We start from the raw sequence: 57,436 nt of genomic DNA, 5'->3' as shown, positions 1-57,436 counted from the left end.
AAGGTAGTAAGCTTTTGCTCTCGATGAATCTGATAAATACCTTCCAAAATAGCTTTCCTTCCTGCAGGATCTAGTCCTGCGGTCGGTTCATCTAGAACAAGCACTTTCGGTTGCATTGCCAATACCCCTGCAATCGCAACTCGGCGCATCTGTCCCCCACTTAAATGGAAAGGAGAGCGATCCTTAACTTCATCGAAGGAAAGTCCCACTATTTCAAGCGATTCTTGTGCCCTTTGATAAGCCATTTGTTCGGGTAATTCATAATTTAATGGACCATACATAACATCTTTAAGTACGGTTTCTTCAAAAAGTTGATGTTCCGGATATTGGAACACGAGACCCACCTGACGGCGCAAATCGCGCGTTTTTTTCGTTGTAGGGGTAATAACTATCTCCCCGACCTGTACAGTTCCCTCTGACGGCTTAATTAAACCGTTTAGATGCTGGATCAAAGTCGACTTTCCAGAACCAGTTTGACCTATAATACCTACAAACGAACCTGATGGGATAGTAAAGGAGATGTGCGAAAGTGCCTCTTTTTCAAACGGAGTCCCTTTTCCATACAAATAGGTCACATTTTCAAAAGATATTTGCATAATTCGTCAACCAACTCCTCTTGATCCAGTACAGCCGGAAGTTTTATACCTTGATGTCCTAAGGTGTGACGTAGCCTTCCTGCAAAGGGAACATCCAATCCAATAGATTTTAGCCCCTCTACATCAGCATACACTTCAACAGGGGCACCATCTGCATAAATCTTCCCCTGATCCATCACAATAATACGATCAGACTCTAATGTCTCCTCAGGAAAATGCGTAATATTTACGATTGTGAGGCCTTCTTCTCGATTCAATCGATGAACCAATTGAATAACCTCTTTTCTTCCTTGTGGGTCCAGCATGGCAGTGGCTTCATCCAAAATAATAATGGATGGGCGCATGGCCAAAATTCCAGCAATCGCTATACGCTGCTTCTGCCCACCGGACAGACGTTGCGGTTGGCTTTTCAGGTAAGCTGTCATTTTAACTGACTCCAAGGATTCATCAATACGTTTACGCATCTCTTTTGGATCAATCCCAAGATTCTCTAGCCCAAAGGCTACGTCATCCTCGACAATCGTACCAACGATTTGATTATCAGGATTTTGAAACACCATACCTACCTGTTGTCTGATGTCCCATAACCGTTCCTCATCGTTAGTAGAAAATCCAGTGACCGTCAGTACCCCTGCAGTCGGTACCAACAAAGCATTCATAAGCTTTGCTAACGTCGATTTGCCAGAGCCATTATGTCCAATGATCGAAACAAAAGAGCCTTCCTGAATAGAAAAGTCTATACCTCTTACCACGGGGGATGTTTCTTCTTGATCCGAGTGATATTGAAAGGTAAGCGCACTAGCCCGAATCATGTTAGATTGTTCCTTCAAAGTCCTCACATCCCTCGTTCAGGCAATATTACAAGATGTTTTTGGAACTATATCTGGATAAAAGAAAAAAGGGTTGAATCAGAACCCGGCAAAACCAGACCCTGTCCTCACCCTTTCTCTAGCAACCAGTTACTATTCAACTAATTCGATATAAGCCATTGGTGCAGCATCGCCACGGCGAGGACCAACCTTTAGGATACGAGTGTATCCACCATTACGCTCAGCGAAACGTGGTGCGATATCATCGAAAAGTTTTTGAACAGCTGTTTTGCCTTCCTCAGTAGCGATTTCGTTACGAACGAAAGCAGCTACTTGACGACGTGCATGAAGATCACCGCGTTTTGCAAGAGTGACCATTTTATCAGCGATAGAACGTAGTTCTTTCGCTTTCATTTCAGTCGTTTCAATGCGCTCGTTGATGATAAGATCTGTTACCAAATCGCGGAACAGAGCTTTACGAGCCGCACTACGACGTCCCAGTTTACGGTATGCCATGTTCTAACCTCCTTCTTTCTGGCATGTTGTGACTTAAATTCCAATCAGCATTTCATACCAGATTTGACCCTCTCCCAAGACATGGAGTGGATAGTAGCGTCTGTATAGATATCTATGCTAAAAGCTCTTAGTCGTCGTTACGCAGTCCTAGACCAAGTTCTTGAAGTTTTTCTTGAACTTCTTCTAAAGATTTACGTCCCAAGTTACGAACTTTCATCATATCTTCTTCAGACTTCTGAGTTAACTCTTGAACCGTGTTGATACCAGCGCGTTTCAAGCAGTTGTAAGAGCGAACAGAAAGATCAAGCTCTTCGATAGTCATCTCCAAGACTTTTTCTTTCTTATCTTCTTCTTTCTCGACCATGATTTCAGCATCTTTTGCTTCGTCAGTTAAACCAACAAATAAGTTAAGATGTTCCGTCATGATTTTGGCTCCAAGGCTAACAGCTTCCTCAGGGCGGATGCTTCCATTTGTCCAAACTTCCAATGTTAATTTATCATAGTTGGTCATTTGCCCAACACGGGTATTCTCAACTTGATAGTTAACACGTTTGATTGGTGTATAAATGGAATCAATTGGAATAACTCCAATTGGTTGATCCTCAGATTTATTGCCATCTGCTTGAACATACCCACGACCGCGCCCTGCTGTCATGCGAATATGCAGACGACCGCCATTTGCTAACGTTGCGATATGCAGATCAGGGTTTAAAATCTCCACATCACTATCAGCACGAATATCTCCTGCTTTCACAACGCCTTCGCCTTCTGCATCAATCTCAAGGATTTTTTCTTCATCAGAATGGATCTTAAGCGCAAGACCCTTGATGTTGAGGATGATTTCGGTTACGTCCTCCACGACTCCTTCGATTGTCGAGAATTCGTGCAGTACACCGTCAATTTGAACTGAAGTGACCGCCGCGCCTGGCAAAGAAGACAGCAGAATCCGTCTGAGTGAATTGCCAAGGGTTGTACCGTAACCACGCTCAAGGGGTTCAACGACGAATTTGCCGTACAAGTTGTCGTCGTCTAACTCCACAACCTCAATTCTAGGTTTTTCTATTTCTATCATTCTTAACAAACCCTCCTTCAAAACGTCGAAATTCAAGGGTGGGCCTAGGGACCCACTCAGGAATTTCTTTCGGCGGTTTACCGTTTGCATGCATGTCAAGCCAAAAAAGCAGAATCTACCATTCTATTATGGACAAGTTCTGAGCTTTATAAACCCGACTACACGCGGCGACGTTTTGGTGGACGGCAGCCGTTGTGTGGGATTGGGGTAACATCTTTAATCATGTTAACTTCCAAACCAGCAGCTTGCAATGAACGGATAGCAGCCTCGCGACCAGCACCAGGACCTTTAACTAGTACTTCCAAAGAACGCATTCCATGATCCATTGCAGTTTTTGCTGCAGTTTCAGCAGCCATTTGCGCTGCAAATGGAGTGCTCTTACGGGAACCTCTGAAGCCGAGGGCACCAGCACTGGACCAAGAGATTGCGTTGCCATGAGGGTCAGTGATCGTAACGATAGTGTTGTTGAATGTAGAACGGATATGTGCTACGCCAACTTCAACGTTTTTACGATCGCGACGACGTGTACGAGTCGCAACTTGTTTTCTTTTAGCCATGTTAATTTACCCTCCTTTACTTCTTCTTGTTCGCTACTGTACGACGAGGACCTTTACGTGTACGAGCATTTGTTTTAGAACGTTGACCACGAACTGGCAATCCACGACGGTGGCGGATACCACGGAAGCAGCCAATTTCCATCAAGCGTTTGATGTTAAGAGAGATCTCACGACGAAGGTCACCCTCAACTTTGATGTTCTTATCGATGAATTCACGAAGTTTGTTAACTTCTTCTTCAGTCAAATCACGAACACGAGCATTAGCATCTACGCCAGCTTCCGCTAGAATGCGTTGGGAAGTAGAGCGACCGATACCGAAGATATAGGTAAGTGCGATTTCCACTCGTTTTTCACGAGGCAAGTCGACGCCTGCAATACGTGCCATTCTTCTAAAGCACCTCCTTGAGTTTATCCTTGTTTTTGCTTATGTTTTGGATTTTCACAAATAACCATAACGTTACCTTTGCGACGGATAACTTTGCATTTCTCGCAAATCGGTTTTACCGACGGTCTTACTTTCATGGTTCTTGCCTCCCTTTTCTAGGGGTTAAAATTATTTGTAACGGTACGTAATACGCCCGCGAGTTAAATCGTAAGGCGATAGTTCGACAGTTACTTTGTCTCCAGGAAGAATACGAATGAAGTGCATTCGAATTTTTCCAGATACATGTGCCAATACTTTATGTCCATTTTCCAATTCAACACGGAACATTGCGTTTGGCAATGGTTCGATGACGGTACCTTCTACTTCAATTACGTCGTCTTTGGCCATTGGTTAGTCTCCTTTCAACTGTTTATACAGTCAGACCATGAGTTCGGCATTATAATGCCTCGAGAAACTTCTCGGCTACTTGAACAAACTTATCGTCAACACGTTGAACGACAATCTTCCAGTTCACCTTCATTTAGGGTCTAGTCAAGATCTCATAGCCATCTTCCGTAATCGCGATGGTGTGTTCATAGTGCGTGCACTTTTTCCCATCCACTGTTACGACCGTCCAATTGTCCTCCAATGTGCGGACATAACGTTCGCCAGCATTCACCATCGGCTCGATTGCTAAAACCATTCCTGGCTTTAATCTTGGCCCTCTGTTGGGAGAACCATAATTAGGAATTTGTGGATCTTCATGCAAACTTTGACCGATTCCATGTCCCACGTACTCGCGGACAATTGAATAACCAGCAGCTTCCGCATGTAGTTGAATCTCATGAGAGATATCAGAAAGGCGTCCGTCAGGAATTGCTTTCGCAAGACCTTTATATAAGGACTCTTCTGTGACTTGCATCAGGCGCTGATCCTCCAAAGAGATATTACCAACAGCATAGGTCCAGGCTGAGTCACCATGATAACCTTGGAACTTAGCACCTATATCTATGCTGATGATATCCCCTTCTTGCAATGTCCGTTTTCCTGGAATTCCATGTACGAGTTCCTCATTGACTGAGGCACAGATACTGCCTGTAAACCCACCGTAACCCTTAAACGACGGAATCGCATTATGACTGCGAATAAAAGTTTCGGCCAGCTCATCAAGTTCTTTTGTAGTAACACCCGGCTTTATGATGTTTGCCAGTTGTTGATGAGTTAAAGCGACAATTCGGCCAGCTTCCCTCATAATTTCAAGTTCAGCTCTTGACTTTATATTAATCATTATCGCTTACCCTCGCAATAACGTGGCAATATTTTCAAACACCTTTTCGATATCCTGTTCTCCATTGATTGTACGCAAGATACCCTCTCTAGAGTAATAATCAGCCAAAAGGTTAGCTTGAGAAATATTAACATCTAGACGTTGTGTTACCACTTCTGCTTTGTCATCATCTCGTTGGAATAGCTTGCTGCCATCTTTATCACAGATTCCATCCACTTGAGGTGGGTTAAACACTGTGTGGTAGCTCGCAGCGCAAGTTGGGCAGATCCAGCGACCAGTTAAACGTTCAATTAACAACTCGCGGCGAACCTCGATGTTAATCACGTGGTCAAGTTCACGTCCCAGTTCTTTTAGCATGGAGCTTAATGCTTCAGCTTGTGGAACTGTGCGCGGAAAACCATCGAGTAGAAATCCTTTTGCACAATCATCTTTACTTAAACGTTCCCGCACAATGCCGATCGTAATCTCGTCTGGTACCAAGTTACCTTTATCCATAAAGGACTTCGCTTCTATTCCTAGAGGCGTTTGGTTCTTAATAGCAGCCCGGAACATATCCCCGGTAGAGATGTGCGGGATGTTAAAGTTTTCTACGATACGTTCTGCCTGTGTGCCTTTACCGGCTCCAGGAAGACCCATCAATATTATATTCATGTCCATCCCCCGTCCACTTACGAAAGATTCTCTAAGAGATTCCTTAAAGAACTCTATCTGCACCAGATCCTCTCCCATGAGGAGGTTCAGAGGTGATTATTATACTCGTTATTTAATGAAGCCTTTGTAGTGACGCTGTATAAGCTGGCTCTCGATTTGCTTCATGGTGTCGAGAACAACCCCAATCATAATCAAGATGGAAGTACCACCGATATAAATCGAGTTAGGCAATCCAAACATCTTACTGAATGCGAAAGGCAATAGTGAGATGATAGTCAGGAATATAGCACCGGCGAACGTTAGGCGAGTTAATGTACGAGTAATATATACCTCGGTGTTTGTACCAGGACGAATTCCAGGAATGTAACCGCCATTCTTTCTCATATTTTCTGCCATTTGAGCAGGATTCATCTGAACAAATGTATAGAAGAACGTAAAGCCAATGATCAACACCGCGTAGAGTGTCATGCCAAGTGGAGAACTAACTTGGAAGTTGTTATAAATCCAGTTAGCAATTCCTTCACCAGTTGGTTTTACCCAGAAACTAGCGATTGTTGACGGAAACACTACTAGCGACACAGCGAAGATTACCGGAATAACCCCTGCTGAGTTGACTTTTAGTGGAATATGAGAAGACTGTCCACCAAACATCTTACGTCCAACAACACGTTTCGCATACTGTACAGGAATCTTACGCAAACCTTGTTGCATGAAGATAATTCCTATCACTAGCAATAGAATCGCGAGTAGAATCAGTAAGATTTTAATAACTCCGAAGAAAACTTGCGAGTTGGGATTGTTAAACTGCATATCATAGATTGCATGAATCCCACCAGGAATATTGGCGACGATACCCGCCATGATGATAATGGAAATACCATTACCAATGCCCTTTTCGGTAATTTGTTCACCTAACCACAGCAAAAAAGCAGTTCCTGCTGTTAGAGTCAACGCAATTAACAAAAAGCTGCTCCAAGATGTGTCAGTAACTAATCCGTTCATCATTCGGTTAAAACCATAGGTCATACCAAGTGACTGGATAAATCCAAGAACAATCGTACCGTAGCGTGTTACCTGTGCAATTTTGCGACGTCCCACTTCTCCTTCCTTCGACCATTGCGTAAACTTCGGAACCACATCCATGGAAAGAAGCTGCATAATGATCGAAGCAGTGATGTATGGCATAATCCCCATCGCGAAGATAGAGAATTTTTTCAATGCACCACCAGAGAATGTATCCAGAAGTCCAACAAAATTGTTGGTATTACCTTGAAGTAAATCAACATTGATGTTAGGCACAGGAACGTGGGTTCCAATTCGGAAGACGACAAGCATCAAAAGTGTGAAAAACACCTTTCGACGCAGGTCGCCTATCTTAAAGATGTTAGAAAAAGATCCTAACATTAGATCACCTCAGTGGTTCCACCGACTTGAGCAATCTTTTCAGCAGCAGTACCAGAGAATTTGTGAGCTTTTACTGTTAGCTTCACTGTTAATTCACCGTTAGCCAAAACTTTCACTCCATCACGAAGGGCACTGATAACTCCTGTTTCTTTAAGCAACTCAGGTGTAACCACTGTACCTTCAGCAAAGCGATTCAACGCATCTAGAGATACGATTGCAAATTCTTTGCGGTTGATGTTGTGGAAGCCACGTTTAGGTAAACGACGGAATAGTGGGTTTTGACCACCCTCGAATCCTGGGCGTACGCCACCACCAGAACGAGCATTTTGACCTTTGTGACCTTTACCAGCGGTTTTTCCAGTTCCGCTACCGATACCACGTCCCAGACGCTTACGCTCGTGACGGGATCCTTCTGCTGGTTTCAGTTCATGCAATTTCATAGGTTGCACCTCCTCACTATCAATCTGTAGCTTATTCTACGATTTCCTTAACATCTACAAGATGTTTAACTTTGAAAATCATACCACGCATTGCTACGTTATCTTGTTTTTCTACTGTTTGATGGATTTTGCGAAGGCCAAGGGCTTTCACCGTTTCCTTCTGGTCAGCCGGACGACCGATTAGGCTACGTTTTAGCGTGATTTGTAATGATTTCGCCATGTCCCTTTCCCTCCTTCTATCCTAAAAGTTCTGCGACAGTTTTTCCGCGAAGTTTAGCTACATCTTCAGCAGTTTTCAGACGACCAAGACCTTCTAGAGTAGCGTTAACCATGTTGATTGGATTGTTAGAACCCAAAGACTTACTCAACACGTCACCTACACCTGCAAGTTCAAGTACCGCACGAACTGGTCCACCCGCAATAACTCCTGTACCTTCAGAAGCTGGCTTGATCAATACACGGCCAGAACCGAAATGGCACAAAACTTGGTGAGGGATGGTAGTTCCTTTTAAAGGTACGCGAATCATGTTTTTCTTCGCGTCATCAATTGCTTTACGAATAGCGTCTGGTACTTCTTGAGCTTTACCCATACCAGAGCCAACATGGCCGTTCTTATCGCCTACTACTACTAGTGCGCTAAAGCTGAAGCGACGACCACCCTTAACCACTTTTGCTACGCGGTTAACAGCGACGACTCTTTCTTCTAGCTCTAATTTGCTAGCGTCGATACGCATTCTTTTCCCTCCTTGTATCTTATTGTCTCCTTAGAATTGCAGACCAGCTTCACGTGCTGCGTCAGCTAGTGCTTTAACACGTCCATGGTACAAGTAACCACCACGGTCAAAGACGATTTCAGTGAGACCTTTTTCTTGAGCGCGAGCTGCGATCAAGTTACCTACAGCAGTTGCTGCTTCAATATTAGAACCGTTACTTAAGTTAAGCTCTTTATCAAGTGAAGATGCAGATGCAAGAGTTGTACCTGCTACATCATCAATCAACTGAGCATAAATATGCTTAGAAGAACGGAAAACGTTCAAACGTGGACGAGCAGCAGAACCCATTACACGCTTACGAATACGCAGTTGACGTTTTTTCCGTGCCTTGTTTTTATCGCTTTTCGTAAACATTAAGCGGCCTCCTTTCTGATGAAACTATGCGGCTTATTTACCTTTTTTACCTTCTTTACGACGAACAACTTCATCGCTGTAACGAATACCTTTACCTTTGTATGGCTCAGGTTTACGTAGAGAACGAATTTCAGCAGCCACTTGGCCAACACGCTCTTTATCGATACCTTTAACAACTAAAGTTGTTTGGTTAGTTAATTCTAATTCGATTCCTTCTTCAGGAGTTACCTCAACTGGGTGAGAGAAACCTAGAGAAAGGGTTACACCGTTAGCAGACTTAGCTCCACGATAACCTACACCTACTAGTTCAAGTGTACGAGTGAAACCTTCAGATACACCTGCAACCATGTTCGCAACCAAGGCACGAGTAGTACCATGGAGAGAACGATGAAGTTTATTATCAGACGGACGTTCAACGATTACTTCAGATTCAGAAACGTTGATTTTGATGTCCGGATGAAAGTTACGAACGAGAGTACCCTTAGGGCCCTTTACTGTCAACTCTGTACCGTTCAGAGTTAAAGTAACGCCTGCAGGAACCGTAATCGGTTTTTTACCGACACGCGACATGACTTGCACCTCCTGTGCGTAAATCTAAAATTACCAAATATAAGCTAGAACTTCTCCACCAACATGTGCTTGACGAGCTTGCTTGTCAGTCATAACACCTTTGGAAGTAGAGATCAGAGCGACACCTAGTCCGCCCAATACACGAGGAATTTCATTGTTGTTTGCATAAACACGGTGGCCTGGCTTACTGATACGTTTCAGACCTGTGATAACACGTTCGTTGTTAACGCCGTATTTAAGGAACAAACGAATGATTCCTTGCTTGTTGTCTTCAATAAATTCTGCATCACGGATAAAGCCCTCTTCTTTCAAAAGACGAGCAATTTCCTTCTTTAAGTTAGATGCAGGAATTTCAACTTTCTCGTGGCGAACCATGTTCGCATTGCGGACGCGAGTTAGCATATCAGCAACTGGATCAGTCATTACCATGAGAGAAAAACCTCCTTCCCGTCTATATTACCAGCTGGCTTTCTTTACACCTGGAATTTGGCCTTTATAAGCCAATTCACGGAAGCAAATACGGCACAGTTTAAATTTGCGAAGCACAGAGTGCGGACGACCGCAACGCTCGCAACGAGTATACGCACGAACCTTGAACTTTGGATCACGCTGTTGCTTCACGATCATAGATTTCTTTGCCACAATTGTCCCTCCTTACGATAGGGTTTATTTACGGAATGGCATACCCATCTGAGTCAGAAGTTCACGAGCTTCTTCATCAGTTTTCGCAGATGTTACCACTACGATGTCCATACCGCGAACCTTATCAATTTTATCGTACTCGATCTCTGGAAAAATCAATTGCTCTTTAAGACCAAGAGTATAGTTTCCACGACCGTCAAAAGCTTTGGATGAGATACCACGGAAATCACGAACACGTGGTAGAGATACGTTCATCAATTTATCAAGGAACTGGTACATGCGCTCACCACGAAGTGTTACCTTCGTACCGATTGGCATATCTTCACGCAATTTGAAACCAGCGATAGATTTCTTCGCACGAGTAACAATTGGTTTTTGACCAGTGATTAATTGTAGATCTTCAATGGCTGTATCGATAGCTTTTGCGTTAGCAACTGCTTCCCCAACACCAATGTTGATTACGATTTTCTCTACTTTAGGAACTTGCATGACAGATTTATAGCTAAACTTAGTCATCAAGCTAGGAACGATTTCCTGCAAGTACTTATCTTTCAATCTTGCTGCCATTTAAGACAACCTCCTTTCCGACCTGACTACTTATCGATTACTTCGCCAGATTTTTTCGCAACCCGAACTTTTGTACCATTCTCTAATACTTTGTAACCTACGCGGGTAGGTTTACCTGATTTAGGGTCAATTAGAGAGACATTAGAAACGTGAATGGCAGCTTCTTGTGTTACGATTCCACCTTGTGGATTCGCTTGAGAAGGACGAGCATGCTTCTTCACAAGATTAATACCTTCTACCAATACACGGTCCTTTTTAGGTAAAGCGGCCAAAATTTGACCTTTTTTACCTTTGTCTTTGCCCGCAGTAACGATAACCATATCGCCTTTTTTAACGTGCATCGCTGGGTGCACCTCCTATCGAACAAAAATACAAATTTGTTACGTTAATTTAGATAACCTCAGGAGCCAGAGAGATGATCTTCATGAATTCTTTTTCACGAAGCTCACGAGCAACCGGTCCAAAGATACGTGTACCACGTGGAGAGTTATCATCCTTGATAACTACAGCTGCATTCTGGTCAAAGCGGATGTAAGAACCGTCGTTACGACGTACGCCACTAACTGTGCGAACGATAACAGCCTTAACTACTTGACCTTTCTTGACAACTCCTCCGGGTGTAGCAGCTTTGACAGAGCAAACGATAATATCGCCTACATTAGCAGTCTTGCGGCCAGATCCACCAAGAACTTTAATGCACATTAATTCCTTAGCACCAGAGTTGTCAGCAACCGCTAGTCTGGATTGAGTTTGGATCATTCTGAGTCACTCCCTTCGGATGTGATGTTTTATCCGAGTCTATCATATATTAAGCTATCTTATACAATGACAGCTTCTTGTACTACTTTTACAAGACGGAATCTCTTGTCCTTAGAAAGCGGACGAGTTTCCATAATTTCTACGATATCACCGATTTTCGCTGTATTGTTTTCATCGTGTGCTTTGAACTTTTTAGAGTACTTCACACGCTTACCATACAACGTATGTTTTTTGTAGGTTTCAACCAGAACAACAATGGTTTTGTCCATTTTGTCTGATACTACACGACCTACCAGCGTTCTACGCAAATTGCGTTGTGCGGTCATCGTTGGAACCTCCTTCCTTATATTAGCCGATTCCTAATTCACGTTGGCGTAGGATAGTTTTCGCGCATGCGATATCCTTACGCACTTGCTTAATACGAGCCGTGTTTTCCAATTGGCCAGTAGCTAATTGAAAACGAAGGTTGAACAATTCTTCTTTCAAAGAAGAAACGCTTTGTTCGATCTCGGCAGTGGTTAGATTGCGGTATTCATTAGCCTTCATGTGCGTCACCACCCACTTCTTCGCGCTTAACAAACTTACACTTAACAGGTAGTTTGTGCATAGCAAGACGCATAGCTTCACGCGCTACTTCTTCTGATACACCAGCAAGTTCAAACATAACTTTACCTGGTTTAACTACAGCAATCCATTTTTCAACGGAACCTTTACCAGAACCCATGCGGACTTCTAAAGGTTTTTGTGTGATCGGTCTGTCTGGGAAAACTTTAATCCAAACTTTACCGCCACGACGGATATAACGTGTCATCGCAATACGTGCTGCCTCGATTTGACGATTCGTTACCCAAGCTGGTTCAAGAGCTTGGAGGCCATACTCACCGAAAGCAACAGTTGTACCGCCTTTAGCGTTACCGGACAACTTCGGACGATGTTGTTTACGATGCTTCACGCGTTTAGGCATCAACATGTTTACTTGCCTCCTTCCACACGTGCAACGTTCTTCTTAGTAGGAAGAACTTCTCCACGGTAGATCCATACTTTTACACCGATGCGGCCATAAGTAGTGTGAGCTTCAGCTGTACCATAGTCGATGTCAGCACGCAGTGTATGAAGAGGTACAGTACCTTCGCTGTAACCTTCAGAACGCGCGATATCAGCTCCACCTAGACGACCACTAACAAGTGTTTTGATACCTTTCGCACCTGCACGCAAAGAACGAGTAATTGTTTGCTTTTGTGCACGACGGAAAGAAATACGGTTTTCTAATTGACGAGCAATATTTTCAGCTACAAGAGTAGCGTCAAGATCAGGTTTCTTGATCTCGTTAATATTGATGTGTACACGCTTGCTAGTAAGTTGGGAAAGAGCTTTACGAAGTGTTTCAACTTCAGATCCACCTTTACCGATAACCATACCTGGCTTAGCAGTGTGAATTGTTACGTTTACGCGATTTGCAGCGCGTTCGATTTCAACAGTAGATACAGCAGCGTCTTTAAGACGACCTTTGATGTATTTACGAATGTGAAGGTCTTCATGCAACAAAGTTGCGAAGTCCTTATCAGCATACCATCTGGATTCCCAGTCACGAATTACGCCAACTCGTAGACCGACCGGACTTACCTTTTGTCCCACTCAATTTCCCTCCTTATTTTTCGTTTAGTACCACTGTAATGTGGCTCGTACGCTTGTGAATACGGCTAGCACGACCCATTGCACGTGGACGGAATCGTTTCAAGGTAGGACCTTGATCTACGAATACTTGACCAACAACAAGGTTTTCTAGATCCATGTTGTAGTTATGCTCAGCATTAGCAATCGCAGAGTTTAAAAGCTTCTCTACTACTGGAGAACCTGCTTTAGGAGTGTGTTTCAAAATACCTAGAGCTTCTCCAATTTTCTTGCCTCTGATTAGGTCAATAACTAGACGCACTTTACGAGGCGCGATTCGAATATTACGAGCAACTGCTTTGGATTCCATGATTGTACCTCCCCTCTATGAAGAGAAAAATTAGCGCTTCTTGGATTTTTTGTCGTTGTCGACGTGACCCCTGAAGGTACGAGTAGGTGCAAATTCACCTAATTTGTGTCCGACCATATCTTCAGTCACGTATACAGGAACATGTTTACGACCATCGTATACAGCAAATGTATGACCGATAAAATCAGGGAAGATAGTAGAACGGCGTGACCAAGTTTTAACAACCTTCTTCTCGCTTTTCTCGTTCAGAGCATCAACCTTTTTCATCAAGTGGTCATCCACGAAAGGACCTTTCTTCAAGCTGCGACCCATAGTTCAGAAACCTCCCTTCGCCAAAGGCGTTCGGTTTATTGTATTATCCGGTCTTACTTCTTACGGCGACGGATAATGTATTTATCGTTCTTGTTTTTCTTCTTACGAGTCTTAAGACCCAATGCAGGTTTACCCCAAGGAGTAACTGGTGCTTTACGACCGATAGGAGCGCGACCTTCACCACCACCGTGTGGGTGATCGTTAGGGTTCATTACGCTACCGCGAACAGTAGGACGTACGCCCATCCAACGTTTACGACCAGCTTTACCGATGTTGATCAACTCATGATCCAAGTTACCAACTTGACCGATTGTAGCACGGCACACGTTGTGGATACGGCGAGTTTCACCAGAACCTAGACGTACGATTACGAATTCACCATCGCGACCTAGTAATTGAGCAGATGTACCAGCTGCACGAACCAACTGAGCACCTTTACCTGGTTTCAATTCGATGTTGTGAATTGTTGTACCAACAGGAATGTTTACAAGTGGTAAGCAGTTACCTGTTTTGATGTCTGCATCTGCGCCAGAGATGATTTCATCTCCAACTTTCAAACCATGTGGAGCGATGATGTAACGCTTTTCACCATCAGCATAGTTGATCAATGCGATGTTTGCAGAACGGTTTGGATCGTATTCGATAGTAGCTACGCGACCTACGATGCCATCTTTGTTACGTTTGAAATCGATAACACGATATTTACGCTTATGACCGCCACCTTGATGACGAACAGTGATCTTACCTTGGTTATTACGTCCAGCTTTTTTGTTAAGCGGTTGTAGAAGAGATTTCTCCGGAGTGGAGGTTGTGATCTCTTCGAAGGTAGAAACCGTCATTTGGCGACGACTCGGAGAAGTCGGTTTAAACTTCTTGATACCCATTCCTTATTCCCTCCTTATAGAAAGTCGTCGAGCTTAGATACCTTCGTAGAATTCTAGCTCTTTGCTATCAGCAGTCAACTTAACGATCGCTTTTTTCCACTCAGAAGTATATCCAGCATATTTACCATAGCGTTTAGGTTTCGCAGCAACGCGAATTGTGTTAACTGCATCAACTTTTACGCCGAAAACTTTCTCAATAGCTTGTTTGATTTCCGTTTTGTTGGCTTTCATAGGTACTTCAAAAACGTACTTCTTATCAGCCATCATATCGGTGGTGCGCTCAGTAATGATAGGGCGCTTGATAACATCATGAAGGCTCTTCATTATGCGAGCACCTCCTCTACTTTAGCAACCGCTTCTTTCGTTACGATCACTTTATCATGAGCAACTAGGTCAAGAACGTTAACACCAGCAGCATCGATGCACTTAGTGCCTGGGATGTTGCGAGAAGAAAGAGCAACGTTTTGATCATAGTCAGCAGTTACAATCAGAACTTTACGATCTACTTTCAGGTTAGAAAGAATACCAGCAAAATCCTTTGTTTTAGGAGCAGACAATGTTAAAGCTTCAAGTACCAACAATTCATTGTTTTGTACTTTTGTAGACAAAGCGGATTTAAGAGCCAAACGACGAACTTTACGGTTTAGCTTATATCCATATTTACGAGGTGTAGGTCCGAAGACTACGCCGCCGCCTTTCCATTGAGGAGAGCGAATAGAACCTTGGCGTGCACGACCAGTACCTTTTTGACGCCATGGTTTGCGTCCACCACCACGTACTTCAGAACGATTTTTAACATCGTGAGTACCTTGGCGTTGAGAAGCTTGTTGCATAACAATTGCATCAAACAGTACAGCGTTGTTAGGTTCGATACCGAATACAGCTTCAGCCAATTCGATGTCGCCTACTTGCGCACCTGTTTGGTTATAAAGAGCTACTTTTGGCATGTCAGTTCCTCCTTTCCTTATTTCTTGACAGCCGTACGTACGACTACGTAGCTGTTTTTAGGTCCAGGTATGGAACCTTTAACAAGAATCAAGTTGCGGTCTGTATCAACTTTAACAACCTCAAGGTTTTGGATTGTTACGTTGTCGCCACCCATTTGACCAGGCAATTTCATACCTTTGAACACACGGTTAGCTGCGATAGAACCCATGGAACCAGGTCCACGATGGTAACGGGAACCGTGAGCCATTGGTCCGCGAGAATGGTTGTGACGCTTGATGGCACCAGCAAATCCTTTACCTTTGCTTACACCAGAAACATCAACTGCTTCTCCTGCGGCAAAAATATCAGCTTTAAGTTCTTGACCTACCTCATAATCAGCGAGGTTGATTCCGTCGATTTCACGGATGAAGCGCTTAGGTGCAGTGTTAGCTTTAGCTGCGTGTCCTTTTTCAGGCTTATTCGCACGATGATCTTTCTTATCGTCGAAACCGATCTGAATCGCTTCATATCCATCAGTTGCTTGATCCTTCTTTTGAAGAACCACGCAAGGTCCTGCTTGGATTACAGTAACAGCAGTTGCTGTACCATTTGGAGCGAAGACTTGAGTCATTCCAAGTTTTTTTCCTAAGATTCCTTTGGTCATTTGTGCCACCTCCTACATTACATTTTCATAAAATGACCTTTGTTGTATCAAGTCCCTACTGACGAGCAGGGGAGCTATATGATGAATCCTCTAACTTCCGTACTCATCAAGACAACGCTGGCTAGCGTGTCATTCTCTAGGTAGAGATTAAAGCTTAATCTCAATATCAACACCAGATGGTAGATCCAAACGCATTAGTGCATCAACCGTTTGTGGTGTTGGATTCAAGATATCAATTAGACGTTTATGCGTACGCATTTCGAATTGCTCACGAGAATCTTTATACTTATGAACCGCACGAAGAATTGTGTACACAGCTTTCTCAGTAGGAAGTGGAATCGGACCAGATACATTTGCACCGGAACGTTTCGCAGTTTCTACGATTTTTTCAGCTGATTGATCTAGAATCTTATGATCATATGCTTTCAATCGGATACGAATCTTTTGTTTTGCCATTGTAGTCCCTCCTTTTTCGCCCATATTATAACGGACATTTCTCCGCGAAAATATCCTGCACCCCAGCAATGGCAAAGGAGCCGGGTGTGTCAGCAACCTCCCGCATCATCGCAAGTCCATGACCAACATTCACTATTTTACTAAATTAATATAGGCATTGCAAGTTTTTTTTGTAATTCCTTTGATTTTCTAATGAAACAAGTATAATAGAGACATGCGGGTTACGACCTTTGCTATTATACAATAGAAAGGAGCCTTCATGTGATTGAAAAGAATGGAAGTCTTTATGACCAAATCGGAGGAGCTCCCATCCTAAACAAACTAGTGGATCACTTCTATGACTTGGTTGCCAAGCATGAAGACTTAATTCCTATTTTCCCGTCTGACCTCACAGAAGTAAAGGCAAAGCAAGCCTTATTCCTAACGCAATTTCTTGGTGGTCCTTCTCTTTATTCTGAGAAACATGGACATCCCATGCTACGAGCACGTCACTTGCCTTTTGCGATTACTCCCAAAAGGGCAGGAGCTTGGCTTTTTTGCATGGAACAAGCTTTAGACCATACTGAAATCGAAGAACCAATAAAATCTCAGATTTTTGAACGTCTTACACTAACAGCTCATCACATGATCAATCATTGGAATCAAGAAGAAGGAACGCCATCGTAGGCGCCCCTTCTTCCTTTAATTAGGTACAGATACTTTTACGGTCCGCGATTTAGTTGCGCCTAGGTATACTCCCGCAATAGTGCAAACTAGAGCCACAATAGCTAGATAAGTGAGAGGTTCATCAATAAGCCAAGCAGCAAATAATAAGCTTGCAATTGGCATTCCATTTAAGAATATGGATGTTTGGCTAGCTCCAATCTTTTGAATACCATAATTCCACCCTAAAGAACCAAGTCCACTCGATATACCTCCAGAACAAAGAATCACAAACCAGGTAAATACACTAGTATCCAATTGCTGAAAAATGTTTGTGGGATACATACCTATAGTTAAAACCCCTAAGATTAATGCTCCTATCCATTGAGAATAGGCAGTTAACTCCCACACAGGTAAACCAGTTGACTTAGCTTTTCTAACAAATAGTCCACCAGCTACATACATAAGCATGGAACCAAAGATAATAATCTCACCTAATCCAAAAGCTAATTGTCCATTTCCTTTTGATGTTACCGCAATGATTACACCAGCAAAACCAAGCAGGATGCCCATGCTTTTACGGATAGTCAGTTTTTCGCTTAAAAACATGGCTGCTAATAACGTAGTTGCTAATGGATTTAATGCTAGTATCAACGAGGAGCTTCCCGCGGTACTGTGTTGAAGACCCCACGCTAATAGAATCTGATGCAATGCAATTGATGAGGAACCGATGGCTAGTATAAACAACCATTGCTTTACTGAGAGTTTACGCTTTTCTCTCTTCTTTATAAATAAGATCGGTGTAAGCACGATTGCTGCTATCAGCATTCGAATTGCTGCAATTAATACTGGAGGAAAAAAAGACAGGTATTTCACCATCACCACATTAAGTCCCCAGATGCATACTACTGAAATTAGTATGACATATATGTATGAATCTTTCTTCCCCACTTATAATCCACTTCCCTACTGAAAAGTATGAAAGACATTGTAACAGGCACGTACTCATTTGGCTATAGAGACAGTATCATTAAAGGTACTTACTTTTCAGAAGAGTGTCTTTCATTATGCGCACAAAAAACCCGAGGAGAATATCCTCGGGTTTTTATAACAAGTAAAAACTATTCAACGATAGTAGATACTACGCCAGCGCCTACTGTACGGCCACCTTCGCGAATCGCGAAACGAGTACCTTGTTCCATTGCAACTGGAGCGATAAGTTCAACAGTGAACTCAGTGTTATCGCCAGGCATGATCATTTCAACGCCTTCTGGCAATTGAACGATACCTGTTACGTCAGTTGTACGGAAGTAGAACTGTGGACGGTAGTTAGCGAAGAATGGAGTGTGACGTCCACCCTCTTCTTTAGAAAGAACGTAAACTTCACATTTAAATTTAGTGTAAGGTTTAACGGAACCTGGCTTAGCTAGACATTGTCCACGCTCGATGTCTTTACGCTCAACACCACGAAGAAGCGCACCAATGTTATCCCCTGCTTGAGCTTGGTCAAGAAGCTTACGGAACATCTCAACACCTGTTACAGTGGAGTTGCGAGTTTCTTCTTGAAGACCGATGATTTCGATTGAGTCACCAACTTTGATGATACCGCGCTCAACACGACCAGTAGCAACTGTACCACGACCAGTGATTGTGAATACGTCCTCTACAGGCATCAAGAAAGGTTTGTCAGTAGCACGTTCTGGAGTTGGGATGTAAGAATCAACAGCTTCCATCAACTCAAGAATTTTCTTAGCCCAATCGCCATTTGGATTGTCCAAAGCTTCTTTAGCAGAACCTTTGATTACTGGAGTATCGTCACCTGGGAACTCATATTGAGACAATAGGTCACGGATTTCCATTTCAACTAGTTCTAGCAACTCTTCATCGTCAACCATGTCGCATTTGTTCATGAATACTACGATGTAAGGTACACCTACTTGTTTAGAAAGAAGGATGTGCTCACGAGTTTGTGGCATTGGACCGTCAGCAGCAGATACTACTAGGATCGCTCCGTCCATTTGTGCAGCACCAGTGATCATGTTTTTAACATAGTCAGCATGGCCTGGGCAGTCAACGTGTGCATAGTGACGGTTTTCAGTTTCGTACTCAACGTGTGCAGTGTTGATTGTGATACCGCGCTCGCGCTCTTCAGGAGCAGCGTCGATGCTACCGTAGTCCATAGCAGTTGCTCCACCAGTTACTGCAAGAACAGTAGTGATAGCAGCTGTTAGAGTTGTTTTACCATGGTCAACGTGACCGATAGTACCAATGTTAACGTGGGGTTTATTCCGCTCAAATTTTGCTTTTGCCATGAGAATATATGCCTCCTTAAAGATTAAAGGTTTTTATAATAAGTATAGAGAGAAAGATTTACATGAAGTTTGTAGTAACCAAACAATATTGTAAACCTTTCTTCTTTGAAGATAAAGAGAGAAATCTACACTAGAAGTAAATTCTCAAAAAATAGATACTGATTATTCACCTTTAGTTTTCTTGATGATTTCCTCAGAAATATTTCTTGGTACTTCTTCGTAGTGGTCGATTTGCATAGAGTACTGACCGCGACCTTGTGTACGGGAGCGTAATACTGTAGAGTAACCAAACATCTCGGAAAGAGGAACCATTGCACGGATAACCTGTGCGTTTGCACGAGCATCCATACCTTCGATACGTCCACGACGAGAGTTGATGTCACCCATTACGTCACCCATGTAGTCTTCAGGTACAGTAACTTCTACTTTCATAACTGGCTCAAGAAGAACAGCTCCACATTTCTTAGCTGCCTCTTTAAGTGCCAAGGAACCTGCAACTTTAAACGCCATCTCAGAGGAGTCTACATCATGGTAGCTACCATCAAGAAGAACAGCTTTAATGTCAACAAGTGGGAATCCTGCAAGAACACCATTTTTCATGGATTCTTCAATACCTGATTGAGCTGCTGGGATGTATTCACGAGGAATCGCACCACCGACAACCTTGTTCTCGAACACGAAGCCTTGACCAGCTTCAAGTGGAGAGAACTCAACCACAACGTGACCGTATTGACCACGACCACCGGATTGACGTACGAATTTACCATCAACTTTAGCAGTTCCACGGAATGTTTCACGGTAAGCTACTTGTGGAGCACCCACGTTAGCTTCTACCTTGAATTCGCGTCTCATACGGTCAACGATGATATCAAGGTGAAGCTCACCCATACCACCGATGATGGTTTGTCCAGTTTCTTCATCTGTGTGCGTACGGAACGTTGGATCCTCTTCAGAAAGTTTAGAAAGGGCAATACCCATCTTATCTTGGTCTGCTTTAGATTTTGGTTCGATAGCAACATGAATTACTGGATCAGGGAATGTCATGGACTCAAGGATAACTGGCGATTTCTCATCGCACAAAGTATCCCCAGTTGTAGTATCTTTCAAACCTACAGCTGCAGCAATATCACCGGAGTAAACCATAGGGATCTCTTCACGGTGGTTAGCGTGCATTTGCAGAATACGTCCGATACGCTCGCGTTTACCCTTAGTAGAGTTAAGCAAGTAAGAACCAGAGGAAAGATTACCAGAGTATACACGGAAGAATGTAAGTTTACCAACGTAAGGGTCAGTCATGATCTTAAATGCAAGAGCAGAGAACGGACCATTGTCATCAGATTCACGAACAACTACTTCATCACTATCTGGAAGAGTACCTTTGATTGCTGGTACGTCAATTGGAGATGGCAAGTAGTCAACTACTGCATCCAACATCAATTGAACACCTTTGTTCTTGTAAGAAGAACCACAAAGAACAGGTACTAGGTTTACTGCGATTGTACCTTTACGAAGAGCAACTTTGATTTCTTCAATCGTTAACTCTTCTCCTTCAAGGTATTTCATCATTAGTTCTTCATCTTGTTCCGCAGCTGCTTCAACAAGATGCATGCGAAGTTCTTCGCATCTATCTTTCAATTCAGCAGGAATCTCGGCAGTTTCAGAAGTTTTACCCAAGTCATCAATATAGATATGAGCTTTCATTTCAACAAGATCAATGATACCTGTGAAATTATCTTCAGCTCCAATTGGGTATTGGATAGCTACTGGGTTAGCACCTAGACGCTCTTTGATTTGATCTAAACACATATCAAAATCAGCACCCATGATATCCATTTTATTTACGTAACAAACACGTGGTACGCCATAACGGTCTGCTTGACGCCATACAGTCTCAGACTGTGGCTCTACTCCGCCTTTCGCGTCAAAAACCGCAACAGTACCATCAAGTACGCGCAGAGAACGTTCAACTTCAACTGTGAAGTCCACGTGACCAGGAGTATCGATGATGTTGATGCGGTGACCATTCCATTGAGCAGTCGTAGCAGCAGAGGTAATTGTAATACCGCGCTCTTGTTCTTGTTCCATCCAGTCCATCGTTGCGGCACCTTCGTGTGTCTCACCGATTTTGTGAACGCGACCGGTATAAAAAAGAATACGCTCGGTTGTTGTCGTTTTACCGGCATCAATGTGTGCCATGATACCGATATTACGCGTATTCGCTAGAGAGAATTCGCGAGCCATTTAGGAATTGCTCCTTCCATACTCATATGTGAGAATATGCGGGTACCAGAAGATACCCGCTTTGCATTCTACCAGCGATAGTGTGCAAACGCTTTGTTTGCTTCAGCCATTTTGTGAGTGTCCTCACGTTTCTTAACAGCTGCACCAGTACTGTTTGCTGCATCCATAATTTCGTTAGCTAAACGCTGTTCCATAGTTTTTTCACCACGAAGACGAGCGTAGTTTACTAACCAACGAAGACCAAGAGTCGTACGACGCTCAGGTTTAACCTCGATAGGTACTTGGTAGTTAGCACCACCTACACGGCGAGCTTTTACCTCAAGTACTGGCATGATGTTTTTCAGAGCTTCTTCGAACACTTCCATAGGGTTGCGTCCTGTACGTTCTTGAATGATGTCAAACGAGTTATATAGGATATTTTGCGCAACTCCACGTTTACCATCCAACATCAAACGGTTGATTAAACGAGTAACCAACTTACTGTTATGAATTGGATCTGGCAATACGTCGCGTCGAGCAACTGGACCTTTACGCGGCATCAAGTTTCCCTCCTTTACCTAGAGTTATTATAGGGTAATCACGCAAAGTGATTATTTCTTTGCAGGTTTCGGACGTTTTGTACCATACTTGGAGCGAGATTGCATACGGTTGTTAACACCCGCTGTATCAAGCGCACCACGTACGATATGATAACGTACCCCTGGTAAGTCTTTTACACGACCACCACGAACTAGTACAACACTATGTTCTTGAAGGTTGTGACCGATACCTCCGATGTAAGCTGTAACCTCGATTCCGTTAGTTAAACGTACACGAGCATACTTACGAAGGGCGGAGTTCGGTTTTTTAGGTGTCATTGTACCTACACGAGTACATACACCACGTTTTTGAGGTGAACTTTGGTTCGTTTGGGATTTCTTAAAGCTGTTGTACCCTTTTTGTAGAGCTGGGGACTTAGACTTTACGACTTTATCTTTACGACCTTTGCGCACTAATTGGTTAATTGTAGGCATGATCTTTTTCCTCCTTCCTCATTCTTTAGTGTAAGACCACAGATCCAGGTGAATCACTTATGGGCAAAATAAGATGCCTTTGCCGGAAAAACGCAACGTTCTTCAACAAAAACATAGCTTAACCACTCTTTTTTATTGCACAAGCGGCTGCCCCAACTTGTATCCCGCACGCTTTACCTAAACGTTTCGCGGAATCAACAAAGTTGACGGGAACACCCTTTTCTTTACATAGAAGTGCGACCTTTTGTATTAAACGTCTATCTGCATCCTTAGCCAAAAACACTTCCTCAACAAGGTTATGTTCAATTGCTTTGGTAGTTTGATTAATACCGATCGTTAACTCCTTTGCCCACTCTACTTTTTCATAAGACATGATGATCATATCCTCCAAAGTAATTGAGTTATCAGGCACACTCAAGTATCATACCAGCTATCTTTATAGAAGTCAACCTATGAGTCTATAAAAATTTTGTTTTCTATTAAATTGATAAGGAGGCAGTTCCTCCTGAAGGAGAAACGCCTCTTTATCAGTATAACGGATTAAGATTCTGCAGATACGGTTTCTAGCATTTCAGCTTTGTTACCTTCTGCTTGTTCACGATTTAAGAGTTTTGAATTGCGATAGCGATTCATGCCGGTACCAGCTGGGATCAGCTTACCGATAATTACGTTCTCTTTCAATCCAAGTAGTTTATCTACTTTACCCTTAATTGCTGCATCTGTAAGAACACGCGTTGTTTCCTGGAAGGATGCTGCAGACAAGAAGGAGTCTGTTTCCAAGGATGCTTTTGTGATACCAAGCAACACTGGACGCCCAACTGCTGGACTCTTGCCAGACATAAGAACTTTTGCATTTGCAAGTTCGAATTCATGCACTTCCACGAAAGAACCTGGCAACAGATCAGTTTCTCCACTATCAATTACACGCAATTTACGAAGCATTTGACGAATCATTACCTCTACGTGCTTGTCGTTGATTTCTACCCCTTGCATACGGTAAACTTTTTGAACCTCTTGCAAGATGTAGTTGGATACACCGCGTTGTCCGCGTACTTTCAGCATTTCTTTCGGGTCTACGGAACCCTCTGTCAACTCATCACCAGCGTTTAGCTTCTGACCAAGAGTAACTTTAATACGTGAGCCATATGGAGCAGCGTATTCTTTATTCTCAGCTTCACCGCGTACTTCGATGATTCGTTTGTCTTTATCTTCACGGATGCTGATTACTTCCGCGTCGATTTCCGTAATAACCGCTTGACCTTTAGGATTACGCGCCTCAAACAACTCTTGAATACGCGGTAAACCTTGCGTGATATCGTCTCCTGCTACCCCACCGGTATGGAAAGTACGCATTGTTAACTGTGTACCTGGCTCACCAATGGATTGTGCAGCGATAATACCAACTGCTTCCCCGATTTCTACCTCTGCTCCTGTAGCCAAGTTGCGGCCATAGCAACGTTTGCAGACACCGTGGCTTGTGCGGCAAGCAAGTACGTTACGAATGTAAACATCTTGAATGCCAAGTTTTACGATATATTCCGCCATGTCTTCGGTAATTTCCTCATTACGATGAACAAGAATTTCACCCGTTTCAGGATGACGTACTGTCTCAAAGCAAGTACGGCCTTCTAAACGATCAGACAGTTTTTCGATTTCTTCTTTACCATCTTTAATAGCGCTCACGCGAATACCTTTATCTGTTCCGCAATCTTCTTCGCGAACGATAACGTCTTGCGCTACGTCTACTAGACGACGAGTCAAGTAACCTGAGTCAGCTGTACGCAGGGCTGTATCGGCCAAACCTTTACGCGCACCATGCGTAGAGATGAAGTATTCCAATACCGATAGACCTTCACGGAAGTTGGATTTGATTGGTAACTCAATGATTCGACCTGATGGATTCGCCATCAGACCGCGCATACCAGCTAACTGAGTGATCTGGGATACGTTACCACGGGCACCGGAATTAGCCATCATGTAAATCGCATTGAATTGATCCATGGATTTCATGAGAACTTCGGTTACTTCATCTTTTGCTTTTGACCAAATTGAGATTACACGATCATAACGCTCATCCTCGGTAATTAAACCACGACGAAATTGCGCCATTACCGCACTTACTTTTTCGTCAGCAGAGTCAAGTATTGCTTGTTTTTCGGATGGAACTACGATATCCGCAACGGCGATCGTAATACCAGCCTTCGTCGAATATTTAAATGCCAATTCTTTAATCTTATCAAGAATTTCAGATGTCATGGTTGTTCCAAAACGGCGGAAACATTCAGCAATGATTGTTCCCAAGAAGCCTTTCTTCACAGCACCAGGATCCTTCAAATTCTGAATAAAATTATTAGTATCTTGGCCCTTTTCGAACATAAAGTACTCATCAGATACTTGGTTCTGAAGGTTGTCTCTTGTAGGAGCATTGATGTAAGGCAACTCTGGAGGGAAGATCTCGTTGAAGATTACTTTCCCTACTGTAGTAGCTAACAATGACTCTTGTTGTTGTTCCGTAAACGACGTTTTGCTCAAACTCTTCGCCGGAATAAGAATACGCGTTTGCAAAGTGATGTACGCATTCTCATAAGCTGCAATTGCATCGGCTGGATCGCGGAAGATAGAACCTTCTCCCACGTCACCTTTACGCTCCAAAGTCAGATAATAAGAACCAAGCACCATATCCTGAGAAGGTGTAACAACTGGTTTACCATCTTTCGGGTTCAAGATGTTTTGTGCAGCAAGCATCAAGATACGAGCTTCAGCTTGTGCTTCTGCAGACAATGGTACGTGGACCGCCATTTGGTCACCGTCAAAGTCAGCGTTATAAGCTGTACATACGAGCGGATGCAGACGAATTGCGCGTCCCTCTACCAATACCGGTTCAAATGCTTGAATACCCAAACGGTGCAAGGTAGGTGCGCGGTTTAGTAATACAGGATGCTCTTTGATTACCTCTTCTAGAACGTCCCATACTTCATGTTGTACGCGCTCAACTTTACGTTTCGCACTCTTGATGTTATGAGCTAGGCCTTTTGCTACAAGCTCCTTCATTACGAAAGGCTTGAAGAGTTCCAACGCCATTTCCTTAGGCAGACCGCATTGGTACATACGCAAGTTCGGTCCTACTACGATAACGGAACGACCAGAGTAGTCAACACGTTTACCCAAAAGGTTTTGACGGAAACGACCTTGCTTACCTTTAAGCATATGGCTCAAAGATTTCAATGGACGGTTACCAGGGCCGGTAACAGGACGTCCACGACGACCGTTATCAATCAACGCATCTACTGCTTCTTGTAGCATACGTTTTTCGTTTTGTACGATAATGTCTGGTGCGCCAAGTTCAAGTAGGCGTTTCAGACGGTTGTTACGGTTGATTACACGACGATACAGGTCATTCAGGTCAGAAGTCGCAAAACGACCACCATCCAACTGTACCATCGGACGCAATTCTGGAGGAATTACAGGCAATACGTCAAGTACCATCCAATCAGGGCGATTACCAGAGTTACGGAACGCTTCCAATACCTCTAAACGTTTAATCGCACGAGTGCGTCGTTGACCTTGCACAGTTTTTAAATCTTCCTTCAGAGTGCCTACTTCTTTTTCTAGATCAATTTCAGCCAATAGGCGGCGGATTGCTTCAGCACCCATCGCTGCTTGGAAAGATTGACCATACTTTTCGCGGTAGTTACGGTATTCTTTTTCAGACAAAAGTTGCTTTTTGTCCAAAGGAGTATCTCCTGCATCTACTACTACATAAGAAGCAAAGTAGATAACTTCCTCAAGGGAACGAGGAGACATATCCAGTACCAGACCCATACGGCTCGGGATACCTTTGAAATACCAGATGTGGGAAACAGGAGCAGCAAGCTCAATGTGTCCCATACGTTCACGACGCACTTTTGCACGAGTTACCTCAACGCCGCATCGATCACAAACTACGCCTTTATAACGAACGCGCTTGTATTTACCGCAATGACATTCCCAATCCTTAGTTGGTCCGAAAATACGTTCACAGAACAAACCATCTTTTTCAGGTTTCAGGGTACGGTAGTTAATTGTTTCAGGTTTTTTAACTTCCCCGAAAGACCACGAACGGATCTTATCGGGAGAAGCTAAACCAATCTTCATATATTCAAAATTATTGACGTCAATCACAGGGCGTTACCTCCCTCTTGTACCGGAATCTTACTCATCTTGTGCGCCTATGCTTTCAGGTAAGAGATTTAACTTTTCTCCAGTTCCTTCATCCTCATCATCTGTTTCGCGCATCTCAATTTCCTTCTCGTCCCCAGAGAGGATTTTTACGTCCATACCTAAGCTTTGAAGTTCTTTAATCAATACTTTGAATGATTCCGGAACTCCCGGTTCTGGTACGTTTTCACCTTTAACGATCGCTTCGTACGTTTTCACACGACCAACAACATCGTCAGATTTAACGGTGAGGATCTCTTGCAGAGTATATGCGGCACCGTATGCTTCAAGCGCCCATACCTCCATCTCCCCGAAGCGCTGACCACCAAATTGAGCTTTACCACCCAATGGTTGTTGCGTAACAAGAGAGTATGGTCCAGTTGAACGAGCATGAATCTTATCGTCAACCAAGTGAGCCAGTTTCAGCATGTACACGCAACCTACTGTTACACGGCGATCGAATGATTCACCTGTACGGCCATCGTATAAGAGGGTTTTACCGTCGCGATCCAAACCAGCTTCTTCAAGTGTATCAAGAACATCAGCTTGACGAGCACCATCGAAAACAGGAGTCGCTACATGAATACCCAACAATTTAGCTGCCATACCTAAATGCGTTTCAAGTACCTGACCGATGTTCATACGTGATGGTACACCCAGTGGATTCAAGACAATCTCAACTGGTGAGCCATCTGGTAGGAACGGCATATCTTCTTCCGGCATGATACGGGCAATAACCCCTTTATTACCATGTCGACCGGCCATTTTATCCCCAACGGAGATTTTACGTTTTTGTGCAATGTACACACGCACTAATTGGTTAACACCTGGAGGCAATTCATCCCCATTGTCGCGAGTAAATACTTTTACATCGACAATGATACCAGATCCACCGTGCGGTACACGTAGTGAGGTATCACGAACTTCTCGTGCCTTTTCACCAAAGATCGCATGCAATAGACGCTCTTCCGCAGTCAGTTCTGTTACACCCTTAGGCGTTACTTTACCAACAAGGATATCGCCATCGCGGATCTCAGCACCCACGCGAATGATACCACGTTCATCAAGATTCTTCAGCGCCTCTTCCCCTACGTTCGGAATATCGCGAGTAATCTCTTCTGGTCCTAATTTCGTATCACGTGCTTCTGATTCATATTCTTCAATATGGATCGACGTGTAGACGTCATCTTTAACCAGTTTTTCACTTAACAAGATCGCATCCTCGTAGTTATAACCTTCCCAAGTCATAAACGCTACGATAACGTTGCGACCAAGTGCCAATTCACCCTTCTCCGTAGACGGACCATCACCGATAATATCACCTGTTTCAATAATATCACCAGGTTGTACAATCGGGCGTTGGTTAATGCAAGTCCCTTGGTTAGAACGAATGAATTTGTGCATTTTATATTTATCTAGGTCTCCAGCAACTTGCTTGCCATCAACCTCTATATAACGTCTTACCGTTACTTCACGAGCTGTAACACGCTCTACTTTACCAGGCCATTTTGCAACGACTGCAACACCGGAGTCCTGCGCCGCTTTATGCTCCATACCAGTTCCTACAAATGGAGCTTGCGGAATTAGTAGTGGAACGGCCTGACGTTGCATGTTTGATCCCATTAGGGCACGGTTGGCGTCATCGTTCTCAAGGAACGGAATTAACGCTGTCGCAACAGATACAACCTGCTTAGGAGAGATATCCATAAAGTCTACCTTATCGCGAGGAATGTTAAGGATTTCACCTTTACGGCGGCAGATAACCATCTCGTTTGCGAATTTACCATCTTCAGCTAATGGTTGGTTCGACTGAGCTACGTTATATACATCCTCTTCGTCAGCTGTCAGGTATTCAATCTCCGTTAGCACAACGCCTGTTTCAGGATTAATCTTACGGCGTGGTGTTTCAATAAAGCCGTAATCATTAATGCGAGCAAAGGAAGACAAGGAGTTGATCAAACCAATGTTTGGTCCCTCCGGCGTCTCGATTGGACACATGCGACCGTAGTGAGAGTGATGCACGTCTCGGACTTCGAAACCAGCGCGTTCACGTGTCAAACCACCAGGTCCCAATGCAGACAAACGACGTTTATGTGTTAATTCAGCAAGCGGATTCGTTTGATCCATGAACTGAGAAAGCTGGGAGCTACCAAAGAACTCTTTGATCGCCGCAATCACAGGACGGATGTTAATCAAAGCCTGCGGAGTAATTTGATTTTGATCTTGAATGGACATGCGTTCACGAACCACACGCTCCATACGAGAAAGACCAATACGGAATTGGTTCTGCAACAATTCCCCTACAGAACGAAGACGACGGTTACCCAAATGGTCAATATCATCTGTAGTACCTACACGGTGTAGTAGGTTAATGAAATAGTTAATTGCAGAAACGATATCCGCTGGAGTAATATTTTTTACGGACATATCGATATTAGCATTACCGATAATCTTAACTACTTTACCCTCTTCATCAAAAATATCAACAGATTGAAGAGTAATTGTTTCGTTCTCTAATACTCCACCATGTGTACGTACGTCCACATAGTTTACGCCGCCTTCCAACATAGGTAGAATCTTTTCCATTACACGACGGTCAATAATTTGACCTGCTTCTGCAATGATTTCACCTGTTGTGGTATCAATCAGCGTCTCTGCAAGACGTTGGTTAAATATACGGTTTTTAATATGGAGCTTTTTATTCATTTTATAACGACCTACTGATGCTAGATCATAACGCTTCGGATCAAAGAAGCGAGAAATTAGTAAGCTCTTTGCGTTTTCTACTGTAGGTGGTTCACCTGGACGCAAGCGCTCATAGATTTCAATCAAAGCTTTCTCAGTAGAATCGGTATTATCTTTTTCAAGCGTGTTATTTACGAATTTCTCATCATGACCCAAAAGGTCTAGAATATCTTTATCAGTTCCAAAACCTAAAGAACGGAGTAACACGGTAACCGGAATTTTACGAGTACGATCGATACGCACATAAATGATATCTTTCGCATCTGTTTCAAGTTCAAGCCATGCACCACGGTTAGGAATAACAGTAGCGCTGAAAGTCTGTTTACCGTTCTTATCAATTTTAGTGTTATAGTAAACACTAGGGGAACGAACGAGCTGACTGACAATAACGCGCTCCGCTCCATTTATAATGAAGGTACCCGTTTCTGTCATCAGTGGGAAATCTCCCATAAAGACTTCTTGCTCCTTCACTTCGCCCGTCTCTTTGTTTAAAAGACGCACTTTAACACGCAATGGAGCAGCATACGTTACGTCACGTTCCTTCGACTCGTCTACGCCGTATTTAGGTTCACCTAGGCTATAATCAATAAACTCCAGCACTAAATTACCAGTAAAGTCTTGGATTGGCGAAATGTCTTGGAACATTTCTCTTAAACCAGTATCCAAAAACCATTGGTAAGATTTCTGCTGAATTTCGATTAGGTTAGGTAGTCCCAGTACTTCGTTGATTCGAGAATACGTGCGACGCTGGCGGTGCTTACCGCTCTGGACCAGTTTACCTGCCAACTCATTCACCCCTCACTTTTTGTTGCAACATCGTTTTATCAGATGTTGACCGCAACATGTCTTCCCTCTTATTTAGGAAAACGGAAAGCATCTAGTAATATAACACCAGACGCTGAAGACACAAAAATAAAAATGGGTTAACCATTTAACCTCATTTTTGATAAAAAACTCTATTCTAAAAGAATTCCCAACCTTTTACAGCTTTAACCCTATATGCTAAAAATCAGCACAAAAAGGTGTTGACAAATCAGGAATCGCTCAGTTTAGACATTTAACCCATATTGACATTTTATAATGTTAACATAAGGAAAATGCCTAGTCAAGGAGATTTGGCTATTTTCTTGCTCGAATGATAAAATAACCCTTGCTTTTTTCGACAGTTTCTACCTCTCGAAAATCTTCTTCCATTTTTTTAATAGCAGAAGGTGCTCCTTGCTTTTTTTGAATGACAACCCACATTTCACCATTAGGCGCTAAAAGCTTATAGCCTTCTGCGAAAATACGGTGCACTGTCTCTTTTCCAGCTCGGATAGGAGGATTGGTTAAGATAACATCAAACTCTCTATCCTCTACTTGTTCGTAAAGGTCACTGGCCATAATCTCCACATTGGAAACACCATTTCGCTCTGCATTCCGTTTCGCAAGTGCTACTGCCCGTTCATTTATGTCAATCATAGTAACAAGTCCCTTGTTAGCTATTGATGCAGCCGCAAACCCTATCGGACCGTAACCACAGCCTACATCAAGAACGCGCGCCTGTTCCGAAAACTGCATGGTTTCTACTAATAGTACGCTCCCAAAATCAATTCGTTCTCGTGAAAAAACACCACTATCGGTTGTAAAGTGATAGGTTTTTCCAAGCAGCTCAAAGTTAAATTCAGCTTCCTCATGTGCCGATTGTGGTCGGTTTGTGTAATAATGATCACTCATCCTCTTGCCTCCTTTCCCAAGCATTTCATGTAAGAAGAAATAAGCCTAGATAGCAGAAATCCCCCAACCTTAACGGTAAGGGGATTTCTCTATAGAAAGTAGAAGAGATTACTTAACTTCTACAACTGCACCAGCTTCTTCAAGCTTAGCTTTAACAGCTTCAGCTTCGTCTTTAGAAACGCCTTCTTTAAGTGCTTTAGGAGCGTTATCAACCAAGTCTTTCGCTTCTTTCAGGCCAAGACCTGTGATTTCGCGAACAACTTTGATTACGTTGATTTTGGAAGCTCCGCCGCTAACTAGGTTAACAGTGAACTCAGTTTGCTCAGCAGCTGCTTCAGCGCCACCAGCCATAACAGCTACAGGAGCTGCAGCAGTTACACCAAATTCTTCTTCGATTGCTTTTACTAGATCGTTCAATTCAAGAACGGACATACCTTTGATAGCTTCTAAAATTTGTTCGTGATTCATTTTAATGTCCTCCAATCTTTCTTATACCGATTAGGCGCCTTGGCCTTCTTTTTGTTCGGAAACAGCTTTAACCGCAAGCGCGAAGTTGCGAACTGGTGCTTGTAGCACGCTGAGAAGCATGGACAACAAGCCTTCGCGAGATGGTAGTGCAGCAAGTGCTTTGATTTCTTCAGCGCCTACTACTTTACCTTCGATAACTCCACCTTTGATTTCAAGTGCTTCATTTTTCTTTGCGAAGTCAGCAATGATCTTCGCAGGAGCAATTACGTCACCTTTAGAGAAAGCAATTACGTTTGGTCCCAATAGGTATTGGTCCAATTCGCTCAAGTTTTCTTGAGCTGTAGCTAAACGAGACAAAGTATTTTTATATACTTTAAATTCAATGCCAGCTTCACGCAATTGTTTACGAAGTTCAGTTACCTGAGCAACTGTAAGACCACGATAGTCAGCTACTACTGTTGTTTGACTTTCACGCAACTTAGTAGCGATTTCGCTGATTACTTGTGCTTTCTCTTCACGGATAACAGTTGGACGAATTTCTGCCATTTGTTACACCTCCCGTGCAATCAATCCTAATGTAAATTGAAAATGCCCTCGCAGACGTTTCGCGAGGGCACATATCAACAGAACGAATCTATTAATAGTACACACCTCGGAAGGGAATTAAGCAACTTACCTTTCGGTTCACTGCGCCTTCTGTCTACGGTATGACAATATTCTCTTTAACAACAGGTTCTATATTATCAACTTCTCTATCAGAAGTCAACTGTAATTATTTTACATCAACGCGTACACCAGGACCCATAGTGGAACTGATAGAAACGCCTTTCATGTAAATACCTTTAGCTGCTGCTGGTTTTGCACGGTTAAGAGCATCTGTCAGAGCTGCAAGGTTTTCAGTTAGTTTTTCAGCATCGAAAGATACTTTACCGATAGGAGCGTGGATGATACCACCTTTTTCTACACGGTACTCGATCTTACCAGCTTTGATTTCATTAACTGCTTTTGTAACATCAAATGTTACAGTACCAGTTTTAGGGTTTGGCATTAGACCTTTAGGACCTAATACGCGACCCAATTTACCTACTTCACCCATCATGTCTGGAGTAGCAACGATTACGTCGAACTCAAACCATCCACCTTGGATTTTAGCAAGCATGTCAGCATCGCCTACATAATCTGCTCCAGCTGCTTCAGCTTCTTTCGCCTTTTCACCTCTAGCAAATACAAGAACACGTTGTACTTTACCAGTACCGTGTGGCAATACAACAGCACCACGAATTTGTTGATCAGCACGTTTAGGGTCTACACCCAAACGGAATGCTGCTTCAACTGTCTCATCAAATTTAGCAGAAGCTACGTTTTTCACTAGCTCGATCGCTTCAGATACAGCATACACTTTCGTCTTGTCGATCTGCTTTGTAGCTTCTAGATATTTTTTACCATGCTTAGGCATTTGCAAATCTCCCTTCAATGTGGTCGTAGCGGTTTAATCCTCCCACAGGATGAGATACAAAGCTTGTAGTCTCATCCTTAACAAGTAATCAAAGACAAATTAGTCTTCGATTACAATACCCATAGAACGGGCAGTACCTTCAACCATACGCATAGCTGCTTCAACAGAAGCTGCGTTTAGATCCGGTTGTTTCAAGATCGCGATATCACGAACCTTATCACGTTTCAAAGTAGCAACTTTTGTCTTGTTAGGCACGCCAGAACCAGATTCGATTCCCGCTGCTTTTTTCAATAGAATTGCTGCCGGTGGAGTTTTTGTAATGAATGTGAAAGAACGATCTTCAAATACAGTAATTTCTACTGGAATGATCATTCCTGCTTCGCTTTCTGTACGAGCATTAAATTCTTTACAGAAACCCATGATATTAACCCCAGCTTGACCGAGTGCCGGACCTACTGGAGGTGCAGGGTTTGCCTTACCTGCTGGAATTTGTAGTTTAATTACGCGGATTACCTTCTTAGCCACGTAATACACCTCCTTCTTCGTGTGTGGTAATGCGGGGTACTCGCCCCTCCCACTCTACTAAATAAACCAAATGGATTTATTCAGTAGTGAGATTGAGAACCGCATTTGTCTGCAGATTCTAGAATCATCAAGAACTGTATCATATGAAACGATACTTTTCAAGATGAGTTCTTAATCCATTTTTTCAACTTGTGTGTAATCTAATTCAACTGGTGTCTCGCGACCGAAAATATCCAATAGCACGCGAATTTTTTGTTTGTCGGCCAGAATTTCAATGATTTCCCCGTCACGACCCGTGAAAGGACCATCCTTTACGGTAACCATGTCGCGAAGATCAAAATCGATCCTAACTTTCGGCGCTTCAAATCCCATTGTTTTGAGAATTGTATCCGCTTCTTCAGGAAGCAACGCTGTTGGTTTGGAACCAGCTCCAGTGGATCCGACAAAACCCGTGACCCCTGGGGTATTCCGCACGACATACCATGAATCGTCCGTCATAACCATTTCAACAAGCACGTATCCAGGAAATACCTTTTTGGTAACTGTGCGCTTTTTACCGTCTTTGTTCTCTACTTCTTCTTCAGTAGGAACAAGCACGCGAAAGATTTTGTCTTCCATGCCCATAGACTCTACACGTTTTTCCAGATTCGCTTTAACCTTGTTTTCATACCCAGAGTAAGTATGAACGACATACCACGCTTTTTCCATATCCACGAGGACGTTAGACGTCCGTCCCTCCTAAGACCCGAATATTACCTACTTCTTAATAATAAGACCGATTAGCTCTGAAATTCCAAAGTCCACCACAAACATAAATACCGCCAAGAACGTAATCGCAAGCACAACGACCGTTGTATAGCTAACCAGCTCTTTGCGATTCGGCCAGCGGACTTTTTTCAATTCAGAGACAACATCTTTTAAAAACGAACCTGTTCTGGAAAATATATTCATATTGCTACCTCCAGACTTTTCGTTCATCATTATTTCGTTTCACGATGAACTGTGTGCTTTTTATCGCGGGAGCAATACTTCTTCTTTTCGATGCGCTCAGGGTTCGTACGCTTGTTTTTCGTGCTGATATAGTTACGATCACCGCAATCGGTGCACGCCAATGTAATGTTTACTCGCATCATTGCCACCTCCATCTTTTCTAATACCTAAAGACTATAACTACAACCCAAATAAACTCGGGAAAAACCGCTACTTTTTTCCGTATGTTCATAGAAGTAACCATAGAATCTACTCTATGGCTACCAAACAAATTTATCACATCAGCTAGCTTAATGTCAACGAAATGCCTTGACAATTTTATACACTATCGTTCTAAGCAAGATTTCTTTGAAAATAATTCGACAAAAAACAGGATTTTATCGTTTATAGCCGAATACATTGCATAGACAAAGCAGTACACGAAAAATTACAGGTGCACTTCTCTACCTTCTAAATATCGTTCCAATTTTCGTTTCACTCGTTGCAAAGCATTGTCGATGGATTTTACATGGCGATCCAATTCGACCGCGATCTGTTGATAGGAACGTCCATCTAGATAAAGCATCAGTACCTGACGTTCCAAATCGCTAAGAATTTCACTCATCTTTCCTTCAATGTCGTCAAATTCTTCTCGATTAATAAACAACTCTTCAGGATCTGTTACCTTTGTTCCACAAATCACGTCAAGCAAAGTTCGATCCGAATCCTCATCATAAATGGGCTTGTCCAACGATACGTAAGAGTTAAGAGGTATGTGCTTCTGCCTTGTTGCCGTCTTAATCGCAGTAATGATCTGACGGGTAATGCATAACTCAGCAAATGCCTTAAACGAAGTGAGCTTGTCCCCTCTAAAATCCCGTATGGACTTGTACAGGCCAATCATGCCTTCCTGTACAATATCTTCACGGTCCGCCCCGATCAAAAAATAAGAACGAGCTTTGGCCCGTACGAAATTTTTGTACTTATTGATCAGGTATTCTAGGGCCTCAGCATCGTTCTCTCGTACTAACTCTACTACTTCTTCGTCGGACATCAGATCATATTGAGTATGTTTTAACTCCTTGAGGTCAACACTCACTATTATCCCTCCGACACCTGGTTACATAAGATAGTGTTATTATACATGAATCGATAAAATAGCGTCAACCAAATGCGTTTTACTCTCTTCTCCATTTTTCGAAGATTTTCGCTATTTCATCACTTAACGGAATCCGTGAAAAATACTGTTCTTCATTTGTTTTTTTTACGGTTTGGTCGATTTCCTTGTTGGCGTTCACCACTTCTAGCAACAGCTCTCTTGCCGATTTTCGCAGAGCTCCTTGCCCAAAGATGACCCGCTGAGAAGTATAGTCGGATGTTGCTACATAAATTTGTCGATTTTTCTCGAAAAACTCGTGAACTAGCCTCTCTATTTTTTCGTCAGCTGTCTCTTTTTTCTTCGTAAAATAAACCTCAATCTTAAAATCTTCCTGTTTTCTTCCGATTCCAGGAATTTTATAGGCGTCAAATACTACAATGACCCTTATTCCTGAGTAGCTTTGGTATTCAGCTAATTGGGAAATGAGGAGGTCGCGCGCCTCATCCATCTGATCCTGATCCTTCAAGACGCGCAACTGTGGCCATGCCCCAATAATGTTATAGCCATCTACAATGAGCAGCTGTTTGCTCTTTCTTTTAGCCATCTCATTTTCCTCTAGTTAAGAGTGGGTTTCGTCCTCGATATACCTCATACATTAGAATAGCCGCAGCAACAGAAGCATTGAGCGAAGTAACTTGTCCAACCATCGGCAAGCGGTAAAGGAAATCGCAGTTCTCTCGCACAAGACGACTCATGCCCTTTCCTTCACTACCGATCACCAGTGCAAACGGCATGGTGTAATCTCCTTCTCGGAAATCTTGCTTACCTGCCGCATCCGTACCAGCAATCCAGAAGCCTTTTTCCTTTAATTCCTCCATCGCACGTACAATGTTAGTCACACGAGCAACTGGTACATACTCAATAGCACCAGCAGAGGCTTTAGCAACTGTCGCTGTAAGAGAAACAGATCGACGTTTTGGTATAATGACTCCATGCGCTCCAACTGCATCAGCAGTACGCAGAATGGAGCCTAGATTATGTGGGTCTTCTAGCTCGTCTAGAATAATCACAAAAGGCACTTCATTTTTCTCTTCTGCCTTAGCTAAAATATCATCTATTTCCACATAGTCGTACGCTGCTACCGAAGCAACGACCCCTTGATGGTTATCCGAGCTAACTAGTTGATCTAACTTTTTACGGTTGGCTGTGGTAATAACTACTCCAAGATCCTTTGCAAGCGTAAAGATAGGCCCCATCTGGTTTTTATTAGCACCCTCTGCCATCCAGATTTTATTAATAGTACGCCCCGAGCGCAAGGCCTCGATAACAGGGTTTTTACCCAAAATCCACTCTTCATTCATTTCACTTAATCTCCTTCCACGATTGCAAACGCTTTTTGAATAATCTCTTGCAATCGCTCGTCTTCACCATTCAAATATAAATAGCCGATCAAGGCCTCGAAAGCTGTTGCATGCCGATAATCGACAATGTCAGCATTCTTGGCACTTGATCCAGATTTGGCATTTCTTCCACGCTTCACTTGTGCCATCTCCTCTTCAGTTAAAGAGGGCATTAGATGGTGCAAGATTGTTGCTTGTGCTTTCGCAGCCACATATCGATTTGCCGTTTTATGCAGTAAATTCGGTTTTGCAATCCCTTTCGTTATCAAATGGTAGCGTACGTAATGAGCATACGTAGCATCCCCTAAAAAGGCGAGCACTAGCGGATTAGTAAGTTTAGGATCGCGAGCTAGTGTTTCTCTTTCTATCATCATGTTATTGCTCCTTATTTTCGACGCCAACGGATACCCTGTGGTGTATCTTCAAGGATAATTCCCATCTCTTGTAGTTGATCGCGGATTTCATCAGAACGGGCAAAATTTCGAGCCTTGCGAGCTTCGGTACGTTCTACTATTAAAAGCTCAATCTCTTCATCTAATAAAGTAGCCTCTTCTTGTAAAATCAAACCCAATACAGCGGTTAGCTCTTCTAGTAGCTGACGATAAGCCTTGATTTCCGTAGCTCCTACGTTTTCATGGCGTGTATATAGGTTGGCTTCCTTGGAAATATCAAACAACACCGTAATTCCATTGGCTGTATTTAAATCATCATTCATCTCTTCTTCAAAACGCTGACGCAAACTTTCAATTAATTGCGCTTGTTCCTGCGCTATGCCATTTGGCTCTTCCACTCGTGCTGTATTCAAACGATGCCCCAGATTCACATAAGCATTTTTGATACGATCTAACCCATTAGTAGCTTGTTCTAGCATTTCATCACTAAAATTAATTGGACTGCGATAATGTCCACTTAACATGAAAAAACGAATAAGTTGACCACTGTATTTTGCAATCAAATCACGTGCTAACAGAAAATTGCCCAAGGACTTCGACATCTTTTCGTTGTCGATGTTAAGCATAGCATTATGCATCCAGTAGCGTGCAAATGGTTTTCCTGTAAAGCACTCTGATTGTGCAATTTCATTTTCATGATGGGGGAAAGTAAGATCTGTTCCACCTGCATGAATATCAATGGACTCACCTAAGAAACGAAGAGCCATTGCGGAGCACTCAATATGCCAGCCTGGACGCCCTGCTCCCCAAGGACTATCCCAAGAAATTTCTTGGGGCTTAGCTGCTTTCCAAAGAGCAAAATCAAGTGGTCCCTCTTTCTTTTCACTTACTTCAATACGTGCCCCCACTTGCAAATCATCCAATGGCTGATGAGAAAGTTTACCGTACTCTTCAAAGCGATTGGTACGGAAATAAACATCACCCGCACTCTCGTAAGCAAATCCTTTTTCAATAAGCCCCTCAATAAAGGAGATGATCTCAGGAATGGTATTCATAACCCGCGGCTGGATATCAGGCGGCAGGACATTTACCCCTTGCAGGTCCTGATTATAGGCTGCTGTATAACGATCCGCCAATTCTGCCACGGTTGTTTCTTCCTCATTTGCTTTACGAATCAACTTGTCATCTACATCAGTAATATTTTGTACAAAAGTAACCTTATAGCCTTTATACGATAAATAGCGGCGTAATGTATCAAACACAATTGCAGGACGGGCATTTCCTATATGAATATAATTATAAACCGTTGGACCGCAGACATACATTTTCACTTTGCCTTCCTCCAACGGGATAAAGGCTTCTTTTTCGCGTGACATGGTGTTATATAAGCGTATGCTCATTTTCCGACTTCTCCTTTTTAACGTGATCAAGCTCCACTTTTAATTGGGCGATTTCCTTCTGCATATCCCGAATCATTTCTAAAATCGGGTCTGGTAAATTAACATGGTCTAAATCGCATTCTACTTTCTTGCCATTTTGCATCTTAATACGCCCTGGAATCCCAACCACTGTTGAATGGGATGGTACGGGTTGGAGAACAACTGAACCCGCTCCAACTTTAGAATAATCACCAATTTTAAACGAACCAAGTACCTTTGCTCCAGAGGCGATAATGACATTGTTTCCTACCGTCGGATGGCGCTTCCCTTTTTCCTTCCCTGTACCGCCAAGGGTCACTCCTTGATATATAGTTACATCCTCGCCAATCTCACAGGTTTCTCCAATTACGACACCAGCCCCGTGGTCAATAAACATTCTCCGACCAATCGTTGCTCCTGGATGTATTTCGATTCCTGTAAAAAAACGCGTGATTTGAGATACAATACGAGCAGAGGTTTTCCAGCCTTTTTTCCACAAACTATTTGCCACTCGGTGACCCCAAATGGCATGAAGTCCTGCATAAGTAAGCACCACTTCCCACGTACTGCGTGCAGCAGGGTCACGTTCAAACACTACCTGTATATCTTCCTTCATCCTGGCAAACATGGGACTCCCCCTATTCTTTTGCCTGACCACCGATTGCTCAATGTTACAGCGTAAACGAAGCAGGCTTTACGTTCTGATAAGGCTTCTGCAGGGCAGGATGTTGCTTTTTCTCAGATGAATGCAAAAAACACCGCCTCTCACGCCTATATAGACGCAGAGACGGTGTTTTTACCGTGGTTCCACTCTGCTTAGATGAATCAACTCTACACCAAAGATAGCTAGAGTTCATCTCGCTCAATACCCTTTATCGGCGGGTCCCCCGACCAATCTACTTTCAATGATAAACATTGTGTTCAATTGGTTGCTCCCAGGTGCATTTCCAAGCAGAGTCTACAAACGGTTTCCACCTATCCCGTTCTCTCTAGAGAATCCTCTCACTTGTACTTCTCCTGTTCAACGCACGTAAATTATATGTTGTTTTTATTATAGACTAGAAATGACTTGTTGTAGACGTGCTAACACTTTTCCGCGACCAATTAAATAAATAGATTGACCAAGATCACGTCCGTGCGCCTGACCTGTAATGGATACACGTACTGGCATAAATAGTGCTTTTCCTTTATGGCCGGTTGCTTTTTGAACTGCCTTCAAGGAAGCATTAATTACTTCTACACTATATTCATCTGCAGATTCAATGTGCTCTTTAAAGCTAACAAGCACCTCTTTTACTTGAGGTTCTTTTAATACAGCTTTTGCATCTTCTTCATAAACCACTTCATCTAAGAAAAAGAGGGCAGAAAGAGGTACAATCTGAGAACAGTAAGACATTTGTTCTTGATATAGAGCTACGATTTGTGTTGTCCACTCTCTACGTTCAGGAGTCAATTCTCCTTCAAGGAAGCCAGCTTCTTGTAGATGAGGAATACACATGTCCACGATAACATCCACTGGTTTAGCTTTTAGATAGTGATTGTTCATCCAGTTCATTTTGGTACTGTCAAATACAGCTGGGGATTTGCTAACTCGATCGAAGCTGAAACGTTCGCTCAGCTCTTCTAAAGAGAAGATCTCTTGTTCCCCACCTGGAGACCATCCTAATAACACCAAGAAGTTAACAATAGCTTCTGGTAAATAACCCATATCGCGATATTGCTCAATGAATTGAATAATGCTTTCATCGCGTTTACTCATCTTTTTGCCTTCTTGATTCAAAATGAGAGCCAAGTGAGCAAATTGAGGAGCTTCCCAACCAAACGCTTCATAGATCATCAATTGACGCGGCGTGTTAGAAAGATGTTCTTCTCCTCGTACAACATGACTGATTTTCATAAGATAGTCATCGATTACAACAGCAAAGTTGTAAGTCGGGATACCATCCGGACGACAGATAACGAAATCCCCGCCCATTTCATTTGAGTCAAAGGTTACTTCGCCACGCACAAGATCATTCACCGTATAAGAACGGTTATCTGGCATAATGAAATGAACAGAAGGAACTCGTCCCTCTTGCTCATATGCAGCTTTTTGTTCTGGAGTAGTATGACGATGCTTTTCCAAAATACGAGGAGTTTCATTACGTGCAACCTGCTCTTCACGTTCTGCATCAAGCTCGTCCTTTGTTGCATAGCAGTAATATGCTTTTCCTTCATTCAATAATTGTTCAATGTATCCTTTATAAATATCCAAGCGATCCATGCAACGATACGGACCATATGGGCCACCAACATCATCGCCCTCATCCCAATCGACGCCGAGCCACTTCAAGTTTTCCATTTGTTTTTCCGCAGCATTTTCCACATTGCGGACTTGATCTGTATCCTCAATACGCACAATAAATTTTCCGCCTAAACGACGTGCATACAAATAATTAAAAAGCGCTGTACGAGCACCGCCAATATGCAGGTGACCGGTTGGACTCGGAGCATAGCGCAAACGAACTTCCTTAGTCATGATGACACCATCCTTATACCATCTCTTCCAATTATGATACTACTAGACTTACACATTGACAAGCAAACATACAGCCTGCGCAGCGATCCCCTCTCCACGTCCAGTAAAGCCTAATTTTTCCGATGTGGTTGCTTTAATATTCACTTGAGCAATATCCGTATCAAGTGCTTTGGCAATTACTTCACGCATCTGCGGAATATAAGGAGCCATTTTGGGTGCTTGTGCAATAATTGTGGCATCAACATTTCCTAATTGATACCCTCGCTCTTTTACCAAGTTCCATACATGAACGAGTAACTGTAAGCTATCTGCATCTTTAAAAGCCGGGTCAGTATCAGGGAAATGACGTCCAATATCCCCTTCTCCAATCGCTCCTAGAAGTGCGTCAGAGATCGTATGTAATAGTACATCGGCATCTGAATGTCCTAACAGACCTTTTTCATAAGGAATAGTTACACCGCCAATGATGCAGGGTCTGCCTTCCACCAGTTGATGCACATCGAAACCTTGCCCGATCCTCATTTCTTCCTCTTCCTCTCTTCCAAGCGCCTCTTCATAATCTCTTCTCCAAACCAGAGATCATCAGGAGTGGTCACCTTGATGTTTTCATAGCTACCATCAACAATTGTAACTGGGTACCCAAGCATTTCAACGAGCATAGCATCGTCTGTTCCTACTTTCCCTTGCTCAACCGCAAACTGGTGAGCCTCTTTTACAAGTGAAAGTGGAAAAGCTTGTGGGGTTTGAACCGCCCACAAGCTCTCGCGTGCCGGGGTTGCTTGAACGACTCCATCTGGACCTACGATTTTAATCGTATCCTTCACAGGAACCGCTACAACAACTGCCTGATGATCTTTTAATTTGGTTATAATGCTAGAGATCTGCTCTGCTGCGATAAAAGGTCTTGCTGCATCGTGGATCAATACATGCGTACAGCTCTCTGATAGAGCCTCAAGTCCATTTCGTACGCTATCCTGTCGCTCTGCACCACCCGTAGCCAAGATCACGGAATAAGGCATTCGCTTTCGCCATTGATCCATATCCTCGTAATCTTGTTCATTAATCACCAGAACAACTTGGGTAATTCCTGGATGTTGAACGAAAGCTTCAACCGTATGCTGAAAAATTGGTTTATGTTGCAAATGGAGCCATACCTTATTCTTACCAGCCTTCATTCGTTTCCCTGTTCCAGCGGCAACGATCACCACGCTTGTTTCCACACGTACCCTCTCCATTATGTTATCAATGCGCTACAATGCCTTCTCCAACATCTTTGGTTTCGCAAAAATCATGCGACCTGCAGATGTCTGTAGTACGCTGGTTACCAGCACATCAATCTCTAACCCAATATAATCTCGACCGCCTTCAACTACGATCATTGTACCGTCATCAAGATAAGCCACACCTTGACCGTACTCTTTCCCGTCTTTGATCACCTGCACATTCAATTCTTCTCCTGGCAGGACCACGGGTTTAACCGCATTGGCCAAATCATTGATATTAAGAACTGGAACACCTTGCAATTCACAGACCTTATTTAAGTTGAAATCATTGGTAACCACTTTACCATTAAGCACTTTCGCTAACTTAATTAATTTACTATCCACTTCCGCAATCTCTTCAAAATCTCCTTCATAAATTTGAACATTTACTTTTAATTCTTTTTGAATTTTGTTTAGAATGTCCAAACCTCTGCGTCCGCGATTTCTTTTTAATGCGTCAGATGAATCAGCAATATGTTGCAATTCTTCAAGCACGAATCCCGGAATAACCAATGCTCCTTCGATAAAACCGGTGCGACAGATGTCAGCAATGCGTCCATCAATAATAACGCTAGTATCCAAAACTTTATGTTCGACGTTAGCAGCAATGCCTCCGTTTTCCTTTTTGCTTTTCTCCTTACGACCTATAGAAAAAACCGACATAATTTCATCCCGTTTACGAAATCCCACCTGAAAGCCTAAATAACCAAGCAAACCAGAAACAAGAAGTGGTAAGAAATCTCCGAGCACTGGGATAGGTATACTATTGATCGGTAGGAATAATAAAAAGGCAACGATAAGTCCGATAATCAAACCTAAGGCTCCAAACATGACATCAGTTATAGGGAGCGTCAATAACTTTTCTTCACCCCAGCGGATTGCATTCACCAAATAATCCACCAACGTATTCGCCAAAAAATAGAACAAAATCACCCCTAGTACAGCCCCAATGTATGCTGGACGCGGAATTGTTCCAAAATTGTGCAAATCATTCAAAAATGAGAAAAATGCAGGTCCAAACTGATACCCCAGTCCTCCACCAACGATAACAAAGAAAAACTTACAGATTCGTTTTAACATAGGCTCACCTCCTCTTATTAATATAGACAGAAGATCCAACAAAAAAACCTAGTCTCCCGCAAATGATTTGAATGGTTTGTTTCATTTCTCTTTCCCCCCACTATAACAAAATATTTTTTATAGTGTCAAATAGCCGGAATTTTAACACAGCTTCAACATATACGTCAATCAAAAAAATATAAACATGTGAAAGGCAGCAAAAATTCTAACGTTTGACAGATGGATTAAGGAGTTCCTATAATAAACCATAACCAAGTGAATAGAATTTTCTGACTCCCCCTCATCAGAGAACAGAGGTGAATACTATTGTCTAATGAAATCAAGGATTTTCAAGAACAGGTTTCCACCCTACTGATTAGACATCGGAGTATTTTAGATGTCATGTCTAAACTGCAAGAGTCTGGTGCCCGGACAAATCGAGCCTTGACGAAAGCGGTAACTGATTGTGGATGCGTGGAGATTGCTGCCTTAAAGCAAGCGTTTGATCCTGCAAGTTCTTTACACGAAAACCAACCTCATCTAGACACACATTTTTCTGGACAGCTTTGTGAGCATTGTCGTGATATCGTAACGGCTGAACTTGGGAAAAATTTGTTTTACTTAGCTGCACTATGCAATGTCACTGATATTTCCTTATCCAAAGTACTCCAAGTTGAATCAGATCGGCTCCATACATTAGGAGTTTTTAATCTCTCCTAGCATCGATTTGTTCTGTTCTCTCTATACTACGGATGAACCCACAAGAAAGTTGCAACCCCCCGTTTAACTTAAACGGGGGGTTGTTTTTTCGATCATATCGTTATAGAGAATGCTTTTTTTCTTCTTGTGATTCTCTTTTTCTTACTTTGCGAATAAAATATTCAACGTTTTTTTTTATCCCATACAAAGCATATAGTGCAAGAGGCACAAATACCAGTTTGGAAATTTGATTTGGGAACATTACTGCAATAATAGTCACGCCAACAATAATAATCGGAGCAATCCAGTATGCTGATTTAGGAATCCCTACTTTTTTGAAGTTTGGGTATTTTACGCGCGATACCATTAAGTAAGCTAACATCAACATTCCAAGTGCCAAGATCGTTGTTGGAAATACTTCATGAAATAACGCTAAGGTTGCTAGTACTCCACCAGCGGCTGTAATTGGCAAGCCGATAAAGTAACCAGGAACACCCGCTTGTACATTAAAACGTGCCAGACGACAAGCTCCACAAATCGGGAACAGAGCAGTAATAATGATTCCTACTACACTAATTTCTTGTAAAGCAACTACATACATAATAAAAGCGGGTGCTACCCCAAAAGATATAACGTCTGATAATGAGTCCAGTTCTTTTCCAAATTCACTTTGAGCGTTTAACATACGTGCTACACGTCCATCCAAACCGTCTAACAGCATACCGACGATTACTGTAATGGCTGCGAAGTCAACATAATCGTTAAATGCCAAGATCATTGCTACTATACCTAAAAATAGGTTGCCTAGAGTGAGCATGTTCGGCAATGCTTTCACAATCATAGTCTACCTCCGTTAATTATCATCCCACGATATTCTATCCCTATATCTTTTTCCTGACAATAAGAGTAGAAAAAGGGGGTAATTTATACCTGTTGACTTTTTTAAAAAAACCGTCGCATAATCCCTCATACTAATAGAACTAAATGTGCCTGTCAATGAACACTTGTTCTTGGATCCTTCGAAGTCCATCCTTAATCGTACGTGCCCTGATCTCACCAATTCCCTCTACATCATCCAATTCCTCAATAGTAGCCATCATGATTAGGTGCAGATAACCAAAGTGGCAGATGAGATTGCAAATGACAGTGGAAGGAAGTCTAGATATTTTACTAAGTAAGCGATATCCCCGTGTCATTACTGCCTCATCCGATAGCTTATTTATATTTATATACCCAAGTAGGCGAAGAAAGACGCTTGGATCCAATAATTCTTCAGGACTGAGCTTACTCATCTCGTTCAAGATTCGCTTGGTATCCACCTTATCATCTTTAGCATAGTCCAAAATGAGCAGTTCCGCCTCTTCTTCTACGTTGGCAACCAGCTCTTCCAACTGCATGCTAATTAATCGGCCTTCTGTCCCTAATTCCAGGATATATTTTTTCATCTCTAACTTTATACGGATGACCATCTCAATCCGTTGCAAAACGGATACAATTTCATGAACAGTGACCAATTGTTCAAATTCTAAAGCACTTAAGTTAGTGAGCCCCTGTTCTAATACCATCTTATATCTTTCCAAAGTTTGAAGTGCTTGATTCGTTTTTGCAAAAATAACACTGATATCTTTAATAACGTAGCGCTGGGCCCCTTGAAATAAAGTAATTACGTTGCGTCTTTGGGAAATAGCTATGACTAAATGATTAGTTAGTCGTGCTGTTCGGTCAGCCGTTCGATGTCTTGTTCCTGTTTCATTAGAAGCAACAGCTCCACTCGGCAGTAGCTGTGTGTTGGCATATAAAATCCGCTTAGCGTCCTCGCTGACTATAATAGCGCCATCCATTTTAGCCAATTCATATAAATGTGCAGGAGTAAATTCGCAATCAATAAAAAAACCACCGTCAATGATGTTTTTCATTTGTGTACTACATCCCACAACAATTAAAGCACCTGTTTTGGCGTGTAAAACGTTTTCTAGTCCTTCACGAAAAGGCGTACCTGGAGCGACAAAACGCAAAGCATCCAACATCAAATATAGCTACCCCCTTAGTGCATACTGCAACGCTTCATCTACATTCGTCACACCAATTACCTCAATGCCAGCAGGCTTTTCTAAACCTCGCATGCTTCTTTCTGGAATAATGACACGCTTAAAGCCCAATTTTTCTGCTTCACGTATGCGTTGCTCAATACGAGAAACACCCCTCACTTCACCTGTTAAACCAATCTCTCCGATCACTACATCATATGGGTTTGTAGCATGATCTCGGAAACTGCTAGCAATGCTCACCGCAATAGCTAAATCTATAGCAGGCTCATCAAGACGCACGCCACCAGCTACATTCACATAAGCATCTTGATTTTGTAGCATCAAACCTACACGTTTTTCAAGGACTGCCATGATCATAGCAATCCGCTGATGATCTACTCCTGTTGCCATTCGACGTGGGGTAGCAAAGCTAGTTGGCGAAACTAAAGCCTGTAGTTCAACCAGAACAGGACGGGTTCCCTCCATACTAGCTACTACTGTTGATCCAGCTACACCAATTGGCCGTTCCGCTAAGAATAGCTCAGAAGGATTTTCTACTTCGGCTAGCCCCTTTTCTTTCATCTCAAAAATACCCATCTCATTTGTAGACCCAAATCGGTTCTTAACGGCCCGTAAAATTCGGAAGGTATTATGTCGATCCCCTTCAAAGTAAAGAACGGCATCAACCATGTGCTCTAGCATTCGCGGTCCAGCGATTGCCCCTTCTTTTGTAACATGTCCGACTATAAAGATAGCAATACCTTTACTTTTTGCTATTCGCATGAGATGGCTGGTACATTCTCGGACCTGAGCCACGCTACCTGCTGCAGATGTGACGGCAGGGTGAAAAATGGTTTGGATTGAGTCGATAATAACCACATCAGGATCGACAAACGTTATCTGCTCCTCCACCTGCTCCAAGTCAGTCTCAGTCACCACAAGCAGATTTGATGTTTGTACACCAAGACGATCTGCCCGCATTTTGATTTGTTTAACAGACTCCTCACCGGAAATATACAACACTTTATTATTTTGATGCGCAAGAGCAAAAGAGGTTTGGAGAAGTAAAGTAGACTTACCGATCCCTGGGTCTCCCCCAACGAGCACCATCGACCCCAAAACCAGACCGCCGCCTAATACACGATTTAATTCACCTAATGTGGTATCTAATCGGGGCTCCTCATCACTTATTACATCTGTGATAGGCTGTGCTTTTTGTTTGGTGGACATCCCACGATCTCTGCCGCCTACTTGTTTGCGTTCTAATTCTTCAACCAGTGTGTTCCAATTATTACACCCAGGGCATTTCCCCATCCATTTTGGACTTTCATACCCACAATCCTGACAAACAAATTTTGTTTTTACTTTTGACATATAACATACTCCCGTATCTATAAATTCATTATACTGTTGTTCGTGCAACTACTGTTAAATCCTGCTAATAAAAAGTAATTTTACATCACCTTACATTTATGCTAGCTGTATAAAAAATATCCCCGAATCATCTTCGGGGATATGTGCTACTTCCTTCTTAAATTATACCATGTTTTGCTTCAAGACTTGATTATTTTGTTATCTCTACTTGTTCCAAGCGTTTTACCGTTAATTTGCCTTCTTCGGCATCAATATGAACGGTATCTCCCTTAGTGATGTTGCCTTTAAGCAATTCCTCAGACAAGCGGTCTTCAATGTTTCGCTGGATAGCCCGACGTAGTGGTCGTGCGCCATATGCGGGATCAAAGCCCTCTTTAGCAAGGATTTTCTTAGCCTCTTCAGTTAGATTAAATTCAATCTCTTGTTCCATTAAACGTTTACGCAAGTCGTCTGTCATCAGTGTAACGATTTTTTCGATATGCTCCTGCTCTAAAGAGTGGAACACAATAATCTCGTCGATCCGATTCAAGAACTCAGGACGGAAGCTACGTTTTAGTTCATCCATCACTTTATCTTTCATATCTTGATATTTCTTTTCGGAATCATTAGTAGTAAAACCAAGTGAGCTATTTTTCTTAATCATACTAGCACCCACATTGGATGTCATGATGACTACCGTATTACGGAAATCGACTGTACGTCCTTTGGAGTCAGTTAATCGGCCATCATCAAGCACTTGTAATAAAATATTAAACACATCTGGATGCGCTTTTTCGATCTCATCCAACAAAATGACAGAGTATGGTTTACGACGAACCTTTTCCGTCAATTGACCACCTTCATCATAGCCTACATATCCTGGGGGCGCTCCGACCAGACGAGCTGTAGTGTGCTTCTCCATATACTCAGACATATCTACACGGATCATGGCATCTTCATCACCGAAAAGGGTTTCAGCTACGGCACGGGCCAATTCTGTTTTACCTACCCCTGTTGGACCTAAGAAAATGAAAGAACCAATCGGGCGTTTTGGATCCTTTAATCCAGCACGAGCGCGGCGTACTGCACGGGAAACAGATTTTACAGCCTCATCCTGCCCAATAACTCGACCGTGTAAGATATCTTCCATTTTTAACAGACGTTCGGTTTCTTCTTCTTTCAATTTTAAAACAGGAATACCGGTCCAGCTCGCTACCACATGAGCAATATCTTCCGGAGTAACTTCCATGTTTAATTTTCCTTGGCGTTCTTTCCAATCCTTCTTGGTGGAATCGAGTTCTTCGCGTAGCTTTTGTTCCTGATCTCTCAAAGCCGCAGCTTCCTCAAATTCCTGAGATTGAACTGCCGCATCCTTTTCTTTGCGAACTTCTTCTAAACGAACTTCTAACTCTTTTAGGTTAGGTGGCACTGTAAAAGATTGCAGACGAACTTTAGAAGCAGCCTCGTCAATCAAATCAATCGCTTTATCTGGTAAAAAGCGATCAGCTATATATCGATCTGACAATTTTACCGCTTGATCGATTGCTTCGTCTGTAATTTTTACACGGTGATGAGCCTCATAACGATCACGTAAGCCACTCAAAATTTTAATAGCATCTTCTGGAGTCGGTTCATCTACTTGAATCGGTTGGAAGCGGCGTTCCAGCGCTGCATCCTTTTCAATGTATTTTCGATATTCATCCAACGTGGTAGCACCTACGCACTGTAATTCACCACGGGCTAGAGCCGGTTTCAGGATATTGGATGCATCAATCGCTCCCTCAGCTCCACCTGCACCAATCAGTGTATGCAATTCATCAATGAACAGAATGATGTTGCCTGCTTGACGAATTTCATCCATGATTTTTTTCAGCCGATCCTCAAATTCACCACGGTATTTCGTACCTGCCACCACTGTACCCATATCTAAAGTCATGACGCGTTTATCACGCAACGTTTCTGGAATTTCATTATTAACAATTTTTTGAGCAAGACCTTCTGCTATTGCAGTCTTACCAACACCTGGTTCACCAATTAGTACAGGGTTATTTTTGGTTCGTCGACTTAATACCTGAATGACACGTTCAATTTCTTTTTGACGACCAATAACCGGATCAAGTGAGCCTTCCTTAGCAATGGCAGTCAAATCTCGTGCTAATCCATCTAAAGTAGGCGTATTTGCAGAAGCGTTGCTACCAGATGGTTGATGGGATGACATCATTTCTGAGCTACCCAATAGTTGCAATACCTGTTGACGTGCCTTATTTAGGCTAACACCTAGATTGTTCATAATACGTGCAGCAATTCCTTCGCCTTCGCGGATCAGACCTAACAAAATATGTTCAGTTCCCACGTACGTATGGCCCAATTTACGCGCTTCATCCATAGATAGCTCAATTACTTTTTTAGCTCGTGGAGTGTAATTTGGCGTATAGTTTGGCGTGTTTGCCGGTTGTTCAGGAGCACGACCGATTAAAGATTCCACTTCACTTTGAATTTTATCAAGACCGAGACCGAGAGCTTGAAGTGCTTTTGCAGCAATCCCTTCTCCCTCACGGATCAGACCTAAAAGAACATGTTCAGTACCAATATCTTTGTGGCCTAAACGAACTGCCTCTTCCAATGCTAAAGCTAATACTTTTTGTGCACGCTCTGTAAAACGTCCAAACATCATAGTATAAGCACCTCCATTACTCTTCTCTTATGAATTGCATTTTAGACGTTCCCTGATAACATGAGCTCTACGCTCATCACGTTGTTCAGCAGTTAGCTTCTGCCCAGCATCATATTGTAAAAAACCGGGTTGTGTGCTTACTAACAGCTCATTAACAACAAATGGACTACATGCTTGTAAATAACCCAAATCTATGCCTAAACGTACATCAGATAAGCGTTGAGCCGCTTCTTTTGATTCTACAGTCCTTGCATGAGTCAAAATTCCATAAGAACGGAAAATCCTATCTTCAATAGATATGCGACTATGCTCTTGCAAATACTGACGTGCTTCACGCTCCTGTTCAATAATCTGACTAGCAACGCTATATAGATTTGAAATAATATCTGCTTCTGACATACCAAGTGTCACTTGATTGGAAAGCTGAAAGAGATTTCCAACAGCTTCACTTCCTTCTCCATACAAACCGCGTACAACCAAACCGACTTGAGTAATAGCTTGCAAAATACGATTGATTTGTTGTGTCATCACCAGTGCCGGTAAATGTAACATGACGGAAGCACGTATACCAGTACCTACGTTAGTAGGGCAACTAGTTAAATATCCTCGCTTTTCGTCAAATGCATAATTGACCTGTTTCTCGAAGATGTCATCCATCTTGCTTCCTTTTTCCCAAGCTTCCCGCAATTGAAAGCCAGGTAAGAAAACCTGAATGCGAAGATGATCTTCCTCATTTACCAATACGCTGATCGATTCATCCTCACTTAGAATAACAGCTCCTTTTCTTGACTCCTCCGCCAAGTTAGGGCTAATGAGATGTTTTTCTACCAGCACCCTCTTTTCAAGGGGCTTCATCTCTTCCATGCAGAGTAATTCAAAGGTACCTTTCTTCTTCATAGAAGGAGAATCAATTACTTCCATTACTTTTTGTACAACCTCTTCTGCTTGTGAGTCAGTAGCTAGGAGTGGAAATGGATGTTGGCGTAGATTCCTGGCAATACGCAACCGCGTACTAATAACAATATCAGAGTCAGGACCCTCACCTTTCATCCAATTACTCCATGGATGCTGGGTAAAACGCTGTAGGGACATACTTGATGTTCACCTCCACCATTTATTCACTTGGATTGTTCAATCTTTTTTTCCAGTGCACGAATACGGTCTCTAATTTCTGCTGCCTTTTCAAATTCCTCTGTTGCAATATGTTGTTGCAAAGCAATTTTTAGTTGTTGTAAATCTTTTTTTATTTTTAACTGACCACCTGTACGTTCAGGAACTTTCCCCATATGCTGGGTATTTCCATGAATTCTCCTGAAAAGTGGGTCTAGCTTGGTTCCGAAATGGTTATAACAATCACTACAACCAAAGCGGCCACTCTTGCTAAACTGCGAATAGGTTAACCCGCATGTTTCGCAACGCGTAGGAGGAGAAGTCGTATTTTGGCTAACCTGCTGACTATTGATACCTTTATTCATCGGATCAAAATTTAATAGACCAGCCAATAGATTATTAAGACCAAAATTACCAAGGCCTGAGAAATACTCACCTTTATCTTTGGCACATTGCTCGCAAATATGGGTCTCAGACTTTTCACCATTTACGATTTTGGTAAGATGCAAGGTAGCGGGGCGTTTTCCGCACTCTTCACAATTCATAATAAGAATCCTCCTTACAAGTCAATCGGTACAATCAGACTTCAGGGTTAATTCCATTTCGGCAAAGCGTAAACTTTATGTTATTAGTATTGTGGTAATCATATGCTTTAAAATATTGGCTCTCAATTGATCCCGCAAAGGTGTACTCACCATTAGAACCTGCCTCGAGGTAGCTACCTTCATTAAAGCTGCTTCTCTTAGACTGATCCATCTTTCCTCCACTAAACGATCAATGATAGAATAACCAAATGATTGAGTCACACTATCTCCAATCAATTCCTCTGTCAAAAGCTCTTGTAATGTATCCTTACACAAAATCTGTGCCTTGCGAATCCGGATAAAGCCTCCACCGCCACGCTTACTTTCAACCATATATCCTTTTTCAATAGAGAAACGTGTGTTAATGACATAATTGATTTGGGACGGTACACATTGAAACTTTTCGGCAATATCACTCCGCTGAATTTCAATAGCTCCATTCGGACTCTCCTGAAGTATACTCTTTAAGTGCTGCTCAATGATGTCCGATATATTTCGCAAAGTGTCGCCTCCTTGCCTAAGATTATGCTCGTAACTAGTGGCCATAAAAAATTGATTTTTTAGTTTGTTAATTTGACTTTGACTATCTTTGACTTTTATTATAATTACTTTTTTCTTTACTTTCAACCCTTATTTGCCTTCCTCCTTTATTTTGGTCAAAAAAGGTCTATTTCAATCTAACATCAATCAAAAAAACCACCTTAGTAAAAAGGTGGTTGGTTCTTAGTTGTTATTTAGTTTGATAGAATGATACCTGTTGAAGTAATTCTGCATAGCTTTTAATGACCACGTCTGCATTTTTCAACTCACCTGAATCAGCAAAGCCGAAATCACAGCCTATTGTCCATAAATGATTTTCTTTACCTGCTTCTACATCAGATTTACGATCTCCCACCATAATTGCCTCTTTAATATCGTATGTTTGTAAAAGCAAGGCAACTAGGTCTACTTTTGATTTAGTTTGGAAACGTCCAGCTGAGTACAGATCAGTAAAAAGATGCGTAATCTTAAAGTGTTCACAAATCGCTTCTACATAACCATCCATTGCATTTGATGCAACAAAAAGGGCACTACCTTTTTTGTGTAGCGCAGTTAGTTGTTCTACCACTCCCGGGTACAACGAAACAACACCTTCGGCCAACAATTTCTCTTCATGCTGAGCCAATAACTCAGTAGCAATTTGTCTAGTCTTTTCATCAGCTTCCGGTAACATTACATCCCATATCTCATCTAGAACCATACCCAAGGTACCGGTAATAGCACGATCATTAGGAAGCTCGCCATTCCATAGTTGGCGATCTTTTAGGTCTTGAAAGGTGCGTCTAAAGCCTGGAACAGCCATAGACTCTGTTTGCAATAAGGTACCATCCATGTCAAAAATAACGGCATGTTGCATGCTCACTCTACCACCTCAATGTCGTGTTGTTGAATGATTGTAACTCGATCTTGATGTAAACTTCGCATCTACTGCATATTTTGTTTGATGAATGTAGCGATATCATACGCAGCAAACGGACGAGCAATCATTTCAGCTTGATGTCGCATTGCATTAAATTTTTGTTCATCTAAAAGCACATGCTCAATTGAGTATATCAAATCTCGACTCTCTGTTGCGTGAACAGCACAGCCATTGTTTAACAAAAAGTGACTATTTCGTTCTTCCTGACCTGGCAATGGATTAAAAATAACCATAGGAACACGTTTACTCAATACCTCAGCAGTTGTTAGCCCACCTGATTTTGTCACAATGGCATCAGCTACTTCTAGATATTCATGGAAGTTCTCCACATACTTTAAAGCCACTACATCATGAGAATACGAACGGTTTGTGATGCTTCTATACAATTTATCATTTAAACCTGTTAACACAAAAATCTTTAATGGAATATGTAGTTCGTCTAGGCCTTGTAGCACTTTATCCATGGGTCCTAATCCTAATCCTCCACCGGACAATATTAGTACCTTTTGTTCGGGCTTAATTTCAAATTTAGTACGAAGCTCTTGCTTACTAACTTCTTCTCTAAATTTGCGCATGATCGGAATACCCATTGGCATAAATTTTTGATGATTTTCATGATAAAGATCAACTAGGTAAAAAAGCTGTTCACTAGCAATAAAATAATGATCAATATGATGATTTACCCAAGACGGGTGGATCGTGTAATCAGTTATTACCGTATAAATTGGTTCGGTCCACTGATTACGTCCCTTTAATACAGAGAGCATACAGCTGGCAAATGGATGTGTAGCAATAAAACCATCTGGTTCCACACTATTAATCAATTTTTTTAAATTATTCGCAAGCAGTTTATTGACAAAAACATTCATATCAAAAAGTCTGGTTTTCTCTGTATTATGATAGATTTTACCCCAAACACTTGGAGAGAGCTTTAATATATTCGTATAGCTTTCCAATAGAATTTTATGGAAGGTTGGACTTATATATTCAAGGGTGTCAATTACCATAGAAGCATAACCAAGCTCGCTTAACTCTTCCTGAATCGCACGAGCAGCCTGATTATGACCGTTGCCAATGGAGGCGGAAAAGATGAGTATCTTTTTCATTTCGACTCTCCTTTGCTGTCTATTCCAACATCAGTTCATTTGCACCCAATTCTTTTTACATACTAGCATGTCTTACATTTTTTGCAAGTCCATGAATCACTGTCTCTGTATTGGAGTAGGAAGATGTGGAAGGCTTTATTCATGTAGACAAAGTTTATTTAGCCTGATTTGACTCTTATCCTTAGCATATCATACCATTTCTTATAACCTACATCATATCTTCATGTGCATATATGTACTAACGTTCTCTTATTTAATACGATTTAACACTGCGATAAGATACACTATGATTCAATCTAAATAATCTTTTCATAAAACGAAAAATCTCTCAACAATAATCTGTTGAGAGTATCTATTCATGATCTTTATTCCCTGAAAACTGGATAATGAAAGTCAGCATAAAGGCAATGTGGATAAGTCCTCGACCGATTAGTATTCGTCAGCTCCATGCATTACTGCACTTCCACACCGAACCTATCAACCTCATCGTCTATGAGGGGTCTTACTAGCTTGCGCTATGGGAAGTCTCATCTTGAAGGGGGCTTCACGCTTAGATGCTTTCAGCGCTTATCCCGTCCGCACATAGCTACCCAGCTGTGCCACTGGCGTGACAACTGGTGCACCAGGGGTGCGTCCATCCCGGTCCTCTCGTACTAAGGACAGCTCTCCTCAAACTTCCTACGCCCGCGACAGATAGGGACCGAACTGTCTCACGACGTTCTGAACCCAGCTCGCGTACCGCTTTAATGGGCGAACAGCCCAACCCTTGGGACCTACTTCAGCCCCAGGATGCGATGAGCCGACATCGAGGTGCCAAACCTCCCCGTCGATGTGGACTCTTGGGGGAGATAAGCCTGTTATCCCCAGGGTAGCTTTTATCCGTTGAGCGATGGCCCTTCCATGCGGAACCACCGGATCACTAAGCCCGACTTTCGTCCCTGCTCGACTTGTAGGTCTCGCAGTCAAGCTCCCTTGTGCCTTTACACTCTACGAATGATTTCCGACCATTCTGAGGGAACCTTTGGGCGCCTCCGTTACTCTTTAGGAGGCGACCGCCCCAGTCAAACTGCCCACCTGGCATGGTCCTTCCACCCGATAAGGGCGGCAAGTTAGAAACTCCGTACATCAAGGGTGGTATCCCAACGACAGCTCCACGAAGGCTGGCGCCCTCGCTTCACAGCTTCCCACCTATTCTGTACATGATGCACAAAGTTTCAATACCAGGCTACAGTAAAGCTCCATGGGGTCTTTCCGTCTTGTCGCGGGTAACCTGCATCTTCACAGGTATTATGATTTCACCGGGTCTCTTGCCGAGACAGCGCCCAAGTCGTTACGCCTTTCGTGCGGGTCGGAACTTACCCGACAAGGAATTTCGCTACCTTAGGACCGTTATAGTTACGGCCGCCGTTTACTGGGGCTTCGGTTCAAAGCTTCGCTTGCGCTAACCCATCCCCTTAACCTTCCAGCACCGGGCAGGCGTCAGCCCCTATACTTCGCCTTGCGGCTTCGCAGAGACCTGTGTTTTTGCTAAACAGTCGCTTGGGCCTTTTCACTGCGGCCTCCTCGGGCTATAAACCCTACCGAGGCGCCCCTTCTCCCGAAGTTACGGGGCCATTTTGCCGAGTTCCTTAGCAAGAGTTATCCCGCGCACCTTAGGATTCTCTCCTCGCCTACCTGTGTCGGTTTGCGGTACGGGCACCTTGTTCCTCGCTAGACGCTTTTCTTGGCAGTGTGAAATCAGGGACTTCGGTACTATAATTTCCCTCGCCATCACAGCTTGTGCTTACTGGTGTGCGGATTTGCCTACACACCACACTTACTGCTTAGACGGCCATCCAATAGGCCGCTCACCCTATCCTCCTGCGTCACGCCATTGCTCAAACGGAACAGAGGTGGTACTGGAATATCAACCAGTTGTCCATCGCCTACGCCTTTCGGCCTCAGCTTAGGTCCCGACTAACCCTGGGAGGACGAGCCTTCCCCAGGAAACCTTAGGCTTTCGGTGGACAAGATTCTCACTTGTCTTTTCGCTACTTACACCGGCATTCTCACTTCCAAGCGCTCCACCGCTCCTTACGATACGGCTTCACTGCTGCTTGGAACGCTCCCCTACCCAGTCCATAAGGACTGCCATAGCTTCGGCGGTATGTTTAGCCCCGTTACATTTTCCGCGCAGAGTCACTCGACCAGTGAGCTATTACGCACTCTTTAAATGGTGGCTGCTTCTAAGCCAACATCCTGGTTGTCTGGGCAACTCCACATCGTTTCCCACTTAACATACACTTGGGGGCCTTAGCTGATGGTCTGGGCTGTTTCCCTTTTGACGATGGATCTTAGCACTCACCGTCTGACTCCCGGATATAAGTACTTGGCATTCGGAGTTTGACTGAATTCGGTAACCCGATG

69 protein-coding genes, 1 rRNA gene and 1 pseudogene (2 of these 71 running past the window's edge) are annotated in these 57,436 nt (G+C 42.8%); 2 read left to right on the top strand and 69 right to left on the bottom strand.

The genetic code is table 11. The features are described 5' to 3' along the window. From EEL30_07190 to EEL30_07030, 33 genes and pseudogenes are all read right to left on the bottom strand, one after another. Nucleotides 1-596: the 5' portion of an energy-coupling factor transporter ATPase gene (locus EEL30_07190; protein ID QDX92174.1), read on the bottom strand. Its footprint begins 283 nt before the window's first position; 596 of the gene's 879 nt are visible here — the first part of the coding sequence; its start codon is at nt 594-596; its stop codon lies beyond the left edge, outside the window. Then, on the bottom strand, nt 572-1,435 hold the full coding sequence (locus EEL30_07185) for an energy-coupling factor transporter ATPase (protein ID QDX92173.1): 864 nt from the start codon (nt 1,433-1,435) through the stop codon (nt 572-574). The genes EEL30_07190 and EEL30_07185 overlap by 25 nt, the downstream gene beginning before the upstream one ends. A gap of 123 nt (nt 1,436-1,558) precedes the next feature. After that, complete coding sequence (locus EEL30_07180; protein ID QDX92172.1) at nt 1,559-1,921, bottom strand: 50S ribosomal protein L17; 363 nt, start codon at nt 1,919-1,921, stop codon at nt 1,559-1,561. A gap of 127 nt (nt 1,922-2,048) precedes the next feature. Continuing rightward, complete coding sequence (locus EEL30_07175; protein QDX92171.1) at nt 2,049-2,993, bottom strand: DNA-directed RNA polymerase subunit alpha; 945 nt, start codon at nt 2,991-2,993, stop codon at nt 2,049-2,051. Nucleotides 2,994-3,151: 158 nt separating this feature from the next. Next, on the bottom strand, nt 3,152-3,550 hold the full coding sequence (locus EEL30_07170; protein ID QDX92170.1) for a 30S ribosomal protein S11: 399 nt from the start codon (nt 3,548-3,550) through the stop codon (nt 3,152-3,154). A gap of 16 nt (nt 3,551-3,566) precedes the next feature. Further along, nucleotides 3,567-3,935 carry a 30S ribosomal protein S13 gene (locus EEL30_07165; GenBank protein QDX92169.1) on the bottom strand — a complete coding sequence of 123 codons (369 nt, stop codon included), beginning with the start codon at nt 3,933-3,935 and terminating at the stop codon, nt 3,567-3,569. Between the two features lie 23 nt (nt 3,936-3,958). Further along, a complete protein-coding gene (locus EEL30_07160; GenBank protein QDX92168.1) occupies nt 3,959-4,072 on the bottom strand; it encodes a 50S ribosomal protein L36 in 114 nt (37 codons plus the stop codon). A 31-nt stretch (nt 4,073-4,103) separates the two neighbouring features. Beyond that, a complete protein-coding gene (locus EEL30_07155; protein QDX92167.1) occupies nt 4,104-4,322 on the bottom strand; it encodes a translation initiation factor IF-1 in 219 nt (72 codons plus the stop codon). Between the two features lie 133 nt (nt 4,323-4,455). After that, a complete protein-coding gene (gene map, locus EEL30_07150; GenBank protein ID QDX92166.1) occupies nt 4,456-5,202 on the bottom strand; it encodes a type I methionyl aminopeptidase in 747 nt (248 codons plus the stop codon). Between the two features lie 6 nt (nt 5,203-5,208). Continuing rightward, nucleotides 5,209-5,853, bottom strand: a complete 645-nt coding sequence (locus EEL30_07145) for an adenylate kinase (GenBank protein QDX95694.1) — start codon at nt 5,851-5,853, stop codon at nt 5,209-5,211. Nucleotides 5,854-5,961: 108 nt separating this feature from the next. Then, entirely contained in the window at nt 5,962-7,257 is a 1,296-nt protein-coding gene (secY, locus tag EEL30_07140; GenBank protein ID QDX92165.1) for a preprotein translocase subunit SecY, read from the bottom strand. Next, a complete protein-coding gene (locus tag EEL30_07135) occupies nt 7,257-7,697 on the bottom strand; it encodes a 50S ribosomal protein L15 (protein ID QDX92164.1) in 441 nt (146 codons plus the stop codon). Before EEL30_07135 ends, secY begins: the two co-directional genes overlap by 1 nt. A gap of 31 nt (nt 7,698-7,728) precedes the next feature. Continuing rightward, nucleotides 7,729-7,917, bottom strand: coding sequence for a 50S ribosomal protein L30 (locus EEL30_07130; protein ID QDX92163.1), 189 nt, complete (start codon nt 7,915-7,917; stop codon nt 7,729-7,731). Between the two features lie 16 nt (nt 7,918-7,933). Continuing rightward, nucleotides 7,934-8,431: a 30S ribosomal protein S5 gene (locus EEL30_07125; GenBank protein QDX92162.1), complete on the bottom strand. Its 498-nt coding sequence runs from the start codon at nt 8,429-8,431 to the stop codon at nt 7,934-7,936. Nucleotides 8,432-8,461: 30 nt separating this feature from the next. Then, complete coding sequence (locus tag EEL30_07120) at nt 8,462-8,824, bottom strand: 50S ribosomal protein L18 (protein QDX92161.1); 363 nt, start codon at nt 8,822-8,824, stop codon at nt 8,462-8,464. Between the two features lie 33 nt (nt 8,825-8,857). After that, a complete protein-coding gene (locus EEL30_07115) occupies nt 8,858-9,394 on the bottom strand; it encodes a 50S ribosomal protein L6 (protein QDX92160.1) in 537 nt (178 codons plus the stop codon). A 30-nt stretch (nt 9,395-9,424) separates the two neighbouring features. Further along, the gene (locus EEL30_07110; protein ID QDX92159.1) at nt 9,425-9,823 is read right to left on the bottom strand and encodes a 30S ribosomal protein S8; all 399 of its coding nucleotides are present in this window, start codon (nt 9,821-9,823) and stop codon (nt 9,425-9,427) included. Between the two features lie 27 nt (nt 9,824-9,850). After that, nucleotides 9,851-10,036, bottom strand: a complete 186-nt coding sequence (locus tag EEL30_07105) for a type Z 30S ribosomal protein S14 (GenBank protein QDX92158.1) — start codon at nt 10,034-10,036, stop codon at nt 9,851-9,853. A 24-nt stretch (nt 10,037-10,060) separates the two neighbouring features. Continuing rightward, a complete protein-coding gene (locus EEL30_07100; GenBank protein QDX92157.1) occupies nt 10,061-10,603 on the bottom strand; it encodes a 50S ribosomal protein L5 in 543 nt (180 codons plus the stop codon). A 26-nt stretch (nt 10,604-10,629) separates the two neighbouring features. Further along, nucleotides 10,630-10,944, bottom strand: a complete 315-nt coding sequence (locus EEL30_07095; GenBank protein QDX92156.1) for a 50S ribosomal protein L24 — start codon at nt 10,942-10,944, stop codon at nt 10,630-10,632. Between the two features lie 49 nt (nt 10,945-10,993). Beyond that, nucleotides 10,994-11,362: a 50S ribosomal protein L14 gene (locus EEL30_07090; GenBank protein QDX92155.1), complete on the bottom strand. Its 369-nt coding sequence runs from the start codon at nt 11,360-11,362 to the stop codon at nt 10,994-10,996. A 59-nt stretch (nt 11,363-11,421) separates the two neighbouring features. Further along, the gene (locus EEL30_07085; GenBank protein QDX92154.1) at nt 11,422-11,688 is read right to left on the bottom strand and encodes a 30S ribosomal protein S17; all 267 of its coding nucleotides are present in this window, start codon (nt 11,686-11,688) and stop codon (nt 11,422-11,424) included. A 22-nt stretch (nt 11,689-11,710) separates the two neighbouring features. Beyond that, nucleotides 11,711-11,908 (bottom strand): 50S ribosomal protein L29, encoded by a 198-nt coding sequence (locus EEL30_07080; GenBank protein ID QDX92153.1) that lies wholly within the window; start codon nt 11,906-11,908, stop codon nt 11,711-11,713. Next, nucleotides 11,898-12,332, bottom strand: a complete 435-nt coding sequence (locus tag EEL30_07075; GenBank protein QDX92152.1) for a 50S ribosomal protein L16 — start codon at nt 12,330-12,332, stop codon at nt 11,898-11,900. Before EEL30_07075 ends, EEL30_07080 begins: the two co-directional genes overlap by 11 nt. Before the next feature lie 2 nt (nt 12,333-12,334). Then, a complete protein-coding gene (locus EEL30_07070) occupies nt 12,335-12,997 on the bottom strand; it encodes a 30S ribosomal protein S3 (protein QDX92151.1) in 663 nt (220 codons plus the stop codon). A gap of 13 nt (nt 12,998-13,010) precedes the next feature. Then, entirely contained in the window at nt 13,011-13,343 is a 333-nt protein-coding gene (gene rplV / locus EEL30_07065) for a 50S ribosomal protein L22 (protein QDX92150.1), read from the bottom strand. Between the two features lie 30 nt (nt 13,344-13,373). Beyond that, entirely contained in the window at nt 13,374-13,655 is a 282-nt protein-coding gene (locus EEL30_07060) for a 30S ribosomal protein S19 (GenBank protein ID QDX92149.1), read from the bottom strand. 53 nt (nt 13,656-13,708) lie between these two features. Continuing rightward, nucleotides 13,709-14,539, bottom strand: coding sequence for a 50S ribosomal protein L2 (locus EEL30_07055; protein QDX92148.1), 831 nt, complete (start codon nt 14,537-14,539; stop codon nt 13,709-13,711). Nucleotides 14,540-14,572: 33 nt separating this feature from the next. After that, entirely contained in the window at nt 14,573-14,863 is a 291-nt protein-coding gene (locus EEL30_07050) for a 50S ribosomal protein L23 (protein ID QDX92147.1), read from the bottom strand. After that, a complete protein-coding gene (locus EEL30_07045) occupies nt 14,863-15,486 on the bottom strand; it encodes a 50S ribosomal protein L4 (protein ID QDX92146.1) in 624 nt (207 codons plus the stop codon). The genes EEL30_07050 and EEL30_07045 overlap by 1 nt, the downstream gene beginning before the upstream one ends. A 17-nt stretch (nt 15,487-15,503) precedes the next feature. Then, nucleotides 15,504-16,130: a 50S ribosomal protein L3 gene (locus EEL30_07040; protein ID QDX92145.1), complete on the bottom strand. Its 627-nt coding sequence runs from the start codon at nt 16,128-16,130 to the stop codon at nt 15,504-15,506. Between the two features lie 147 nt (nt 16,131-16,277). Beyond that, nucleotides 16,278-16,586 (bottom strand): 30S ribosomal protein S10, encoded by a 309-nt coding sequence (locus tag EEL30_07035; GenBank protein QDX92144.1) that lies wholly within the window; start codon nt 16,584-16,586, stop codon nt 16,278-16,280. Then, nucleotides 16,556-16,791 (bottom strand): annotated as a pseudogene (locus EEL30_07030) (hypothetical protein). Before EEL30_07030 ends, EEL30_07035 begins: the two are co-directional and overlap by 31 nt. A gap of 56 nt (nt 16,792-16,847) precedes the next feature. On the opposite strand from EEL30_07030, the gene EEL30_07025 reads away from it, so the two are divergent. Further along, on the top strand, nt 16,848-17,252 hold the full coding sequence (locus tag EEL30_07025) for a globin (GenBank protein QDX92143.1): 405 nt from the start codon (nt 16,848-16,850) through the stop codon (nt 17,250-17,252). A 15-nt stretch (nt 17,253-17,267) separates the two neighbouring features. Here EEL30_07025 and EEL30_07020 read toward each other — a convergent pair whose 3' ends face one another. From EEL30_07020 to EEL30_06895, 26 genes are all read right to left on the bottom strand, one after another. Next, nucleotides 17,268-18,179: a DMT family transporter gene (locus tag EEL30_07020; protein QDX92142.1), complete on the bottom strand. Its 912-nt coding sequence runs from the start codon at nt 18,177-18,179 to the stop codon at nt 17,268-17,270. Nucleotides 18,180-18,349: 170 nt separating this feature from the next. After that, nucleotides 18,350-19,540 carry an elongation factor Tu gene (gene tuf, locus EEL30_07015; GenBank protein QDX92141.1) on the bottom strand — a complete coding sequence of 397 codons (1,191 nt, stop codon included), beginning with the start codon at nt 19,538-19,540 and terminating at the stop codon, nt 18,350-18,352. A 162-nt stretch (nt 19,541-19,702) separates the two neighbouring features. Then, nucleotides 19,703-21,781 carry an elongation factor G gene (gene fusA / locus EEL30_07010; protein QDX92140.1) on the bottom strand — a complete coding sequence of 693 codons (2,079 nt, stop codon included), beginning with the start codon at nt 21,779-21,781 and terminating at the stop codon, nt 19,703-19,705. Nucleotides 21,782-21,849: 68 nt separating this feature from the next. After that, the gene (locus EEL30_07005; GenBank protein QDX92139.1) at nt 21,850-22,320 is read right to left on the bottom strand and encodes a 30S ribosomal protein S7; all 471 of its coding nucleotides are present in this window, start codon (nt 22,318-22,320) and stop codon (nt 21,850-21,852) included. Between the two features lie 51 nt (nt 22,321-22,371). After that, a complete protein-coding gene (locus EEL30_07000) occupies nt 22,372-22,794 on the bottom strand; it encodes a 30S ribosomal protein S12 (GenBank protein ID QDX92138.1) in 423 nt (140 codons plus the stop codon). Nucleotides 22,795-22,912: 118 nt separating this feature from the next. Beyond that, nucleotides 22,913-23,167, bottom strand: a complete 255-nt coding sequence (locus EEL30_06995) for a 50S ribosomal protein L7ae-like protein (GenBank protein ID QDX92137.1) — start codon at nt 23,165-23,167, stop codon at nt 22,913-22,915. Nucleotides 23,168-23,334: 167 nt separating this feature from the next. Then, nucleotides 23,335-26,955, bottom strand: coding sequence for a DNA-directed RNA polymerase subunit beta' (gene rpoC, locus EEL30_06990; protein ID QDX92136.1), 3,621 nt, complete (start codon nt 26,953-26,955; stop codon nt 23,335-23,337). A gap of 30 nt (nt 26,956-26,985) precedes the next feature. Next, nucleotides 26,986-30,522 (bottom strand): DNA-directed RNA polymerase subunit beta, encoded by a 3,537-nt coding sequence (gene rpoB, locus EEL30_06985; protein ID QDX92135.1) that lies wholly within the window; start codon nt 30,520-30,522, stop codon nt 26,986-26,988. A 333-nt stretch (nt 30,523-30,855) separates the two neighbouring features. Next, nucleotides 30,856-31,452, bottom strand: coding sequence for a class I SAM-dependent methyltransferase (locus tag EEL30_06980; GenBank protein ID QDX92134.1), 597 nt, complete (start codon nt 31,450-31,452; stop codon nt 30,856-30,858). Between the two features lie 108 nt (nt 31,453-31,560). Further along, nucleotides 31,561-31,920 (bottom strand): 50S ribosomal protein L7/L12, encoded by a 360-nt coding sequence (locus EEL30_06975; protein QDX92133.1) that lies wholly within the window; start codon nt 31,918-31,920, stop codon nt 31,561-31,563. Nucleotides 31,921-31,950: 30 nt separating this feature from the next. Then, nucleotides 31,951-32,466 carry a 50S ribosomal protein L10 gene (locus EEL30_06970; GenBank protein ID QDX92132.1) on the bottom strand — a complete coding sequence of 172 codons (516 nt, stop codon included), beginning with the start codon at nt 32,464-32,466 and terminating at the stop codon, nt 31,951-31,953. Nucleotides 32,467-32,692: 226 nt separating this feature from the next. Further along, nucleotides 32,693-33,376: a 50S ribosomal protein L1 gene (locus EEL30_06965; protein ID QDX92131.1), complete on the bottom strand. Its 684-nt coding sequence runs from the start codon at nt 33,374-33,376 to the stop codon at nt 32,693-32,695. A gap of 99 nt (nt 33,377-33,475) precedes the next feature. Beyond that, the gene (rplK, locus tag EEL30_06960; protein QDX92130.1) at nt 33,476-33,901 is read right to left on the bottom strand and encodes a 50S ribosomal protein L11; all 426 of its coding nucleotides are present in this window, start codon (nt 33,899-33,901) and stop codon (nt 33,476-33,478) included. Between the two features lie 171 nt (nt 33,902-34,072). Further along, complete coding sequence (gene nusG, locus EEL30_06955; protein QDX92129.1) at nt 34,073-34,609, bottom strand: transcription termination/antitermination protein NusG; 537 nt, start codon at nt 34,607-34,609, stop codon at nt 34,073-34,075. A 48-nt stretch (nt 34,610-34,657) separates the two neighbouring features. Continuing rightward, nucleotides 34,658-34,852, bottom strand: coding sequence for a preprotein translocase subunit SecE (secE, locus tag EEL30_06950; GenBank protein QDX92128.1), 195 nt, complete (start codon nt 34,850-34,852; stop codon nt 34,658-34,660). Between the two features lie 29 nt (nt 34,853-34,881). After that, entirely contained in the window at nt 34,882-35,031 is a 150-nt protein-coding gene (rpmG, locus tag EEL30_06945; GenBank protein ID QDX92127.1) for a 50S ribosomal protein L33, read from the bottom strand. A 287-nt stretch (nt 35,032-35,318) separates the two neighbouring features. After that, nucleotides 35,319-35,969, bottom strand: coding sequence for an RNA polymerase sporulation sigma factor SigH (gene sigH, locus EEL30_06940; protein QDX92126.1), 651 nt, complete (start codon nt 35,967-35,969; stop codon nt 35,319-35,321). A gap of 79 nt (nt 35,970-36,048) precedes the next feature. Further along, nucleotides 36,049-36,573, bottom strand: a complete 525-nt coding sequence (locus EEL30_06935; protein ID QDX92125.1) for an NYN domain-containing protein — start codon at nt 36,571-36,573, stop codon at nt 36,049-36,051. Nucleotide 36,574: 1 nt separating this feature from the next. Further along, on the bottom strand, nt 36,575-37,330 hold the full coding sequence (rlmB, locus tag EEL30_06930; protein ID QDX92124.1) for a 23S rRNA (guanosine(2251)-2'-O)-methyltransferase RlmB: 756 nt from the start codon (nt 37,328-37,330) through the stop codon (nt 36,575-36,577). Between the two features lie 5 nt (nt 37,331-37,335). Further along, on the bottom strand, nt 37,336-37,743 hold the full coding sequence (locus EEL30_06925; GenBank protein QDX92123.1) for a ribonuclease III: 408 nt from the start codon (nt 37,741-37,743) through the stop codon (nt 37,336-37,338). A gap of 11 nt (nt 37,744-37,754) precedes the next feature. Beyond that, entirely contained in the window at nt 37,755-39,161 is a 1,407-nt protein-coding gene (locus EEL30_06920) for a cysteine--tRNA ligase (GenBank protein ID QDX92122.1), read from the bottom strand. After that, nucleotides 39,142-39,807, bottom strand: coding sequence for a serine O-acetyltransferase (gene cysE / locus EEL30_06915; protein ID QDX92121.1), 666 nt, complete (start codon nt 39,805-39,807; stop codon nt 39,142-39,144). The genes EEL30_06920 and cysE overlap by 20 nt, the downstream gene beginning before the upstream one ends. Before the next feature lie 423 nt (nt 39,808-40,230). Beyond that, the gene (locus EEL30_06910) at nt 40,231-41,700 is read right to left on the bottom strand and encodes a glutamate--tRNA ligase (GenBank protein QDX92120.1); all 1,470 of its coding nucleotides are present in this window, start codon (nt 41,698-41,700) and stop codon (nt 40,231-40,233) included. A 45-nt stretch (nt 41,701-41,745) separates the two neighbouring features. Further along, nucleotides 41,746-42,219: a 2-C-methyl-D-erythritol 2,4-cyclodiphosphate synthase gene (locus EEL30_06905; GenBank protein QDX92119.1), complete on the bottom strand. Its 474-nt coding sequence runs from the start codon at nt 42,217-42,219 to the stop codon at nt 41,746-41,748. Further along, nucleotides 42,216-42,917: a 2-C-methyl-D-erythritol 4-phosphate cytidylyltransferase gene (ispD, locus tag EEL30_06900; GenBank protein QDX92118.1), complete on the bottom strand. Its 702-nt coding sequence runs from the start codon at nt 42,915-42,917 to the stop codon at nt 42,216-42,218. The genes EEL30_06905 and ispD overlap by 4 nt, the downstream gene beginning before the upstream one ends. A gap of 30 nt (nt 42,918-42,947) precedes the next feature. Then, the gene (locus tag EEL30_06895) at nt 42,948-44,039 is read right to left on the bottom strand and encodes a PIN/TRAM domain-containing protein (protein QDX92117.1); all 1,092 of its coding nucleotides are present in this window, start codon (nt 44,037-44,039) and stop codon (nt 42,948-42,950) included. A 306-nt stretch (nt 44,040-44,345) separates the two neighbouring features. Here EEL30_06895 and EEL30_06890 point away from each other — a divergent pair, with 306 nt between their 5' ends. Beyond that, nucleotides 44,346-44,738, top strand: coding sequence for a DUF1573 domain-containing protein (locus EEL30_06890; GenBank protein ID QDX92116.1), 393 nt, complete (start codon nt 44,346-44,348; stop codon nt 44,736-44,738). A gap of 100 nt (nt 44,739-44,838) precedes the next feature. Here the strand turns inward: EEL30_06890 and pssA are convergent, their stop codons facing one another. The 10 genes from pssA to EEL30_06840 all read right to left on the bottom strand — a co-directional run. Beyond that, nucleotides 44,839-45,558: a CDP-diacylglycerol--serine O-phosphatidyltransferase gene (gene pssA / locus EEL30_06885; GenBank protein ID QDX92115.1), complete on the bottom strand. Its 720-nt coding sequence runs from the start codon at nt 45,556-45,558 to the stop codon at nt 44,839-44,841. Nucleotides 45,559-45,697: 139 nt separating this feature from the next. Beyond that, complete coding sequence (disA, locus tag EEL30_06880) at nt 45,698-46,744, bottom strand: DNA integrity scanning protein DisA (protein QDX92114.1); 1,047 nt, start codon at nt 46,742-46,744, stop codon at nt 45,698-45,700. 9 nt (nt 46,745-46,753) lie between these two features. Further along, a complete protein-coding gene (gene radA / locus EEL30_06875; protein ID QDX92113.1) occupies nt 46,754-48,118 on the bottom strand; it encodes a DNA repair protein RadA in 1,365 nt (454 codons plus the stop codon). A gap of 190 nt (nt 48,119-48,308) precedes the next feature. After that, the gene (locus tag EEL30_06870) at nt 48,309-50,771 is read right to left on the bottom strand and encodes an ATP-dependent Clp protease ATP-binding subunit (GenBank protein QDX92112.1); all 2,463 of its coding nucleotides are present in this window, start codon (nt 50,769-50,771) and stop codon (nt 48,309-48,311) included. A gap of 27 nt (nt 50,772-50,798) precedes the next feature. Beyond that, a complete protein-coding gene (locus EEL30_06865; GenBank protein ID QDX92111.1) occupies nt 50,799-51,863 on the bottom strand; it encodes a protein arginine kinase in 1,065 nt (354 codons plus the stop codon). Nucleotides 51,864-51,889: 26 nt separating this feature from the next. Next, the gene (locus tag EEL30_06860; protein QDX92110.1) at nt 51,890-52,426 is read right to left on the bottom strand and encodes a hypothetical protein; all 537 of its coding nucleotides are present in this window, start codon (nt 52,424-52,426) and stop codon (nt 51,890-51,892) included. A 75-nt stretch (nt 52,427-52,501) separates the two neighbouring features. Continuing rightward, nucleotides 52,502-52,966, bottom strand: a complete 465-nt coding sequence (locus tag EEL30_06855) for a CtsR family transcriptional regulator (protein QDX95693.1) — start codon at nt 52,964-52,966, stop codon at nt 52,502-52,504. Nucleotides 52,967-53,195: 229 nt separating this feature from the next. Further along, nucleotides 53,196-53,867, bottom strand: coding sequence for an HAD family hydrolase (locus tag EEL30_06850; GenBank protein QDX92109.1), 672 nt, complete (start codon nt 53,865-53,867; stop codon nt 53,196-53,198). 62 nt (nt 53,868-53,929) lie between these two features. Next, the gene (locus tag EEL30_06845) at nt 53,930-55,030 is read right to left on the bottom strand and encodes a UDP-N-acetylglucosamine--LPS N-acetylglucosamine transferase (protein QDX92108.1); all 1,101 of its coding nucleotides are present in this window, start codon (nt 55,028-55,030) and stop codon (nt 53,930-53,932) included. Between the two features lie 408 nt (nt 55,031-55,438). After that, nucleotides 55,439-57,436, bottom strand: a 23S ribosomal RNA gene (locus EEL30_06840); it runs 935 nt beyond the window's last position.

Origin of the sequence: Brevibacillus laterosporus, from assembly GCA_007833815.1 — a bacterium.
In the GTDB taxonomy this organism is placed as follows: Bacteria; Bacillota; Bacilli; order Brevibacillales; family Brevibacillaceae; genus Brevibacillus_B; species Brevibacillus_B laterosporus_D.
The sequence above is the reverse complement of the archived record's forward strand: the minus strand, read 5'-3'. Positions and strand labels throughout refer to the sequence as shown.

Bases quoted from the DNA above. Each gene is read 5' to 3' on its own strand.
- EEL30_07180 (QDX92172.1), bottom strand. From the start codon at position 1,921: ATGGCATACCGTAAACTGGGACGTCGTAGTGCGGCTCGTAAAGCTCTG.
- EEL30_07175 (QDX92171.1), bottom strand. From the start codon at position 2,993: ATGATAGAAATAGAAAAACCTAGAATTGAGGTTGTGGAGTTAGACGAC.
- EEL30_07170 (QDX92170.1), bottom strand. From the start codon at position 3,550: ATGGCTAAAAGAAAACAAGTTGCGACTCGTACACGTCGTCGCGATCGT.
- EEL30_07165 (QDX92169.1), bottom strand. From the start codon at position 3,935: ATGGCACGTATTGCAGGCGTCGACTTGCCTCGTGAAAAACGAGTGGAA.
- EEL30_07160 (QDX92168.1), bottom strand. From the start codon at position 4,072: ATGAAAGTAAGACCGTCGGTAAAACCGATTTGCGAGAAATGCAAAGTT.
- EEL30_07155 (QDX92167.1), bottom strand. From the start codon at position 4,322: ATGGCCAAAGACGACGTAATTGAAGTAGAAGGTACCGTCATCGAACCA.
- map (QDX92166.1), bottom strand. From the start codon at position 5,202: ATGATTAATATAAAGTCAAGAGCTGAACTTGAAATTATGAGGGAAGCT.
- EEL30_07145 (QDX95694.1), bottom strand. From the start codon at position 5,853: ATGAATATAATATTGATGGGTCTTCCTGGAGCCGGTAAAGGCACACAG.
- secY (QDX92165.1), bottom strand. From the start codon at position 7,257: ATGTTAGGATCTTTTTCTAACATCTTTAAGATAGGCGACCTGCGTCGA.
- EEL30_07135 (QDX92164.1), bottom strand. From the start codon at position 7,697: ATGAAATTGCATGAACTGAAACCAGCAGAAGGATCCCGTCACGAGCGT.
- EEL30_07130 (QDX92163.1), bottom strand. From the start codon at position 7,917: ATGGCGAAATCATTACAAATCACGCTAAAACGTAGCCTAATCGGTCGT.
- EEL30_07125 (QDX92162.1), bottom strand. From the start codon at position 8,431: ATGCGTATCGACGCTAGCAAATTAGAGCTAGAAGAAAGAGTCGTCGCT.
- EEL30_07120 (QDX92161.1), bottom strand. From the start codon at position 8,824: ATGTTTACGAAAAGCGATAAAAACAAGGCACGGAAAAAACGTCAACTG.
- EEL30_07115 (QDX92160.1), bottom strand. From the start codon at position 9,394: ATGTCGCGTGTCGGTAAAAAACCGATTACGGTTCCTGCAGGCGTTACT.
- EEL30_07110 (QDX92159.1), bottom strand. From the start codon at position 9,823: ATGGTAATGACTGATCCAGTTGCTGATATGCTAACTCGCGTCCGCAAT.
- EEL30_07100 (QDX92157.1), bottom strand. From the start codon at position 10,603: ATGGCAGCAAGATTGAAAGATAAGTACTTGCAGGAAATCGTTCCTAGC.
- EEL30_07095 (QDX92156.1), bottom strand. From the start codon at position 10,944: ATGCACGTTAAAAAAGGCGATATGGTTATCGTTACTGCGGGCAAAGAC.
- EEL30_07090 (QDX92155.1), bottom strand. From the start codon at position 11,362: ATGATCCAAACTCAATCCAGACTAGCGGTTGCTGACAACTCTGGTGCT.
- EEL30_07085 (QDX92154.1), bottom strand. From the start codon at position 11,688: ATGACCGCACAACGCAATTTGCGTAGAACGCTGGTAGGTCGTGTAGTA.
- EEL30_07080 (QDX92153.1), bottom strand. From the start codon at position 11,908: ATGAAGGCTAATGAATACCGCAATCTAACCACTGCCGAGATCGAACAA.
- EEL30_07075 (QDX92152.1), bottom strand. From the start codon at position 12,332: ATGTTGATGCCTAAACGCGTGAAGCATCGTAAACAACATCGTCCGAAG.
- rplV (QDX92150.1), bottom strand. From the start codon at position 13,343: ATGGAATCCAAAGCAGTTGCTCGTAATATTCGAATCGCGCCTCGTAAA.
- EEL30_07060 (QDX92149.1), bottom strand. From the start codon at position 13,655: ATGGGTCGCAGCTTGAAGAAAGGTCCTTTCGTGGATGACCACTTGATG.
- EEL30_07055 (QDX92148.1), bottom strand. From the start codon at position 14,539: ATGGGTATCAAGAAGTTTAAACCGACTTCTCCGAGTCGTCGCCAAATG.
- EEL30_07050 (QDX92147.1), bottom strand. From the start codon at position 14,863: ATGAAGAGCCTTCATGATGTTATCAAGCGCCCTATCATTACTGAGCGC.
- EEL30_07045 (QDX92146.1), bottom strand. From the start codon at position 15,486: ATGCCAAAAGTAGCTCTTTATAACCAAACAGGTGCGCAAGTAGGCGAC.
- EEL30_07040 (QDX92145.1), bottom strand. From the start codon at position 16,130: ATGACCAAAGGAATCTTAGGAAAAAAACTTGGAATGACTCAAGTCTTC.
- EEL30_07035 (QDX92144.1), bottom strand. From the start codon at position 16,586: ATGGCAAAACAAAAGATTCGTATCCGATTGAAAGCATATGATCATAAG.
- tuf (QDX92141.1), bottom strand. From the start codon at position 19,540: ATGGCAAAAGCAAAATTTGAGCGGAATAAACCCCACGTTAACATTGGT.
- fusA (QDX92140.1), bottom strand. From the start codon at position 21,781: ATGGCTCGCGAATTCTCTCTAGCGAATACGCGTAATATCGGTATCATG.
- EEL30_07005 (QDX92139.1), bottom strand. From the start codon at position 22,320: ATGCCGCGTAAAGGTCCAGTTGCTCGACGCGACGTATTGCCAGATCCA.
- EEL30_07000 (QDX92138.1), bottom strand. From the start codon at position 22,794: ATGCCTACAATTAACCAATTAGTGCGCAAAGGTCGTAAAGATAAAGTC.
- EEL30_06995 (QDX92137.1), bottom strand. From the start codon at position 23,167: ATGTCTTATGAAAAAGTAGAGTGGGCAAAGGAGTTAACGATCGGTATT.
- EEL30_06980 (QDX92134.1), bottom strand. From the start codon at position 31,452: ATGAGTGATCATTATTACACAAACCGACCACAATCGGCACATGAGGAA.
- EEL30_06975 (QDX92133.1), bottom strand. From the start codon at position 31,920: ATGAATCACGAACAAATTTTAGAAGCTATCAAAGGTATGTCCGTTCTT.
- EEL30_06970 (QDX92132.1), bottom strand. From the start codon at position 32,466: ATGGCAGAAATTCGTCCAACTGTTATCCGTGAAGAGAAAGCACAAGTA.
- EEL30_06965 (QDX92131.1), bottom strand. From the start codon at position 33,376: ATGCCTAAGCATGGTAAAAAATATCTAGAAGCTACAAAGCAGATCGAC.
- nusG (QDX92129.1), bottom strand. From the start codon at position 34,609: ATGGAAAAAGCGTGGTATGTCGTTCATACTTACTCTGGGTATGAAAAC.
- secE (QDX92128.1), bottom strand. From the start codon at position 34,852: ATGAATATATTTTCCAGAACAGGTTCGTTTTTAAAAGATGTTGTCTCT.
- rpmG (QDX92127.1), bottom strand. From the start codon at position 35,031: ATGCGAGTAAACATTACATTGGCGTGCACCGATTGCGGTGATCGTAAC.
- EEL30_06935 (QDX92125.1), bottom strand. From the start codon at position 36,573: ATGGCTAAAAGAAAGAGCAAACAGCTGCTCATTGTAGATGGCTATAAC.
- rlmB (QDX92124.1), bottom strand. From the start codon at position 37,330: ATGAATGAAGAGTGGATTTTGGGTAAAAACCCTGTTATCGAGGCCTTG.
- EEL30_06925 (QDX92123.1), bottom strand. From the start codon at position 37,743: ATGATGATAGAAAGAGAAACACTAGCTCGCGATCCTAAACTTACTAAT.
- EEL30_06920 (QDX92122.1), bottom strand. From the start codon at position 39,161: ATGAGCATACGCTTATATAACACCATGTCACGCGAAAAAGAAGCCTTT.
- cysE (QDX92121.1), bottom strand. From the start codon at position 39,807: ATGTTTGCCAGGATGAAGGAAGATATACAGGTAGTGTTTGAACGTGAC.
- EEL30_06905 (QDX92119.1), bottom strand. From the start codon at position 42,219: ATGAGGATCGGGCAAGGTTTCGATGTGCATCAACTGGTGGAAGGCAGA.
- EEL30_06895 (QDX92117.1), bottom strand. From the start codon at position 44,039: ATGTTAAAACGAATCTGTAAGTTTTTCTTTGTTATCGTTGGTGGAGGA.
- pssA (QDX92115.1), bottom strand. From the start codon at position 45,558: ATGATTGTGAAAGCATTGCCGAACATGCTCACTCTAGGCAACCTATTT.
- disA (QDX92114.1), bottom strand. From the start codon at position 46,744: ATGTTGGATGCTTTGCGTTTTGTCGCTCCAGGTACGCCTTTTCGTGAA.
- radA (QDX92113.1), bottom strand. From the start codon at position 48,118: ATGTCAAAAGTAAAAACAAAATTTGTTTGTCAGGATTGTGGGTATGAA.
- EEL30_06870 (QDX92112.1), bottom strand. From the start codon at position 50,771: ATGATGTTTGGACGTTTTACAGAGCGTGCACAAAAAGTATTAGCTTTA.
- EEL30_06865 (QDX92111.1), bottom strand. From the start codon at position 51,863: ATGTCCCTACAGCGTTTTACCCAGCATCCATGGAGTAATTGGATGAAA.
- EEL30_06860 (QDX92110.1), bottom strand. From the start codon at position 52,426: ATGAATTGTGAAGAGTGCGGAAAACGCCCCGCTACCTTGCATCTTACC.
- EEL30_06845 (QDX92108.1), bottom strand. From the start codon at position 55,030: ATGAAAAAGATACTCATCTTTTCCGCCTCCATTGGCAACGGTCATAAT.